This is a genomic window from Kitasatospora kazusensis, from assembly GCF_039529945.1.
Lineage (GTDB): Bacteria > Actinomycetota > Actinomycetes > Streptomycetales > Streptomycetaceae > Kitasatospora > Kitasatospora kazusensis.
The window spans coordinates 1-57,671 of record NZ_BAAANT010000038.1 but is presented as its reverse complement, the minus strand read 5'-3'; the positions used below and the strand labels follow the sequence as shown (position 1 = coordinate 57,671).

Sequence of the window (57,671 nt, the reverse complement as noted above, 5' to 3'; positions counted from 1 at the left end):
TACCCGCAGAGCGGCGGCGCGCTGGCCGGCGTCTGGGTGGACAACTCCACCGCCGCGCCCCAGCAGGCGACCGAACCGCAGATCGCCGCCGAGACCGCCGCCGCGGCCAAGCACTTCGGCAACACCACCGCCGCACAGAACCGCAACGTGCAGTACGTGGTGACCACGGCCAAGGGCATGGACCCGGACAGCTGGCACGAGCTGAACACCTGGTGCGCCTGGCACACCTTCGAACGCTCCAGCTACGGCACGCTGGCCTACACGATCATGCCGTACCTGACCGACAACAAGTACTGCGGCACCAACTGGATCAACCCGGGCCCGCGCGGCCGGCTCGACGGCTACTCGATCCTGGGCGGCCACGAGTACGCCGAGACCGTCACCGACCAGAACGCGATGGGCGGTTGGATCGACCCGGCGGGCCAGGAGAATGGCGACAAGTGCGCCTGGATCACCCAGGGCACCCCCGGCGGCCTGTTCAACCTCCAGCTCGCCACCGGCGCCTTCGCCGTCCAGACCACCTGGTCCAACGACCAGCACACCTGCTCCGGCTCCCATCCGGTGGTGGCGAACAAGCCGCTGGTGGTGAGCACCATGTGCGACCGCACCGCGCCGCCGGGCAAGCCGGTCGAACTGCCGGTGATCGCCTCCGACAGCGCGTCGGCCAAGCTCAGGTACAGCGCCGCCGGCCTGCCGCGCGGCCTGGCCGTCGACCCGCGCACCGGCGTGATCCGGGGGCGCACCAAGGACACCGGCTACCACGACGTCACCGTGACCGTCCGCGACGGCGCCGGCAACCAGGCTTCGACCCGCTTCTGGTACGGCTTCTTCGCGACCGGTGAGTACGGCTGCCTGGGCATCGAGCAGATCGTCGACCCCGGCTTCGAGGTCCCGGTCGACGCCAAGGGCAACTACCCCGGCTGGTGGTCGCCGTCCGGGCCCGGCATCATCACGCAGTCCACCGCCCACCAGCCGCGCACGGGTGCGGGCTACGCCTGGCTCGGCCACAGCGCCGCCCAGGACGACTCGCTCTCCCAGGGCGTCGAGACCACCCCCGGCTACACCCGGGCCTCGCTCTCGTTCTGGCTGCACGTCGCCTCGGGCAACACCGCGCCCGCGGCGCAGGACACCCTCGCGCTGGAGCTCGACGACCAGTACTCGGGCAAGCGGATCGCCGTGCTGCGGACCTGGTCCAACCTTGACGCCACCGGCGGCTACGTGCCGGTCTCGATCGACCTGACCCCTTACGTGGCCAGTGAGTTCGGCTCCACCGTGATCGTGAAGTTCACCTCGCACGAGACCGGGTCGGCGCAGACCGCCTTCCTGCTGGACGACGCCTCGTTCCACCTGAGCTGACACCGGAGCTCCGATATCAGAGCTCCGATATCCGAGCTCTGACACTTGAGCTCCGACATCTGAGCTCCGATGCCTGCTCGGCACCCTGCCGCTCAGTCCGCCGCCCGGGCCCCGGGCGGCGGATCGTCCTCGTCCGGCGGGGTGCCGAGCAGGTCGGCCAGCGCGGGTTCGTGCGCCAGGACCTGCCCGATGGCGATGGCGAGGGTGACGGCCGTGAAGATCACGATCAGCCAGGAGAACATCGTGAAGACCAGGCCGAACGGCCCGAACTGGGTGATGCTCCGGTTGAGGGCGTGCGGCACGTAGACCTTGGACACCCAGGCGAGGGTGACCAGGGAGACGGCGGTGAGCAGCGCGCCCGGCAGCAGCGGCAGCCAGGCGAGCCGGCCGCCGAGCAGCATGTGCTGGGTCCACCACCACATCAGGGTGCCGCTGAGCAGGGACAGGAAGGTCCCGAGGACCGCGCCGCCGCCGAACCCGGCGTGGATCCGGCCCTGGAAGAGCAGCGCTCCGAGCCAGACCAGCAGCCAGGCGAACCACCGCCAGGCCGCCAGCCGGACACCGGTGTGCGGCAGGTGCCAGGAGCGCTCGCACAGCCGTTGCAGCACCCGGCTGCAGGCTGTGGCGGAGACCAGTGTGACCAGGATGCCGACCGCCCCGCCGGTGCCCACCGCCTCCTGGTCGTCGGAGGCGAAGATGTGCCGGACCTCGTCCAGCGATGCCCCCTGCAGGCCCAGGACCGTCCGCAGCGAGTCGAGCAGGTTGCTGCGGACCGAGTCCGGCGCGAAGGCGGCGATCACGAACAGCACCGGGACGCCGGTCAGGAAGGTCTGGGCGGCCATCCGGGTGGCGGTGTCCAGCACGTTGACCCGGATCAGCTGGCGGGTGAGCCGGCCGATCAAGGGGTGGGCCCTCACAGCGTCGGCCGGCCCGCGCAGCCACCGCTCGACCAGTGCGGACCAGGCCTGCCGGTTCACCGGGCGGACTCGCGCCGGCCGGCCGGGGGGTCAGCCGGGTCCGGCCTCCCCGGGGCCTGCCGCATCCTCGTCATCGTCACGTACCTCCGTCCGCTGGGAGCCCGCGCCTGCTGCCCCCAGGCTGGGCGATGGGAGAGTGCCCGGCATCCCGGACCGCCCCGGCCCGGACACGTCGTCGGCACCGGCCTTCCGTGCCTGCTGGCGCAGGGCGGTCTGGACGGCTCCGACCACGATCCGCGCGGCCACCCCGAGCAGCAGCAGGTCGCCGACCATCTGGACGGTCACCACCGCCCGGGCGGCCTCCGAGTCGGCGGCGATGTCGCCGAAGCCGACCGTGCTGAACACCGTGACGGTGAAGTAGAGGGAGTCCGTCCGGGTCAGCGGCGCGTTGAAGCTGCCCGGTGTGGTCTGGTCCATCAGGTAGTACGCGGCGGCGAACAGCAGCAGGAACAGCGGGACGGTGACGGCGAGCGACTGGACGGCCCTCAGCCGGGGGTGCGGTGACACCACGATCCTCCGGATCTGCCAGCCGAGCAGCAGCACGACGCCTGCCAGGCCGGCCGCCAGGCCGAGGAACGCCCCGTCCGTGAACGACCGGCCCATCGGCACCAGGTAGTACACGGCGACCAGGCCCGCCGTGCTGAACACCGGGTTCAGCACCAGCCGGACGGTGGTCAGCCGGGACGCCGGGCGGCCGGCCGCCCGGCGTGGGCCGGCCGCGTCGGGGTCTCCCACCTGCTTCTCCTGTCGGGTTCTGCGGCCCGGCGGCCGGAACGGGCCGTGCCCGGCTCAGGCGAGGATCTTGGCCTTCGCGCGCTGGTACTCCTCCTCGCTGAGGTGGCCCTGCTCCTTCAGCTGGGCCAGCTTGGCGATCTGGTCGGCCTGGTCGCCCGGCCCGGCGGCGTCCTTGATGTACGAGCGGAAGTCGTCCTCGCGCTCCTGCGCCTGCTTGACCTCGCGCCGCGCCATCGAACCGCCGCGGACGATCAGGTACACGATCACGCCGACGAACGGCAGGAGGATGATGAGGATCATCCAGCCCGCCTTGCCCCATCCGCCCATGTCGTGGCTGCGGATGATGTCGGCGATGATCCGGAACAGCAGCATGATCCAGATGATCCACATGAAGAACCACAGCATCGTCCAGAAGATGTCCAGCAGTGGGTAGTTCATAGCCGGCCTCCGATCGGTCGGCGGTGTCGAACCGCGTGACCGTTCACAAATGCTCTTGGACCCGTCCTACCACCGATGCCCTGGTGCCGCCCGGCCGTGCCTGCCGCCGCTGCCGCCCGGCCCGCCGCGCGTTACGGTCGAAGGGCTGGAGGTGTGGCGATGACTGGGAACACGGCGGTCACGGAGCTGAATGCGCGCTGGCAGACGCCCGAGGAGCGGGCGGCCAGGGGCCGGGCGGGCCGGGCACGGGCGCCCCGGTCGGGCCACGCCGAGTACGAGCCGGCCCCGGACCGGGCGGACCCGGTGGACCTGCTGGAGCGGCAGTCCGCCGCCCGGGTGCAGGAGCTGGTGCCGATCCGCTACGGCCGGATGACGGAGTCGCCGTTCCGGTTCTACCGGGGTGCCGCGGCGATCATGGCAGCCGACCTGGCGGGCACGCCCGTCTCCGGCCTGCGGGCCCAACTCTGCGGCGACGCGCACATGTTGAACTTCAGGCTGCTCGGCTCGCCGGAACGCAACCTGCTCTTCGACATCAACGACTTCGACGAGACGCTGCCCGGCCCGTGGGAGTGGGACGTCAAGCGGCTGGCCGCCAGCCTGGTCATCGCGGGCCGCGAGAACGGCTACGACGACGGGGAGCGCGCCGACGTCGTCCGGGCCGCCGTCCGGTCCTACCGCGAGCGGATGCACGAGTTCGCCGGGATGCGGGACCTCGACGTCTGGTACGCCAAGGCCGACGCCGAACAGCTACAGGTGGTGGCCGACGGCGAGCTGCACAAGCGCGGCCGCAAGCAGCTGGCCGAGGCCCTGGAGAAGGCCCGCACCCGGGACAGTCTGCAGGCCTTCGAGAAGCTCACCCACCTGGAGGGCGGCGAGCGCCGGATCACTGCCACGCCGCCGCTGGTGGTGCCGGTCGCCGACCTGCTGCCGGACCGCGAACGCGGAGAGTTCCAGGAGCGGATCCAGGACCTGATCGAGCGGTACGGCGCCACCCTCCAGTCGGACCGGCAGCACCTGCTCCGGCGGTTCTCCGTGGTGGACATGGCCCGCAAGGTGGTGGGCGTCGGCAGTGTCGGCACCCGCTGCTGGATCGTGCTGCTGCTCGGCCGCGACGGCGAGGACCCGCTGTTCCTCCAGGCCAAGGAGGCCGACGAGTCGGTGCTCGCCCGCCACGTCGGCGCGAGCGAGTACGCCGAACAGGGTGAGCGGGTGGTCTCCGGGCAGCGCCTGATGCAGGCCGCCAGCGACATCTTCCTCGGCTGGGCCGGCGCGCACGGGATCGACGGCCGGGAGCGGGACTTCTACGTGCGCCAGCTGCGCGACTGGAAGGGCATCGCGGAACCCGCGCTGATGGTGCCGCGCGGGATGGCCACGTTCGGCGAGATGTGCGGCGCCACCCTCGCCCGCGCGCACGCCCGGTCCGGGGACCGGATCGCCGTCGCGGCCTACCTGGGGCGCGGCGAGGCGTTCGACCACGCGCTGGTCACGTTCGCCGAGAGCTACGCCGACCAGAACGAGCGCGACTTCCAGGCCCTGGTGGCGGCGGTGAAGTCGGGCCGGGTGCCCGCCGAGGAGGCCTGAGCACCCGCGGGGCGGAGGCCGGGCCGGCCGCGCCCGTCACGCCGACGAGGACCGGCCGGCGGCCGCCGTCACCGCAGCCCGCCGCCGGCCGGTGGGTGCCCCAGCCGGCCGCGCAGCAGCTCCCCGGTGACGAACGCGACGACGGCGGCGATGATCACCAGCGGCATCTGGTCGACCGCGTCCGGGCCGATCAGCAGGACCGTCAGCACGATCGCCGTCACGGGCAGCCGCAGCCCGGCCGCCCCGCCGGCGGCCATCCCGGCGGCCAGCGCGGGCGCCGCCGCGAAGCCCGGCAGTGCGGCGCAGGCCACCCCGGCCGCCGCGCCCAGGAACAGCGCGGGGAAGACCGGGCCGCCGCGCAGGCTCCCGAGCGAGACACCCCAGGCCAGCCCCTTGAACAGGAGCAGCAGCACCAGCACGTGGACGGGCCAGCCGGACGGATCCGCCGCGAGGTCCGCCATGGCCTTCTGCCCGGACAGCGCCGCCTCCTCCGGCGAGCGGCCGGTGATCAGCGCGTACCCGGCGATGCAGGCCCCCACGGCGAGCGCGCAGGCCACCGTCCGCCGGGCGGTGCGTTCGGCCGTCCACCCGCCGACCCGGGAGCCCAGCGTCATCAGGGCCACCACCCCGCACGCGATCAGCGCGGCGAGCGGCACCCCCCACAGGAAGTCGGCCGCGTTCGGCAGCTGGTCCGGCGGCACCGTGGGCAGTGCGAGGGCACCGATGCTCAGCCCCGTCCAGTGGCCGAAGCCGGTGAAGACCAGCGCCCCGACCCCGCTGGACAGCAGGCACGGCAGGATCAGCAGGAACAGCTGCGGCCCGCCGAGCCCGACCGCCTCGATCAGCATCACCGCGGCGACCAGCGGGCTGCCGAAGATGGTGGCGATGGCGGCGGCGGCACCGGCCGTGGAGAGGACGGCGGTCAGCTGCGGGGTCTCGGCCCGGTGGGCGGCGCGTACGGTCAGCAGGGCCAGCCCGCCGCCCAGCGCCATCAGGGGTGCCTCCGGGCCCAGGACGGCGCCCGCGGACAGGGTCGCCAGGGCGGCCAGCACCACCCCGGGCAGTGCGGACGGCAGGATCGGCTCGCCGCCGACGCCCTGGACGGGCAGGTGGCCGCCCCGCCCGGGCAGGCGGGTGACGGCCCAGGCCACCACCACGCCGCCGACCAGCAGCGCGGGCAGCGGCCACCACCACGGCACGGACGCGAACCCGGCCGCGTGCGGCAGGTGCTCCCAGACGCCGTTCTGCGCGGCGTGTTCGAGGGCGACGAAACCGAACGCGGCCAGCGAGACCGGGACGCCGAGCAGCCCCGAGAGCAGCAGCAGCTTCAGGTACCCGGGGGAGCGCAGCTGCCGGTACAGCGCGTCGGCCCCGGAGGGCTGCTCACCGGGCACGGCCGGTACCCGCCGTCCGCCGCAGGCACGGCACCCGGAAGGGCACCGCTCGTCCGGGCACCGCTCGCGCGGACTTGTCGATCACTGGGCGCATTCCACCACGGTGCGAGACGGGCGGGCCCGGCGCACCCGGGGGCGGCGGATGTTCGGCCGAAGGGCTGCCCGGCCAGGGGTTCGCCCGGACAGCCCTCTCCTGCTGCGGGTACCCGCCCCGCGGGGCGTAGATGGAGCGGGAACCGACTCGACCGGGCGCGCGCCGCCCGCTTGGAGATCTTCATGGCCGGTACGGACGAGCAGCCGCCGAAGGCGGGCGGCCGGGCCCGGGCGGCCCGGATCGCGCGCAGCACCGCGTCGGCGGTCCTGCTCTTCCTCACCTGCGTGCTGGTGCCGGTGTCCGTGCTCACGGTCTGGATCCACGACATCGCCCTCGACACCGACCGCTACGTCGCGACCATGGCGCCGCTGGCCCGGGACCGGGCGGTCCAGGACGCGGCCGTCGACCGGATCGCCCGGGCGGTGGACGTCCGGGTCGACGGCCGGCAGGTCGCCTCGGACGTCGCGTCCTGGCTCCAGCAGCACGGCCTGCCGGCCCGCGTCGGCAGCGCCGTCGAGGCGCTCGGGCCGCAGCTGGACGCCGCGGTCAACCAGACCGTCACCTCCGTCGCCGGACGGTTCGTCCGCAGCGACGCCTTCGCCCAGGTCTGGACGAACGGGAACCGGGCCGCGCACAGCGCCGTCGTGTACGCGCTGACCGGCCACGGCCGCGGTGCGCTCGCCGTCACCGACGGCACCGTCACCCTCGACGTGGGCGCGGCGGTCGACCAGGTCAAGGCGCAGCTGGTGGCGGCCGGGCTCTCCCCGGCGGCCAAGATCCCCTCCGTCGACCGGCAGATCGTGCTGTTCCAGTCCGACCAGCTGGCCAAGTTCCGTTCGGGCGCGCACCTGCTGGACCTGCTGGGCAACTGGCTGCCGGTGATCACCGCCTTGGTGGGCGCGGTGGGTGTCCTGCTCGCCCACCGGCGGCGGCGTGCCCTGGCCGCGGTCTCCTGGGGCGCCGCCGCCGGCTGCCTGGTGATCGTCATCGCGCTGGCCGCCGCCCGGCACTACTACCTGGACCACCTGCCCGCCCAGGTCCAGCCGCCCGCTGCCGCCGCCGTCTTCGACACGCTGCTGCGCTTTCTCAAGGTCAGCCTGCGGATGGTGCTGGTGCTGGCCGTGGTCGTCGCCCTCGGCGCGTACCTGACCGGACCGGGACGGCTGCCCCGCGCGGTACGCCGCACCGCCGACCGGGGCGCGGACGCCGCCGCGGGCTGGGGCGCCGCGCACGGGGTCCGCACCGGGCCGGTCGGCCGTTTCACCGCCGCCCGACGCCGGCTGCTCACCGGCGGGGTGCTGGCCGTGCTGGCCGTGGTCTTCGCCTGGTGGGACCACCCGACCGCCTGGGTGGTCCTGCTGCTGGTGCTGATCCTGCTCGCGGTCCTGCTGGTCCTGGCCCTGCTCGCGGCCTCGGGCCGGACGGACCCGCCCGACGAGCCGCTGCCCGACGAGCCGCTGCCCGACGAGCCCGCCGGGGAGTGAGACCCGCCCGGACCGAGGTGCTCAACCTGCGGCGAAGATGAACCAGTTGAGGTTCACGTAGTCGGCGGGTTGGCCGCTGGTGAAGGTGAGGTAGACGGTGTGGACGCCGGTGGTGCGGGCGATCGTGGCGGGCACGGTGGTCCAGCTCTGCCAGCCGCCCGTCGCCGCGAGGGCGAAGCTGCCGACGGGCGGGGCGGTCGGGCTGTCCAGCCGGACCTCGACCAGGCCGCTCACGCCCGCGGGCGCGCCCGAGGCCACCCGGGCCGTGAACCGGGTGGCGCCCGTCGCCCCGAAGTCGATGCCGGCGTAGCCGAGCCAGTCGCCGTCGGCGATCCAGCCGACGTCCTGGCCGCCGCCCACGTCCTGGCACGCCTCGGTCCGGGTACCCGACTGGGAGGTGTACGCCTCCGCCTGGAGCGTGCCGTAGGCGCTGCCGCCGCCCGGCGGCGGCGGGTTGCCGGAGCCTGCGGCCGCCCCGACGGTGATGGTGAACAGGGTCGGGGCGGAGGACTGGACCTTGCCCTCGAAGTCGACGCCCGCCGGGTGCACGTCGTCGTAGGGGAACGCGTAGCCGAGGTGGTCGGGCGTGGTCGCGTGCAGGATGCGTGCGTAGTGGTTGGTGCGGGCCTGGGTGTAGAAGGCGGCCGGGTTCTCGCCGTCGGGCTGGTCCGGATCGGCCAGCAGTGTCGTGCGGTTGAACGCTGCGGCCAGGCGCGCGCTGAGGTTGCCCATCTCGTCGTTGCCCGTGGTGAAGGGCGCGGCGCTGCAGTTGAAGACGGCGGCGGTGGACGGTCTGGCGAAGCTCCCCACCCCGGGGAACGTCAGCACGCCTCCGGACACCCGCCCGCTGACGGTGCCCCAGGTGTACTGGGTGTCGATCACCAGGTCGGTGCCCTGGTACTTCTGCCAGACCTGGTCGATGTAGGGGTCGAGGTACCCGGCGAAGAGCGAACTGTCCGACCCGATGGCGAGGTTGGGACTGAGAACGCGCAGGTTCTTCCCCGACGGGTCCTGGACGATCAGCTTCGCCCAGTCGCCGCCGTCCGCGGCCGCCTGCGCGCGCAGGGCGGCGCAGACCGAGTCGAGCCCGCCGGCCGGCAGGCCCTGGACCGTCTGGGTGCCTTGGGAGGTCTGCAGCTCGAAGGAGATGGGGACCGAGACGAAGTCCACGAAGCTGATGTTGGCGTAGAGCTGGCTCTGGTCGTAGGTGAACTCGCAGAAGCCGTAGGCCGTGGCGGTGTTGGGGTCGCTCGGGTTGCTCACCGACGGCATGGCGATGCCGGGGCCGGGGTTCACCAGGAACACCAGCTTGCCGCCGACCGAGAAGTAGATCCGGCCGCTGGCCAGGTGGGGCAGCGAGATCGTGCGGGGCGCCGCTCCGGCGGGCGGCAGGGCGATCGCGCAGTCGGCGCCGAGCGCGGCCCCGGGGGCCGGGGGCGACGGCGGGTGGTAGAGCGTGCGGCCGTCCGCCTGGAGGAAGGCCCAGGTGTTGCCCTGGGCGGGGTCCAGCCCCAGGACGTACGCGTAAACGGTGTCCGAGGAGGTGCTGTTGGCCAGGTTCACGCTGAGCGTGGCCGGTGTGGCGGCCATGGCACCGCGCTCGCGGGCGGTGAGCAGGATCGGGGCCGCGAGGGCGGCTATCGAAGCGCCGATCAGGGTCCTGCGTGCGATCACGGAGTGCTCCTGGGGGAGGCGGCGGTGCGTGCGGCAGGGGGCGCGGTGGCGGGTCGGCCGTGGTGCGGCGGCCGTCGCGGGGCGGCGCTTCAGGGTCCAGTTGGTCTGCCACTCTGGCCAGTTGGCGTGCTTAAGTCAAGAGGTGTGGCACGGCTCCCCGTTCGAGGTGCTGAGCCGTTGATTCCTTGAACGCCGGGAGCGGAGCTGGGGTGGGGGCCGCTCCCGGCGTTCACCGCTGCCGCCTCAGTCCTTCGGGACTCCTCAGGGTGGTAGAAGCAGCAGACCCTTGGTCACTTCCAGCTGGGGGATGGGCACTTGTACGAAAGGCCGACACATCGCGAGATCGTTCATGAGTTGGCGCCATCGGGAGGATCCGTCGGCTCAGGGCTGCCGGGGGGCGCCGTTCAGGGGTGTCCGGACCGGGGCGGCGAGGCCGACGAACACCACCACTTCGTGACCGCCCGGATTGGTCTGGAACGGCACGGTCTGCCAGTTGTTGGCGAGCCACACGTTGCCGGACGGGTCGATCTGGACACCCGTGTTGCGCTCCAGGCCGTTGCTGGAGTAGCCGGTTCCGGGCGGTGAGATGGGCTGCCCGGTCCGGTAGCCCGGCGGGCAGGACGACAGCCGGGCGCCGCAGAGCTGGGCCAGCCGGTGTCCGCCGAAGTTCGAGACCCAGACGGTGTCGTCGCCGTCCACCGCGACGCCCCAGGGCAGGACGAGCCCGTCGTTGGTGAAGGGAGCGTCGGGGGTCGTGCCGTCGGCCCGGACCATGGTGACCGACGCACCGGGCGCCCGACGCGGCTCGTCGGTGACCGCGGCCGCCAGGTCGGCCTGGGTGCCGTCCTCGCAGGGCACCGGCAGGATCCCGCTGTTGGCCACCCAGACGTTGCCCAGGCTGTCCGAGGCGACACCGAGCGGCCGGCTGATGCCGCCCCCGGTCACCGAGCGGACCGGTTCGCCGGCGGGGGAGAGCTCCAGGACGTTGTCGCTGCCGTTGCCCGTCACCCACACCTGGCCCGCCGGGTCGACGGCGGTGCCGAAGGGCTTCACCAGGTCACCGTCGGGCGGGCTGATCTCCCGTGCCTGCTCCGGCCGCCCCTGCGGGAACAGCGTCACGCTGCGTCCGCCGCAGTTGGCGGTCCAGATGTTCCCGGCCCGGTCCGCGGCCACGCCCTGGGGCTGCACCACACCGCCGGACGTCCAGCCGCTCGCGGGCGACAAGGCCGTACCGTCCGGACCGAACTGCGAGACGCTCCGGTAGAGCGGGCTCGGGTCGGTGGCGCACTCGGAGCCCTGGAAGCCGAAGTTGGCGACCCAGGCGTTGTTCCCCGGATCCACGGCGATCCCGAAGCCCGCGCCGTACAGGCCGCCGCCGGAGTAGGGCGCGCCGGGCGCGTCCTGCCCGGTCGGGGTCAGCTTCAGTACCTTCCCGCTCCCGCAGACCGAGGCGTGCGGGTCCGGGTCGAACTCGTAGTTGTTCGTCACCCAGGCGTTGCCGTCCGCGTCGAACGCCAGGTTGCCGGGGCCGTCGAGCTCGTGGCCGTTGCCGACGTAGCGCAGGGCCAGCGTCCAGGCGTCGGGCGCCGTCGGCAGGGCGGGCAGGTACAGCGGCTCGGCGGTCGACAGCGCGAAGAGCTCGGCCACCCGGTTGCCGGGCGCGCGAGCGATGCCGACCGCCGCCTCGAAGGTGTTCCGCGGCGTCGGGCCGCCGGGCCGCCGGGCCAGGTCGAACAGCGCGTTGCAGGTCTGCCCGTCGACGCAGTCGGCGAGTACGTCGGCCAGCGAGTTGAAGGCGGCCAGGGTCGAGGTCTGCGCGCCGTTCGGCGGCTGCGCGAGCAGCCGGGCGACGTCCCCGGTGGCGGGGTCGGCGAGGTTGTGCGAGATCGCCGCGGCGTTCTGCAGCCCCGGCGCGGTACCCGCGATCCCGGCGCCGTCGCTGAACCGGGCCATCGCGTACGCCGCCGCCACGGTGGTGCGCTCGTTGACGACCACCGGCGGCAGGTCGCGCGCGGGACCGAGCACGGTCGTCAGCCTGACCGGCGCCGACGCGGGTGCGGGTGCAGGCGCTGAGGATCGCGCCGCGCGCCCGTCCGGGCGGGGCCCGGAGTCGGCGGTCAGGTACAGCACCGCGCGTGGATCGGCGGGCCTGCGGTAGGTCAGCCGGAACGTGCCGTCCGTACCGCTGCGGGCCCGCGCCAGAGTCCGTGGCACGGCCCCCGGCCGGTCGCCCGCCTGTTGGAGTGTCACCTCGGCGCCGCCGATGGGGGACTCCCCGCTGCGGACGGTGCCGCACTGCTCGATCCGGTCACTCGCCTGCGGCCCGTCGGCCGCACCCGCGAAGGATCCGGCGGCGGACAGGTAGACGAGCGCGGCCGCAAGCAGCAGGGCACTCCGGCAGCGACGCATGTCGGGTCCGTTCATCGGCGGGGGAGGGACGGGCCGTCCTGGCCGGGACAGGCATCCGGAGGCAGGGCGGCACAGGAACCGTTCCACACCACCGGCGCACCGGGAGCGGGACACCACCCGGGCCGCTCCGGGATTCCCCGGATCAGGTGACGGCGTACACCCTTCCGGTGCCCGGCCCGGCCCGGCCCGGGCACCGGCCTCCGGCCCGTCGTCAGCAGCCGCAGTGCGACCGGTGCGGATCGCCCCCGCGCTGAGCGCGGCGGTGACGTAGCCGTCGTTCCCGAAGGTGGTGATCACCACGACCTTCGGCGGCTCGGCCGACGCGGCCAGCAGCTGCGTCAGAGGCGGGCGGTGACCTGCTCGACGCGCTCGGCCTGCTCGGCCCGGGGGCCGGCGGTCTCCTCGGCGGTTTCCTGGGTGGTGGCGGAGGTGTTCTCCCGGGGGACGGGGAGTACGGCCATGATCACGCCGGAGATCACGATGGTCGCCGCCCAGGCGAGCCCGTACCGGCCGATCGGAGTGCCGGAGAGCGGGCCGGCGAACCAGTCGCACTTGGTGAAGGCGAGCCCGGTCAGCAGCGCCAGCACCCAGGACACCATCGCCTGCCAGCAGAAGCCGCCCACGTACCAGTACCGGCTGGTCCGGCCGGTGTCCATCAGCGCGGTGGCGTCGTAGCGCACCGCGCGCGACCGGCGTCGGAACATGTCCACGGCGTAGACGCCGATCCAGGCCGAGAAGGAGACGGCGAGCAGGATCAGGAAGGTGATGAAGGAGCCCAGGAAGCTCGTGGCGACGAGCATCAGCAGCAGGCCGCCGACCAGCGAGATCACGGCGTTGATGCTCACGGCCATGGCGCGCGGCAGCTTCACGCCCATGGTCTGGGCGGTGAAGCCGGCCGAGTACATCGACAGGCTGTTGATCAGCAGCATGCCGACGATCGCGGTCAGCAGGTACGGCACGGCCAGCCAGGTCGGCAGCAGGTCGCCGAGGAAGGAGACCGGGTCCGAGGCGTGTGCCAGGCCCGGCGAGGCCACCGCCATCACGGCACCCATCAGCACCATGGGCACCATCACCAGGCCGGCGCCGGAGACCGTCACGCCGACGATCTTCCTGCCGGAGGCGGCGTGCGGCAGGTAGCGGGCGAAGTCCGGGCCGGTGGGGACCCAGCTGATGCCGCCGGCGGCGATGGTCCCGATGCCGGCGATCATCATCGCGGTGGTGCCCGCGGGCTTGGCGAAGACCTCGCTCCAGTTCATGGTCGCGACCAGGTAGCCCAGCACCAGGACGCTGAAGACGCCGAAGAGGTAGGTCGACCAGGTGTTGCAGACGTTCAGCGCTTTCCGGCCGAGGCCCGAGACCAGGAACGTACAGGCGACGAAGACGAAGAGCGTGACGACGATCAGCGCGGTGTTGCTCTTGACGCCGAAGAGCAGGTCCAGCACGGTCAGTACGGCGTACGCGCCGGTGACGGCGTTGATCGTCTCCCAGCCGAACCGGGCGACCCAGAGGATCGCGCCGGGGAGGAGGTTGCCGCGCACCCCGAAGGTGGCCCGCGAGAGCGTGGCACCCGGCGCCCCGCCCCACTTCCCGGAGACCGACAGCAGGCCGACCATGCCGAAGGAGGCGGTCGCGGCGCACGCCGCGACGATCAGGACCTGCCAGAAGTTCAACTGGTTGAACACCACCAGGGCCGCACCCATGGTGAGGAGCAGGACGCTGATGTTCGCAGCGACCCAGGTCGGGAAGAGCTCGCGGACTCTGCCGTGGCGCTCGTGGTCCGGGACAGGTTCGATACCGCGGGTCTCTATCGCGCCGTCGGTGTCGGCGGTGGACAGGTTGTCCATGAAGGTTGGCTCCGGGCGTGTGAAGCGGGAGATGAATTCGGGCATATAGCACATTTATGTAAGTCTTCGCGCGTAGCGCACGAGTTGATCCATCCTACTTTGCTCCGGATACTCCCTGATTGACGCCATTGCTCACCGGAGTGCCGGAAGGGCGGATACGGGTGCGCGCCGGGTGGAAGCCCCTCGAAGACGCGGAGAGGACGCGGAGAGGACGCGGAGAGGACGCGGGGAAGACGCGGAAAAGCCCACGCGCGAGGTCGTCACGCGGCGGTGGATCTCGGCTAGGCTCGCGCGGCGTTCAGCCCTGGACGCGCGTTGCCGACTGCGATCTCCGATGGGAGGCCATGGCTTGGCACCCGGTCCCACCGAACCCGATACCGTCCCGGCGCGCACCGAGCTCGACCGTCTGCTGGCGTCCGGACCGTTTCCCGCCGCACTGCGGGCCGCGATCCGGGCCAGCGGCCTGGGCCTGGACCGGATCCGCCACCGGCTGCGTTCGCGCGGCGCGTCGGTCAGCCTGGCCAGCCTGAGCGGCTGGCAGTCGGGACGGCACCAGCCCGAGAGCGCCGCCTCCCTGGAGGCCGTCACCGCCCTGGAGGAGATCCTCGGCGTCGAGAGCGGAGCCCTGCGCGCACTGCTGGGTCCACGGCGTCGACGCGGGCGGCGGGCCGCGCCGAGCCCGTTGCTGGAACGCGCCGACTTCTTCGAAGACGACGAGTCGGTGGTCGACGCCCTGCGCCAGTTCGACGTGGACGGTGACGGCTCGCTGCTGCGGCTGTCGATGCACAACCGGGTCCGGGTCGGGCGGAACAGGCGTGTCCGCAGCCTCTGGAACCGCACGGTGCTCCGCGCCGCCGCCGACGGTCCGCGCGGGTTCGTCGTGGTCTACGACGCCGAGCCGGCCGGTGCCATCGCGATCCGCCCGCTGCGCGGTTGCGTGCTCGGCCGCACGGTCGTCGACCGCCGTGCCAGGGTCGTCGTCGCGGAGCTGCTGTTCGGACACGCGCTGCGGTGCGGTGACATCGTGGTGATGGAGCACGCGGTCGACTTCCCGTCCCCGTTCCCGCCGGACCAGTTCTGGGAGACGCGGATGACCGGTCCGGTCCGTGAGTGCGTGCTCGAAATCGAGTTCACCCGCCCTGTACTGCCCGCCCGCTGCGTGCAGTTCGAGTCCTCGGCGCCAGCAGCGGCGGCGGGCCGGGAGCGGGTGATCGCGCTGGACGGGTTCGGCCGCGCCTGCACCGTCGGACTCGACCTCGACCCCTGCCGCTTCGGCGTCCGTTGGGAGTGGCCGGGCAGCCCGGCGCGGGTCAGGGGGTGACCGGTCGGCGGTGACCGGTCGGCGGGTGGGCGTGGGCGCACGTCCGCCCCGGACTCGCAGAGCGAGCCGGGGCGGACGCCGACGACAACGGTGCGCCGGCCGGGTGGGCCGGGTGGGTCAGCTGACGGTCGAGTGGGTCAGCGCGCAGGCGTTGGTGTCGTTGGACCAGCTGCCCTGCTCGGTGTAGGTGCCGTTGCCCATCTGCACGTTGCCGGCGCCGCCGGTCACGCCCTTGAGCCAGGCGCACTCGTCCGCGTTCTCCGCGCCGCTGGTGTGGTTGGTCCAGCCGCCCGCCGGGTTCTGGTCGGTGATGGTCTCGGAGTACTCGTGTCCGAGGGTCATCGTCCAGCCGTCGAGGGTGCCCGCGCTGCCGGAGTTGAGGAAGCCCACGCCGCAGCCGGCGCCGGAGTCCATGTTGTACGGCTGGTTGCTGAAGGCGATGTCGCCGTACGGGGAGGTGACGGCGCCGCCGGTCAGGGTGGAGTCGCCGTTGTAGTCGTGCCAGGCGCAGTACTGGCCCTGGTAGCTGTCCGGGTTGGTGCCGTGGGGGGAGACGATCACGTAGTACGCGTACCGGTTCGCCGCCGCGGAGGTGTTGCCGAAGTGTGCGGCGGCCTTGACCGCCTCCAGGCCGAGCTGGTGGCCGCTGGCGGCGGCCGGCGAGGCCGCGGAGTTGTCGTACCAGGCGCCGGCCAGCACCCCGCCGGTCGGGTACGGCACGTGGGCGGCCCCCGCCGGGCACGTGATGGCGTTGGTGGCCACCAGCGAGCCGTCGCAGTACTGGGTCATGGTGCCGGACCACTTCTCGCTGCCGGTCCCGATGCCCTTGAACATGTTCTGGGCGACCGGCGCGCCGCCGTCGGGGTCGTTGCTGAAGGTCAGGTTGCCGTTGGCGTCGGTGCCGCTGGTACCCCACTGCGAGCCGTAGAACACCACGTACACCTTCGGGTGGCCGCTCATCACGCCGATCCCGTCGATGCCGCCGCCGTAGGACAGCGTGTTGGCCGAGCGGCGCGACGGGCTCTGGGCGGCCGCCGCACGGGCGTTGGCGACCGTCGGCAGGGCGCCGTGCCGGTGCGCGTTCACACCCGGCGCCGCGGTGGCGGCCGAGGAGATCGTCGGGCTGACGGCGAGCAAGGCGACGCCGAGGGCGGCGGCGACCGAAGCCCGGACGGTGCGACGGCGGACGGTGGGGGTCGTCCCGTGGTTCATGCGATGTCCTCTCGGGTTCGAGAAACCCGGCGGAGCCCGGGGGATGTCGGGCCGCCGGTCGGTTCGCGGAACTGCTCGCCGGGACCGGCCGGTTGGTCCTTCCGGCCGACCTGTCGCGAACATGGTGGGAAGCTAGCAGCGGGCTCCGCTCGCGGACAATGAACCTCGGGCGCGGCCCCGTCCACGGCCGCTGCCGCCCTTGCCGCTCCTGATGTCACGGCCCGTGCTCGCGCGCGTCCCTCCTTGCCGGAACGCCGCTCCTGCGCTATGCCGCCCTCGGTCCGACGGGTCGGCCGAGGCCGTACCGGCCCGGGACGGGCCCGCGACGGGCCCGCGAGGTGTCCACGCACGGTGATCGGGGGGTGGAGGTTTTCAGGGGAAGAGCAAGAAATCCCCGATTAACGGAGTCTGACGGAACACCGGACGCGGCTGCCCAGGACGGCCGGCCGCCCGCTCAGCCGCCCAGCGCGCCCGGCCGCCCGCTCAGGGGAGCAGGACACCGGCCCTGGTGGCCGGAGTGCCGTCCGCCTCCAGGCCGTACGTCCAGTGGCCCGGGTCCCCGTGCCGTGTTCCGTCGGCCCGCAGGACCCGGAGCAGGCCCTCCCACGCCTCGGTGTCACCCGCGTCCACCGCGTGGCCGTACGCCCGCTGCGCACCGACCCGGTCCCCGTCCTTCTCGTGGAGCCTGCCCAGCAACGCCCAGGCCGCCGTGTCCCCGAGCTCCGAGCCGCAGCGGTACGCCCGTTCGGCGGCCGCGGGATCCTCGTGTTCGCGGACCCGGCCGAGGGCCGTCCAAGCGCCGGTGCCGCCCGCGGCGACGGCCCTCAGCACGGCCCGCTCCGCACCGGCGGCGTCACCGGCCCGCTCGCGTATCCGCGAGAGCGCGGCCCAGGCCTCCGGGTCGCTGTGCTCGGCCGCCCGGGTCGCGGCCCGGTCCGCGCCGTCGTGATCCCCCGCGTGCTCCCGGAGCCGGGCCAGGACGGTCCATGCCTCCGTGTCACCGGTACGTGCCGCACCGGCCGCCGCACGGTCGGCCGCCGCGTGGTCCCCGGCCCGCTCCCGGAGCCGGGCCAGTTCCGCCCACGCGTCGGCGTCGCCCACCCGCGCGGCCCGCTCCGCCGAGGCGTCCGCCCCCGTGCGGTCGCCGGCCGCCTCCCGCAGCCTGGCGACCTGGCCCCACGCGGTCGCGGCACCGAGCCCGGCGGCTCTGCGGTACGCGGTCTCCGCCCCGGCCGGGTCCGCTCCCGATTCGCGCAGCCGGGCCAGCACGCTCCAGCCCTCGGCGGCCCCGGCCTCCGCGGCCCGCTCGGCGGCCGCCTCGGCCCCGGCGCCGTCGTCCGCCTCCCAGCGGAAGCGGACCAGGTCCGCCCACAGGGTGGCGGCACCGACGGCGGCGGCCTCCACGCAGGCGAGTTCCGCGGCGGCCGGGTCGCCGCTGCTCCGGTACACCCGCGAGAGCCCGGTCCACGCCCAGGCCTCGTCGGCCCAGGCCGCCTCCTGGTAGGCGCGCACCGCGCCCGCGTGATCGGCGGCGTGCTCCCGGAGCCGGGCCAGCGTCATCCACGCCTGGGGGTGGCCGTCGGAGAGCGCCCGGGACGCCAACTCCTCGGCCCCCGCCCGGTCCTGGCGCTGCTCGCGGATCCTGGCCAGGGCGGCCCAGGCGAGCGGATCCCCGGCGGCGGCCGCCACCGCGTAGGCCTGTTCGGCGCGGGCGCCGTCGCCCGCCGCCTCGCCGGCCATGGCCAGCAGTGTCCAGGCACGGGAGTCCGCGGCCGCCGCCCGCTCCGCCCCCTCCCGGTCGCCGAGTTCCGCCAGCAGGACGGCCAGGGCCGCCCGGGCCGGCCCGCCGCCCGACTCGGCGGACCGCCGGTAGAGGCGGAGGGCATGGCCGTAGCGACGGCGGTCCCGGGCCGAACCGCCCACGGCAGCCAGGTCGTCGGCGTTGCGGGCGTGGCGGGCCACGGCCTCCCAGAGGGTCGCGGGCGGACAGAGATGGCCGCGCCGCTGCTGGAGATGCAGGTCGAGGTAGTCGGCGACGCGGTAGCCGTCCGCCTCCCCGAGGCCGGGTGCTTCGCGGACGGCCACCAGGGCGGCGAGTCCGCTGTGGCCGTTCTCGTCGGCCGGGCGGCAGAGCGAGTCGACGGCCGTCGCGAGCCAGCCGTCGCCGGTCACCCGCGCGGAGCCGGGCAGGTAGCCGCCGACGGCCTCGGTGAGCAACTCCGCCGACAGCGGCCCGGCGTGGCCCATCCGCCGCGCGTCGGCGGCGGCGCTGATCAGCGCGTGCTCGATCTCCGTGAAGAAGTGACCGGGGCCCTGCTCGTAGCGGCGCACCAGGGCCGGTCCACCGGTGAGGTGTTGCAGGACCCGGCCGTCCGCGGCCGAGGCGCGCAGGGCGGTTGCCAGGCGGGGGTCGCGGGCGGCTTTCTCGGTGAGCTCGGTGAGGTGCCCGGCCATGTTGTCCGCGACGTCGACTTCCGCGCGCCAGGAGTCCAGCAGAGCCCGTACCTGGAAGCGTTCGTCGCCGACCGGGCCGGCCGGGGCGGCCAGCCGTCTCAGGTGGTCGGTGCGCATGGTGCCGATCACCACGAGCGGTACGACCTCCTCCAGCAGGGTGGCCAGGGCGGTGGCGACCTCCTCCCCGCTCCCGCCGTCCAGACAGCGGGACATGTCGTCGAGCCAGATCACCGAACGGGCCTGGACGGCATCGTCGGCGATCAGGGCCAGCAGTTCGTCCGGCCCCCGGCCGGGGACCAGCAGGGGCCAGTCCGGTACGGCGTCCAGAACCGCTTGGTGGGCCGCCCTGGTCCGGCCCGAGCACGGAGCCCCGACGAGCACGGCGAGGACGGACCGCTGCTTCGCGGCGGCGGGCCGCAGGCGCTCCCGCAGCACCAGGTCGTGCGTACGGACGACGTACTCGGTGAGCGTTCCGGGGTCCGTGCCGTCGGCGGTGACCGCCCTGCGCACGCCCAGTCTCATCGGGTCCCACTGCCGGACGGTGCGCAGCGGGGACTGCCGGGCTTCGCTCGCCCCGACCCACAGGGTACGGACGGCCGCCATCGTCTCGGCGGGCGGCCGGCCGGCCTGTTCGGCGAGCACGGCGGCGACGGACACCGCGTCCTCCTGCCCCGACAGGGCGCCGCCACCGAGGAGCCGTCCGACGGTGTCCTTGCGCGGGGCGCCCGGCAGGTCCCGTTCGCCGACGAGTTGGGCGATCCGCTCCAACGAGGGGGCGCCCGCCTCCAGATACAGCCGGTGGAGGTACTGCTTGAACTCGCGCAGCGGGCCCGGCGGCACGCGCGGCGGCGGCACCTGCCGGGCCTTGCCCGCGGTACCGCGCCCTTCGTCGCTTCCCATCGCACTCTCCCCCCGCGCCGCCCCGGTCTTCTCGCGGCCCGGTCGCACCATGTCGCACGCGCGCGGCCGCCCGGGTCACCTGCTCCATTGTGGAGCCGGCCGGGAGAGAACCCGACGCCGACCCGCGACCGCGCCCCTGGAGGCCGAAGTGCCCATGCTGCCCATCCCGTTGACCGGCAAGCTGTTCGACGCGGTCCGCGTCGTCGCCGTGGTCGCGCTGCTGATGCCGCCGCTGCTGCTCGCCGCCGTCGCCAGCCTTCCGGCGCTGGCCCTGCTGCCCTTCCTCCCGGGCGGGGATCTCCGCGCCGAGCGGATGATGCGGCAACTCATGCTCTGGACGAGCAGGTTGCTGGCTGTAGGGCGCGTCGGCGGCTCGGCGTAGGATCCTCCCAGCCACCGTGGACGGAGAGAAAGCCGTGGAGACGATCACCACCGCCTGCAAGTGCCTCACGATCTCGTACGAGCACATCTCCGCCAAGACCACCGTACTGACGGTCGTCGGCGGGTTCGACGTCTACACCAGCCCGACCTTCCGTGCGGTGATCCTCGATGTGATCAGCCAGGGACACGTCCAGCTCATCGTCGACCTCAAGGGCTGCGACTTCATGGACAGTACGGGCACGGGGGTGCTGGTGGGCGCCCTGAAACGGACGCGTGCGCTGGGCGGCGGGGTGGCCTGCACGGGGCCCGACCGGGCAGTGATGAAGATGTTCCGCATCACCGGACTGGCGAAGGTCTTCCCGTTCTACGACTCGGTCGCCCAGGCGGAGGAGCGCCTGCTCCTGTGGGCGGTCGGCGCCGGCGTCGCGGTTGAGGCCGGCCCGGTCCTGCTCGGCCACCCCGCGAGCGGCGACCGCCCCCCGGGCGGCCCGGCCTCGCCCGGCCACCCCGCGAGCTGCCCCGGCCTGGACCTGGTCTGCGTGGAGGAGGCGGGGGAGTCCGCGAAGAGCGCCCTCCTCACACTCTCCGGCTGCCTCGACCGGGAGTCGGCGAAGCGCCTGCGCGCCGAGATCCGTGCGCTCAGCGAGCGGGGCCGTACCCATCTCGCCGTGGACCTGAACGGCGTCACGTTCCTGGAGGGCCCCGGGGCGGGCGCACTGGTCGGCGGGCTGAGGCTGCTGCGGGGCGAGGGCGGCACACTCACGCTCGCGCTGGCCGAATCACCCCTCCTGAAGGTCTTCCGCACCCTCGGGCTGGTCAAGGTCTTCGAGATACACGACGCCGCACCCGAGGCGCTGCGGTCGTTGGCCTGCGCCGCCTAGCCGGGGTGCGCCTCCGGGTGTGACCGGGGGCGCTCCCGGCGCGGCCCCCGCCCGCCGCCCTTCGACGCGTTTCGGTGACCGGGGAACGCCGGATACCCTCGTCAGCGTGTCTGTCCAGCCCCTGCATCGCGTCGCCGTCCTCGTGCTCGAAGGAGCCAAGCCGCTCGATGTCGGAATTCCCGCCCAGGTGTTCACGACCCGCGCGAGCATGCCGTACGAGGTGCGGGTGTGCGGTGCGGTCCCCGGGCTGGTGGCCGGCGGCGACGGCCTGTCGTACCACGTCGCACACGGCCTCGAAGCGATCGCCTGGGCGGACATCGTCTTCGTCCCCGGCTACCGCTTCCCCGACCGCGAGGACCCGCCGCCGGCCGTCGTCGAGGCCCTGATCGCCGCCCACGCTCGGGGCGCCAGGCTCGCCGCCATCTCGACCGGTGCCTTCGCGCTCGCCGCGACGGGCCTGCTCGACGGCCGGCGCGCCACGACGCACTGGCACTACGCGCGGGCCCTGGCGGCCAAGCGTCCGCTGATCCGGGTCGACGAGAACGTCCTGTTCGTCGACGAGGGCAGCGTGCTGACGTCGGCCGGCGCGGCCTCCGGCCTCGACCTGTGCCTGCACATCCTGCGCCGCGATCTGGGGGTGGCCGCCTCCAACCACGCGGCCCGGCGTCTGGTCGCGGCCCCCTACCGCAGCGGCGGGCAGGCGCAGTACGTGCCGCGCAGCGTGCCGGAGGCGCTCGGCGAGCGCTTCGCCGCCACCCGTGAGTGGGCGCTGCACCGGCTCGGCGACCAGCTCACCCTGGAGGTGCTCGCCCGGCACGCGGCGGTGTCGCCGCGCACACTCTCGCGGCGCTTCGTCGAGGACACGGGCTACACGCCGATGCAGTGGGTCATGCGGGCGCGCATCGACGTCGCGCGGGAGCTGCTCGAACGGTCGCAGCTGAGCGTCGAACAGATCGCCGCCGACGTCGGCCTCGGCACGGGTACGAATCTGCGGCTGCACTTCCAGCGCATCCTGGGGACCACACCGAGCGAGTACCGGCGCACCTTCGCCCAGGGCGAGTAGCCCGCTGATCCAACCTGGCACGATCCTTTCGGACCCTGGCGATCATGCCGCTGTCACCGGCGGACGCCGTACGCGAGCCTGGTGGTGAACCCGAAAGGACACCACTCATGACTCGTATCGCCATCAACGGATTCGGCCGCATCGGCCGCAATGTGCTGCGCGCGCTGCTCGAACGCGACAGCAAGCTCGAGGTCGTCGCCGTCAACGACCTCACGGAGCCCGCTGCCCTCGCACACCTGCTGGCGTACGACACCACGGCCGGCCGGCTGGGCCGCCCGGTGACCGTCGAGGGGAACGTCCTGGTGGTCGACGGCCGCCGCATCACCGTGCTCGCCGAGCGCGAGCCGGCGCAGCTGCCGTGGGCCGAGCTCGGCGTCGACATCGTGCTGGAGTCCACCGGCCGCTTCACCTCCGCCACGGCGGCCCGGGCCCACATCGCGGCCGGCGCGAAGCAGGTGCTCGTCAGCGCGCCGGCCGACGGCGCCGACGTCACGCTCGCGTTCGGGGTCAACACCGACGCGTACGACCCGGCCGCGCACACGGTCGTCTCCAACGCCTCGTGCACGACCAACGCGCTCGCCCCGCTGGCCGCGGTGCTCGACGAACTGGCCGGCATCGAGCACGGCTTCATGACGACGGTGCACGCCTACACGCAGGAGCAGAACCTGCAGGACGGCCCGCACCGCGACCCCCGCCGCGCCCGCGCCGCCGGCGTCAACATCGTGCCGACCACGACGGGTGCTGCCAAGGCGATCGGCCTGGTGCTGCCGAACCTGGAGGGCAAGCTCTCCGGCGACTCGATCCGGGTGCCGGTCCCGGTGGGGTCGATCGTCGAGCTCAACACGACCGTCGCCCGTGACGTGACCCTCGAGGACGTGCTGGCGGCGTACCGCGCCGCCGCCGAGGGCCCGCTCGCCGGTGTCCTCGAATACTCGGAGGCCCCGCTGGTCTCCGCCGACATCACGGGCAACCCGGCCTCGGCGATCTTCGACTCGGCCCTCACCCGCGTCGACGGCCGGCACATCAAGGTCGTCGCCTGGTACGACAACGAGTGGGGCTTCTCGAACCGTGTGATCGACACGCTCGAACTCATCGCCGCCGGCTGACCAGGAACACCACGCGGAGCCGGCGCCCAGCGCCGGCTCCCGGGCGTCCCGCCCCGGCCCGGGGAGCCGGCCGACCGCCCGTGCGCGGGCGACGACGCGGCCTTGTGCGTACCGCGTTCTGTCTCCAGCATGAGCTCTCAGAAGTCAGGGAGCGGGCGGGCAGGGGGCAGGGATGCACGGAACGGGCTCCGCGGCGCGCGCCGGTCTCACCCGGACACCGGGGCTGCTCCACGGCGCCGACTACAACGCCGACCAGTGGCCCGAGCACGTCTGGGCCGTGGACGCCGAGCTGATGCGGCAGGCCGGGGTCACCACGGCCACCGTCGGCGTGTTCGCCTGGGCCCGGCTGCAACCCGCCCCGGACGTCTGGGACTTCGGCTGGCTGGACCGGCTCCTGGACCTGCTGCACACCCGGGGGATCGCGGTCGGCCTGGCCACCGCCACCGCCTCGCCGCCGGCCTGGCTGGTGCGGGCCCACCCCGGGCTGCTGCCGGTCACCGCCGACGGAGTGCGGCTGGAGTTCGGCTCCCGCCAGCACTACTGCCCCTCCTCGGCCGTCTACCGGGCCGCCGCCGTACGCCTGACCCGGGCGCTCGCCGAGCGCTACCGCGACCACCCGGCGCTCGCGTTCTGGCACATCCACAACGAGTACGGCGACCACGTCGCCGAGTGCTTCTGCACCGAGTCCGCCGCCGACTTCCGCCGCTGGCTGGCCGAGCGCCACGGCGACGTCGAGACCCTCAACCACGCCTGGGGCACCGCCTTCTGGTCGCAGGCCTACGGACGCTTCGAGGAGATCGAACCGCCGCGCACCGCACCCGGGCCGGGCAACCCGACCCAGCTGCTCGACTGGCGCCGGTTCTGCTCCGACGCCCTGCTCGCCTGCCACCGCGCCGAAAAGGCCGTGCTGGACGAGATCTGCCCGCGGATACCGGCCACCACCAACTTCATGTCGATGTCCAAGGCACTGGACTACTGGGAGTGGGCCCGGCACGAGGACTTCGTCTCCGACGACGCCTACCCCGATCCGGCGGACCCGCGGGCCCACGTCACGGCCGCGATGAACTACGACCTGATGCGCTCGCTGGGCGGCGGCCGGCCGTGGCTGCTGATGGAGCAGGCGCCCTCCGCCGTGAGCTGGCGCGCCGTCAACCTCCCCAAACCGCCGGAACTGCGGCGCCTCTGGTCGCTCCAGGCACTGGCCCGGGGAGCGGACGGCGTCATGTCCTTCCAGTGGCGCGCCTCGGCGGCCGGGGCGGAGAAGTTCCACAGCGCCCTGCTGCCGCACCGCGGCACCGCCTCGCGCGGGTGGCGGGAGACCGTGCGCTTCGGCGCCGAGCTGCGGCGCCTCGCGGAACTGGCCGGCAGCCGGCTGCGCGGGCAGGTCGCCGTCGTCCTGGACTGGGACAACTGGTGGGCACTGGAGCTGGACGAGCACCCCAGCGCCCGGATGCGCTGGCCGGAGCTGCTGCGCCCCTGGTACGCGGCCCTGTACGAGCGGGGAGTGACGATCGACTTCGTCCGCCCCGGTGCCCCGCTCGACGGCTACCGGGCGGTGCTGGCCCCCAACCTCTACCTCCTCACCGAGGAGACCGCGCACTGGCTCACCCGCTACGTCCACGAGGGCGGGCAACTGGTCTGCGGGCCCTTCAGCGGGATCAGCGACCGCGACGACCACATCCACCCCGGCGGGCACCCGGGCCCGCTGCGCCCGCTGCTGGGCGTGGTGGTCGACGAGCACTGGCCGATCCCGGACGGCGCCTCGACCACGGTGCGGCTCGGCCCGGACGACCTGCGGGCCACCCTGTGGAGCGAGTGGCTGGAGACCGAGGGAGCCCGGACACTCGCCCACTACGCCTCCGGCGACCTGGCCGGACGTCCCGCGGTCACCCGCAACGTCCACGGCGCCGGCACGGCCTGGTACGTCGGCTGCCACCTCGGCGCCGGCATCGCCACGGTGCTCGACCTGGCCCTGGCCCCGGCCGCGCTCACACCCCCGCTCCCGCACCCGCTGCCGCCCGGCGTCGAGGCCACCCGCCGCCACGGCGCGGACGGCACCGGCTACCTCTTCCTGCTCAACCACGGCCCGGACACCGTCCGGCTGACCCTGGACGCCACCGGGACCGACCTGCTGACCGGGGCGGCCGTCCCCGGCCGGCTCACGCTCGGACCGCTCGACGCCGCCGTCGTCCGCACCGAGCCCACCGAGGAGCGCACATGAGCCCGCTGGACCGCCGCCACTTCCTGGCCGCCGCCTCCACCACGGCCGCCCTCGCCGCGACCTCCGCGTCGAGGGGAACCGCGCAGGCGGCCCCGGCCCCGACGGCGGACGCGACGGCGGACGACGCCCAGGACCGGTACGCCGAGGAGCAGTACGCCGACGTCCTGGACCTGCACGGCGTCCCCGGCGCGGCCTACCCCGGGGACGCCGACGACAACAACCCGATCACCGTCTTCGCCGACCTCGGCGCCTGGCACGCCTACGCCCTGCCCACCACCGAGGACACCGCCGCGTACGGCGGATTCACCGGCCCCCTCTACCTCGCCCAGGAGTACCCCTGGTGGCTGAGCAGCGGGTTCAGCCGGGTCGAGGTCGCCGAACACGGCCGGCCGCTCGGCCTCGCCGACGGCGCGCCCGCGCGGCTGACCGCCCTACCCGGCCGGCTGCGCCAGTCCTACGACCTCGGCGCCGGGCTGACGCTCCGACTCGACCTGTGCTTCGCCGGCCACCGCAGCGCCCTCGTCCGCGCCCAGCTGGCCAACACCGGCAGCACCCCGCGCACCCTCGCCGTCTCCTGGAACGGTACGCTGCTGCGCCCCACCGCGCAGCCCCAGCACGCCGCCCTCGCGCTCGGCGCCACCCGGACCGGTGTCGCCGTGGACTTCGCACGGGTCAGGGAGGTCTGGGACTTCCTCACCGACGGTACCGAACGCTTCGAGATCACCCATGCGAGCGCGGTCCGGACGGCCGTGGACGGCGACTCCTACCGCACCGAGCTCCGCGCGCCGCTCACCCTCGCACCGGGCGGCTCGCGGAGCCTGGACTGGGTCGAGACCTACACGTTCACCGCCGCCGAGCGCAGCCGGGAGGCCGCCACCGTCGACCACGCGCTGACCGCCCCCGGAGCCGTCCAGGCGGCGGGCGTCGCCCGCTGGCGCGGCTACCTCGACCGCGCGACCGAGGACGTGCCCGCCGACCGGCGCCGGACCGCCGTCAAATGCGTGCAGACGCTGGTCACCAACTGGCGCAGCCCGGCCGGCCGGATCCTGCACGACGCGATCACGCCCTCGCTCTCCAACAAGTGGTTCAACGGGGTCTGGGCCTGGGACACCTGGAAGCAGGCCGTCGGCACGGCCCTCTTCGCGCCGGAGCTCGCCGCCGCACAGATCCGCTCGATGTTCGACCACCAGATCCAGCCCGGCTCGCCGACCCGCCCGCAGGACGCCGGGATGATCCCCGACTGCGTCTTCTACAACGACCCGAGCACCGGCGGCGGCAACTGGAACGAGCGCAACTCCAAGCCCCCGCTGGCCGCCTGGGCGGTCCGGGAGGTCCACCGGCACGGCGGGGACGACGCCTTCCTGCGCGAGCTCTACCCGAAGCTGACCGCCTACCAGGACTGGTGGTACCGCAACCGGGACCACGGCCGTGACGGCCTGGCCGAGTACGGCGCCACCGTGGACCCGGGCAACGCCGCCGCCGAGGACTGCCGCCAGGCCGCCGCCTGGGAGAGCGGGATGGACAACGCCCCGCGCTTCGACGCCGCGCTCGGCGCGGCCGTCGTCCCCGACCACGCCGCCGACGGCACCCTGCTCGGCTACTCGCTCACCCAGCACTCCGTGGACCTCAACGCCTACCTCGCCGCGGACCGGCGCCACCTCGCCGCCATCGCGCAGACCCTCGGCGACCGGACGGCCGCGACCCGGCTGCGCGCGGCGGCGGACGCCGTGGACCAGGCCGTCCGCGCGAGCATGTACGACCAGGCCACCGGCTGGTTCCACGACACCGACCTGGCCACCGGCGCCCGGCTGACCGCCCGGGGCCGCGGAATCGAGGGCGTCGTCCCGCTCTGGTCGGGCACCGCGACGCCCGCGCAGGCCGCCACCGTGCGCGCCCGGCTGCTCGACCCCGCCGAGTTCGGCACCCGGCTGCCCTTCCCCACGGTCGCGAGGAGCTCACCGTACTTCGACCCCGAGGGCTACTGGCGCGGGCCGGTCTGGCTGGACCAGGCGTACTTCGCGCTGGAAGGCCTGCGGCGGTACGGCTTCACCGCCGACGCCCGCGATCTCACCGCCCGTCTGCTCGCCGTCGCCTCCGGGCTCACCGGCGGGGCCCCACTGTCGGAGAACTACAATCCGCTGACCGGAGCCGCCCGCAACTCCCCGAACTTCAGCTGGTCGGCCGCGCTGCTGCTGCCGCTGCTCCGCGGGTGACCGCGCGACCGCACCGACCGACACCGGAGTGATGATGGAACAGCTGGAGCTTCGTCATCTGAGGCTGGTCTGCGCGATCGCCGACACCGGCGGCCTGCGCCGGGCGGCGGCGCTGCTCGGCTACTCGCAACCGGCGGTGAGTACCCAACTCCAGCGGATCGAGGGCTACTTCGGCGGGGAGCTGTTCCTGCGCAGCCGGGTGGGGGTGGTCCCGACGCCGTTCGGCGTGCAGGTTGTCGCCCAGGCCCGCGAGGTGCTCGCCCAGGTGGACGCCATCGGGCGGTTCCCGGCCGCGGGCACCGCCGGGACCGGCCGGGCCCTGCGGCTGGCCGCGACCAACACCCCGATCCTGTCCGGCCTGGTCGTCCGGATCCGCGAGGCTCTGCCGGATCTCGCGCTGACCGTCAGTTCCGTCTACTCCTCGGCGGAGATCGTCGAGCTCCTGGAGAGCGGCGCCCTGGACGCCGCGATCGGTACGGACTATCCCGGACGGGAGTTGCAGCACTCGGACGCCGTCGCGCATCGCGGGATCGTCACCGAGCCGTCGTCCGTGGCGCTGCCGGCGGACCACCGGCTGGCCCACCGCAGCGAGGTCTCGCTGTCCGAACTGGCCGAGGACGCCTGGTTCGTGACACCCGACGACGGCGCGGGCTGGCCCGAGGTCTTCTACGAGGCCTGCCAGGAGGCCGGGTTCCGCCCGGCGACCGTGCACCGGTTCCTCGGCGATCTGCGCCAGTTGCAGGGCCTGATCGCCGCCGGACTGGGTGTCGCGGTCGTGCAGGCGACCTTCCGCCCGTCCGCCGGCGTGCTGGTCAAGCCGCTGACCGGCAGGCCGGTCTGGTGCCGCTACGTGCTGGCCTGGCAGCCGAGCGGCGTCGCCGACGAGACGGTCGAGACCGTCCACCGGTGCGCGACCGCGGCCTACCGCGAACTCTCCCTCCACGTGCCGCACTTCCAGCCGTGGTCCACGCCGGGACCAGGAACGCCCCGGCGCTGACCGGCCGTTGTGCCACCGGTGTTATCACCGCGCACGCGATGTCCTATCACGTTGTGCGTTGTCAGCGGCCCCGGGCCAGTGGGATGTTACATGTCACGCCTCACCCCCACGTCGAGGCGCACCCCCACGTTCGTTCAGGAGCACTGATGCGCCATCGATTCGCCCTGCCCAGATTCCTGGCCGCCGGCGTGGCGGCCGGCATCGCGACGGCCGGTCTGCTGGCTCCGCCGTCGTTCGCCGCAGCCGGCCCGACGTCCCCGATCACCGCTCCCGCCAGAACCGCGAGCGCGCCCCAGGCGCCCCAGGCGGGGGCGCCGCTCGGCGCCGACACCGGCCGCTCCACCCAGGCCGACGTCCGTGGCCGGCGGGTCAAGGCCGCCGAGCAGCCCCCGGCCAGCCCGGTGACGCCGCCGAAACCCGCCGCGCACGCGAAGGCCGCGACCCTGGCCGCAGCCCAGTCCTGCACGGCCGCCGACTTCGGCGGCCGGTCCGGGGCCGCGCTGGTCTCCTACATCCAGTCCTCGACCACGGACTGCGTCAACACGCTGTTCACCCTCACCGGCACCGACGCGAAGAGCGCGTTCAACGAAGCGCAGATGGTCACCGTGGCCAATGCCTTCAAGGCCGGCTCGGCCGCCTACCCCGGTGACGACTCCACCAACGTGTGGCAGCTCGTGCTGTTCCTGCGCGCCGGCTACTACGCCCAGTACTACCACCCCGCGGACGTCGGGACGTACGGCCCGACCCTGGCCGCCGCCATCGAAGGCGCACTGGACACCTTCGTGGCCTCCTCGCACTTCATGGACGTCAGCGCGGCCAACGGCGACATCGTGGGCGAGGCGATCGTCCTGACCGACAGCGCCAACGAACAGCCCCGCTACCTGGGCACCTACAAGCGGGTGCTGAACGCCTACACCAGCTCCTACGACGCCTACGCCAGCATGGACGCGGCCGTCAACGACGTCTTCACCCCGATCTTCCGAGGCCACCAGAACCCGGCCTTCCTCACCGCGGTCACCGCGGACCCGAGCATCATCGACACCCTCAGCGCCTTCGCGCTGAACAACCGGTCCGCGCTGAGCGGCGACGCCTACTACCTGGACTCCAACGCCGGCACCGAGGTCGCCCGCTTCCTCGACACCGCGGCGCTCCAGGCCAAGGTCCGCCCGCTGGCGAAGGGGCTGCTCGGCGCCTCGGCGATCACCGGCGCGTCGGCGCCGCTGTGGGTCGGGGTCGCCGGGATGACCGACGCCGACGACCAGGCCCAGTGCTCGTACTACGGCACCTGCAACCTCGCCGCCCAGCTCAGCACGGCCTCGCTGCCGACCACGACCGCCTGCGGTTCGACGATCACCCTCCTGACGCAGGCGCTGACCGCCGCGGACCTGTCGGCCGTCTGCACCAGCCTGCAGGCCGAGATCCCGTACTTCCAGAACCTGGACAAGGTCACCAGCCCGATCCCCGGCCAGTACGAGACGAACGTCCGGCTCGCCATCTTCGCGAGCTCCAAGGACTACCAGGTCTACTCCAGCTGGATCTTCGGCAACAGCACCAACAACGGCGGCGAGACGCTGTCCGGGAACATCACCGACCCCGCCAACCAGCCCGTCTCCGTCCAGTACCAGTGGGACACCGACAACGGCTTCCCGGCGCGGGTCTGGAACCTCAACCACGAGTTCGCGCACCTCATGCAGGGCGCCTACGACATGAAGGGTGACTTCCCCACGGAGATCACCGTCCCGGACATCTGGTGGATCGAGGGCCAGGCCGAGTACGTCTCCTACAGCTACCGCGGCGTGGCCGACACCGGCGCGATCGCCGACGCCAGCCAGCACACCTACAACCTCAGCACGCTGTTCCAGAGCACGTACGACAACTCCGACCAGACCCGCACCTACCCGTGGGGCTACCTCGCCGTGCGGTACATGTTCGAGAAGCACCCCGCGGACATCACCAGCATGCTCACGCACTTCCGCACCGGTGACTACGCGGGCGGCTACGCCGTCTACAACAGCATCGGCACCGGCTACGACGCCGACTTCAACGCCTGGCTCGACGCGCTCGCCAACGCCGGTTCGAACGGCCCCGCGACCCCCTGCACCGACCCCGACGCCCGCGCCATGGGCCAGAACTGCTACCGCACCAACGAGTCGGCCGCAGCCGGCAACGACGCCGGCTTCTTCGTCTACCTGCCGGCCGGGACCTCGACGCTGACCGTCACCACCAGCGGCGGCACGGGCAACGCGGACCTCTACTACAACCCCGCCACCTGGGCCTCGCCGACCGCGTACACGGCCAAGTCGACCGGCTCCGGCACCAGCGAGAGCATCACCGTCACCAGCACCAACGCCACGGCCGACTACCGCTACATCGACCTGCACGCCACCACGGCGTTCAGCGGCGTCACCCTGACCACCCACTACGTCTTCGGTACCGGTGGCGGCACCGGCGGCGGGACCCTGCCCGCCTGCACGGCCACCGACACCCGCACGATGGGCCAGAACTGCTCCCGCGGCAACCAGTCGGCCACCGCGGGCAACAGCGACTACCTGTTCGTCTACCTGCCGGCCGGCACCTCGACGCTGACCGTCACGACCAGCGGCGGCACGGGCAACGCGGACCTCTACTACAACCCCGCCACCTGGGCCACGCCGACCGCGTACACGGCCAAGTCGACCGGCTCCGGCACCAGCGAGAGCATCACCGTCACCAACACCACCGCCGGCTACCGGTACATCTCCCTGTACGCCGTCACCGACTTCAGCGGAGTCACGGTGTCCACGCAGTACTGACCCCGCGACCGTCGGCCTCACCGGCCCCGACGCCCACGGGACGCCGGGGCCGGTGATCCCGACGGGATCCGGCCCGTGCCCGGGGAGGGCTTGAACTCCCTCCTCGGGCACAGGCGTTCCGTGTCCATGACCGAGTGGCATCGCCCTCTCCGGCGAGCTCCCGGCCGTTGCGATCGCGGGTGGTCAGTCCCGGTAGCCGGCGGCGCGCAGCCGTACCTGATCGTTCGTCAGGCGCGGCTCGACCGCGCCGGCGAGGGTGACCACGACGGTGCCCAGGGTGAGCAGGAGCGCTGCTGCTATCGCCCAGTGATCGGCCGTGGTGAGGGTGAAGAAGTGGTCCGGGTCGTCCAGGAGGTCGTCGTCGATCAGGCGGCTGCCGCCCCACCAGCGGATCGTGCCCACCGTGTTGAGGGTGGCCAGAACCGAAAGCGCGCAGACCGGGAGGGTGAGGATTCCGGCCGTGCGGCGCAGCCAGGTGCGGCGTGCGGCCGCCGCGAACGCGAGTACGGACAGGAGCCCGAGGGACACGTACACCCAGATGCCGGTGGTGAGTTCGTTCAGGTCGTAGGGGGAGGTGTCGCCGGCCATCCACTGCCTGAGGGCGCGGTCGCCGTAGTAGCCGTGGACCCCGAGCCAGGGCACGAACACCGCGTAGACTCCGCCGGCCATCCCCGCGAAGGCCGTCACCCCGCCAACCCCGCGCCATCTCCGCGCTCTTCGCTCCGACCCCGCCGACCTGCCCGCTGACTTCCCCGTTGTCTGGTTCATGGTGGAGATGATCCCATCAACAGCCGGAGAAGCCAGGGGGCGGAGCAACTTCATGCTGAAGCCGGTTCGGGGCTGGTGCTTGCGCCACGCCGAAGCGCTCGGCACAGCCGTGCGCCCACTCGAAGTTGTCGCGTAGCAACCGGAGGAAGTGGCCGCGGATGTCGACCGATCCGTCAAGATCCGGCATGTTTACGGCGGTTGGCACACCGTCAGAAGGTGGTCGCCCGAAGGCGGCGATTGGGCAGTGCTACCGCCGGCTCGAACCGGGCGTCCGGGTCGGTCGGGGCGGGGCCGAACAGACGGTGGACCTGGTGCAGGCGCTGCCGTGCGGTCTGCGGGTGGGCGCCGAGGCGGGCGGCGACTTCGGGAGCGGTGCCCCGGTCGGACTGCGGTCGGGCGAACAACGAGAAATCCCCGAGCCTCTGACCTACTGAGACTCGGGGATGATCTGGTGTCCGAGGGGGGACTTGAACCCCCACGCCCGATAAAGGGCACTAGCACCTCAAGCTAGCGCGTCTGCCATTCCGCCACCCGGACTAGGTGTCTGTCTTTGCGGCTCCGTGCCGCGCTGACATGCACAACTGTAGCAAAGATCGGGTCGGAGTCCCAAAACCGTCCGTCGAGGGGGCTGTGCGGCTTCGAACCAGGGAATGGCCTTGGGGTCGGGCGGTGCCTGGGGGAGGATGGCGGGACCGTGCCCGCAAGGTCTCCGGTGGGTGTTCGTCCGGGGGTGGCGTGGAGGTGCGCCGGGTGGGCCACAAGGCGAGGAGTGACCGTGAGTGAGTCGAAGGTGACGGCCGAGTCGGAGGTCGTCGACATCTGCCGGGATCTGATCCGGATCGACACCAGTAACTACGGTGACGGCTCGGGGCCGGGGGAGCGGGCCGCGGCGGAGTACGTGGCCGAGCAGCTGGCCGAGTTCGGTGTCGAACCGCAGATCTTCGAGTCGGCCAAGGGCCGGGCGTCGACCGTGGTCCGGATCGAGGGGGAGGACAGGTCCCGTCCGGGACTGCTGATCCACGGGCACACCGACGTGGTGCCGGCCAACGCGGCCGACTGGACGTACGACCCGTTCTCCGGTGAGGTCGCCGACGGCTGCGTCTGGGGCCGGGGCGCGGTGGACATGAAGGACATGGACGCGATGACCCTCGCGGTGATCCGCGACCGGCTCCGCACCGGCCGAAAGCCCCCGCGTGACATCGTGCTGGCGTTCCTCGCGGACGAGGAGGCCGGCGGCACGTACGGCGCCCGCTACCTGGTGGACAAGCACCCGGACCTGTTCGAGGGCGTGACGGAGGGGATCGGCGAGGTCGGCGGGTTCTCCTTCACGGTCAACAAGGATGTCCGGCTCTACCTGATCGAGACGGCCGAGAAGGGCATGCACTGGATGCGGCTCACGGTCGAGGGCCGGGCCGGGCACGGTTCGATGGAGAACAACGACAACGCGATCACCGAGCTGTGCGAGGCGGTCGCCCGGCTCGGGCGGCACACCTTCCCGCTGCGGATCACCAAGACGGTGCGGGCCTTCCTGGACGAGCTCTCGGACGCGCTCGGCGTGGAACTCGACCCCGAGAACATGGACGAGACGCTGCGGGTGCTCGGCGGCATCGCCAAGATGATCGGCACCACACTGCGCAACACCGCCCAGCCGACCATGCTCGGCGCCGGTTACAAGGTGAACGTGATCCCCGGGCAGGCCACCGCCCACGTGGACGGCCGCTTCCTGCCCGGGTACGAGGACGAGTTCCTCGCCGACCTGGACCGCATCCTCGGCCCGCGCGTGAAGCGCGAGAGCCTGCACTCGGACAAGGCGATCGAGACCGGCTTCGACGGCGCGCTGGTGGAGGCGATGCAGTCCGCACTGCGCGCGGAGGACCCGATCGCCCGCGCGGTGCCGTACTGCCTGTCGGGCGGGACGGACGCCAAGTCCTTCCAGGACCTGGGCATCCGCTGCTTCGGCTTCGCGCCGCTCCAGCTGCCGCCCGAGCTGGACTTCGCCGGGATGTTCCACGGCGTGGACGAGCGGGTGCCGGTGGAGGGCCTGAAGTTCGGCGTGCGCGTGCTGGACCGGTTCATCGACGCGAGCTGAGGGCAGCGGCGAGGCGCCCGCCGGCGGTGGCCGGGGGCTGCGGGGAGGGTGGCCCGCAGCCCCCGCCGGACCGGCGGGCGCATTGTCGGAGCGAATGACTTGAGTAGCGGTCGGAAGGGCAGTGCAGAAACGATACGCCTTCGGAAATCATGGTCGATTGCGCGTGCGAGGCATCACCGCTGCGGGTGAATGGCGGGGCGGGTCCGTCACCCGTTTGCCACATCCTCGTTCACTCCTATGCGGCCCGGAACACGGGTCGCGGAATCGACCAGGAGGAACCCATGAAGGTCAAGAAGATTGCTGCTGTCGCCGCCGCCACCGGTGGTCTGGTCCTCGCCGGTGCGGGCATGGCCGCCGCCCACGGCGCACAGGCCGAGGGTGTCGCGACCAACTCCCCCGGCGTGCTGTCCGGTAACCTGATCCAGGTGCCCGTGCACGTGCCGGTGAACGTCTGCGGCAACACTGTCAGCGTCATCGGCCTGCTGAACCCGGCGTTCGGCGACAACTGCGCCAACGTCTGAGCCGTACCCGGCCCCTGATGCCGGTCTACTGATCGTTGTGCCCCCGGGCGGCGGGTCTCCCGCACCGGGGGCACACCCTTGTCCGGGGCACGGCCACGGTCACGCCCACGGCCCCGGCTCTGGTGTTGGTTCGCATGCCTTCGCGGTGCCTTCGCGGTGCCTTCGCAATTGTCGGCGCAGTGCCCGGGCGCGTGCGGCGTCTCACCTGATCGGATGAACGCCTGCCGTCGGGTTCAACCTTTCCCGGCGCGCCTCGTTGTCCGGTGGACGGGCACATGCCTCGTCAGCAATTCCGACAATCAGAGTTAGGGGAGTAATGCGCCAGGTCGCAAAGAGGGGCATCCTCACCTTCGTCGCCACCGGTAGTGTGCTGGCCTCCACCGCCGGCTACGCGTACGCGAGTGCGGAGGCACAGGGTGGTGCGGTGAACTCGCCCGGAGTCGGCTCCGGCAACGCCGTGCAGGCCCCCGTGGACATCCCCGTGAACGCCTGCGGCAACACCGTCGACGTGGTCGGCCTGCTCAACCCGGCGATGGGGAACAGCTGCGGGAGCTCCAGCCGGAGCCTCCCCGCGCACGGCACTCCCGGCCACGCCCACCCGGGGCACATGGCCGCCGGTCACATGGGCCCCGGTCACATGGGTTCCGGCCCGACCGGGTCCGGGAACTCGGACTACTGGCACCCGGGCGAGGGCCACCTCCACCCCGGCGCCACGTACGGCTCCTCGGCCTCCGGTGTCGCGCACGGCTCCCCGGGTGTCGGCTCGGGCAACAACGTGCAGGCGCCGATCACCATCCCCGTGAACGCCTGCGGGAACTCCGTCGACGTGGTCGGCCTCGCGAACCCGGCGTTCGGGAACGACTGCTCGAACCAGGCGGCCCCGGCCCCCAGCCACGCCACCCCGCCGCCGACCCACACGTCGCCGCCGCCGACGCACACCACTCCGCCGCCGCCCGCCCCCGGCGACGACTGCCAGCCCGGCGGCACCGGCTCCGGCTCCGGTGGCGGCACCCCCAAGCCGCCGCCGCCCGTCGTCACCCCGCCGGTCGGCACGCCCCCGGTGAGCACCCCGCCGGTCGGGTCCCCGCCCGCCTCACAGCCGCCCGCCGGCGCCGTCCCGCCCGGTACCGGCCGTAACGGCGGCCCGACCCAGGTCACGCCGGTCAGTGCCCCCGGCACCACCACGGCGTCCACCCCGGGATCCGGCAGCGTGCGCCTCCCGGCGCAGGCCGTGCAGTCGCTCACCGCGCCGTCGGCCCGGGGGCAGCTGGCCTCCACGGGTGCGGACGGGGTCGAGCTGATCGGGGCGGCCGGCGCCGCGCTGATGCTGGCCGGCGGCGTCCTCTACCGCCGTTCCCGTGCGGGGGTCCGCTGACCGCACCCGTCGGGCCGCCCCTCCGGCCCGCACGGTGATCCGAGCACGCGCCCGTGGCTGTGGGTGGGAGTCCGGCTACGGGCGCTGTCGCGCGCCTGCGCACGGCCCCTGCGGGCTACCAGCTCCGGACCTGCCGGATGATCCGGCGCCGCAGCAGCACCGTACGGCTGCCGTCCGGGAAGAGCCGTAGCCGGTCCAGTTCCCAGTGGCCGTACTCGGCGTGCTCGGTGAGCAGCTGCCGGGCGGCGTTGCGGGTCGTGCCGCGCGGCATGCGCAGCGACTGGTACTCGTACTCCGGTTGCCGGACCAGCTTCGGTGGGGTCAAGACGTTCCTCCTGCGGGATGCCTGCAGGCAAGGGTACGGCCTGGCCTGCGGCTGACAACGGGGTCGGATTTGCTCGGTGTGATCCGTCCGGCAGCGAGCCTGTCGTCATGGGTCCTGACAGTCAATCAGTTTTGCTCCTCCGGTAGGACACCCCGCTGAACGGGATACCCCGGCAGGGCCGTCGGCAGTCCCGGACCCCTTCCGGAGTCGTCGTCCTTGAGCCGTCCTGGACCGGACCCCGATCGGTCGCGAACCCGCCGCGATCTCGTCTCCAACCCGCCGGGAAACGGTCGCGGACCCGCCGTGGACCGATCCAGGACCGGTCCCGAGCCGTCCGGGACCGGAGTCGAAGCGGCGCGGAAGCGGAGCCGAACCGGCGCGGAAGCCGTTCCGGACTCCCGCAGGGGCGGGCACAGAACCACCCGGACCGGACATCCGGGCGTAAGTTGCGGTGAAATCAGGGGCGTAGGAGACAACCCCTGTGCGTGTCGCCACCTGGGGGAGATAGCGTCAGCACCATGTCTGATGCCGCGCAGCTCACCATCGCCGAGGTACGCGCCGCCGCCGAGGCGGTCAAGGCCGCCATCGACCGTCACCTGGAAGCGGTCTCCGCCCCGGCGGAAGCGGATGATCCCGCTGTCGCCACCGCTTACGAGGAGCTCGCGGCGGCAGCAATCGCCTACGACCAGATCCTGTACGAGGTCTTCGACGAGGTGACCCCCTTCGAAGTCCCCGGGGACGACAGTGCGGGCTCCTACGCGGGCCCGGACCAGCCCGAGGCGATCAGCGTGCTGATCCGCCGCGACTACCTGGTCGCCGACCCCAAGCGGCTGCGTTCGCAGGCCGAGCGGGTCGACAGCTCGCTCACCCCGGGCGGCGGGCCGGAGGGCGCGGTCAACGCGGCCATCGGCGTGCTGTTCGGCGAGTACGAGCCGGACGAGATCGCCGCCCGCTGCGAGGAGTTCGGGCTGGAGGAGGGCGACTCGACGATCTGGGTCGCCGCGACCGACCCCAGCGAGCCGGGGGAGTGGCTGCCCGAGCCGTTCGAGGGCGCCGATCCGCAGCTGCTGATCTGCCGGTTCGACGTCAGCGAGGTCTACGACGACGAGTTGGACGGCCTCGACCCGGAGGCCTGACGGCTCCCCGACGGACCCGAGGGGGCACTCCCGGCTGAAGGCCGGGAGTGCCCCCTCGGGCTGTGGCGGCCGTACGGGCCGTTGCGCGTGCCCGGCCGGCTACGCGTGCTCGGCCAGGATGGCGCGCAGCCGGGTGGTACGCGGCTGTGCGGCGCGCTCGGTGACGGCCTGGTGCAGGGCGGGACCCGCCGCGTGCACGACGGACAGGTGCCGCTCGGCCCGGCCGAACGCCGTGTAGACCCATTGGCGGGTCAGCCCGGCGGCCGCGTCGTCGGGGAGTACGACGACCACGCCGGGCCAGCGACGGCCGACCGCCTGGTGCACGGTGAGTGCCCAGCCGTGCCGCAGCTTGGCGGCCTGTGCGGGGGCGAGGGTCAGCCGGGTGCCGTCGGTGAGTTCGAGGTGCAGCCCGGACGCGTCGCCGTCCAGGACCCGCCCGGGACTGGCCAGGCCGGCGACCGGCGAGTACACCACCCGGTCACCCGGGTCGAAGCCGCCGAACCGCCCGGGGCCGGGGTTGAGCCGCGCCTTCGCGGCGGCGTTCAGCGCCCGGGTGCCCGCACCGCCGCCGTGGCCGGGCGTCAGCAGCACCACCTGCTCGACCGGGATGCCCAGGGCGCGCGGGATGGAGTCGGTGAGCAACTGGACGGCGCGGTGGACGGCCTCGCCGCCGTCCTTCGCGGTGAGGATCACCACCTCCTTGTCCGGGGCGTCGACGGGCTGGAGCTCGCCGATGCCGATGCCCGAGACCAACTCGCCGATCGGGCCGAAGTCCGGAGTCCGGGAGGCGACGACGGGGCAGGCCTTGGCCGCCACCAGATCGGCGAAGAACCGGCCGGGCCCGGCCGACCAGAGTTGGCCCGGGTCGCCGCTGAGGAGCAGCCGGGTGCCGTCGGCGAGCGCCTCCAGCAGGGTGGCGGCCAGCTCGACGTCGAGCAGCGGCGCGTCCAGCACCACGAGCAGGTCGAGCGCCAGCGAGCCGTCCGTGGCCCGGCCGGGACCGGCCGTACCGGTCAGCAGCTCGGCCAGCACCGCCACCGGCGGCGTCCCGGCCGCGGCATCTGCGGCATCTGCGACATCCGTGCCGGGCAGCAGGGCGGCCAGACTGTCGCGGCCCTGGTCGCTCCAGGTGGTTGCCCAGGTGCGCAGACCGAGGCCCCGGGCGGCGTCCAGCAGCGCGGCGAGCTCCGCCCGGGCCGCCTCGCCGCCGGTGTGGGCCACCAGGGCGCTGTCGGCGACGGCCCGGATCAGCGCGGCGGAGGAGGAGGACGGCGCGGCGGCCGCCGCGGCCTCCCAGGCCGCCGGGCCGGGAACGACCGGGCCGGCCTCGGCCGTCTCCTCGCTCTCGGATTCGTTCCGGACCTCGCCCTCCGAGTCTTCGGAGGTTTTGCTGTCCTCGCTGTCTTCGGCGGCCTCGGCACCGTCCTCGCCCGGTACGAAGGTCGAGATCACCCGAACGAGGCCGTCGGCGAGGCTCTCCTCGGCGAGGGCGAGCCGCTCCAGAGCGAGCAGGGTCCGCATCGGCGGCTCGTCGTCCTCGTCCTCCGAGGTGGCGGAGGCGGCGGGCTGGTGGCCGGACAGTTCCTCCTGAAAGGCCATCACCCGGCCGTCCGTCACGACCGCCTGGAGCGCCCCGGCCGCGTCCGGCAGGCCGAGCTTCTCCAGGCCGGCCGCCAGCTCGCCGATCTCCTGGGCGGAGTGCCCGCGCAGCGCGGCCTGCTCCAGCAGCCAGGGCACGAGCGCCTGCGCCCGGCGCGGGTCGCCGGGGCCGGCGGTGGCGCCGAGCAGGCCCCGGGCGAAGCCGTCGGCCTGCTCGGGCCGCACACCGGGCAGCGCCAGCACGGCCCACGGGTCGGCCCGCAGCGCGTCGGCGGCGCCCTCGCCGAGCTCGGCCAGCGCGGCGGCCGCGAACTCGGCCGGGGCGCCGCCCTCCGTCAGGACCTCGGCGGCGGCCCGCAGTGCGGCGGCCCGCTGCGCGTCCAGGTCGGTGGCACGCAGATCGGCGGCACCCGGCGCGCCCTCGGCGGCGGTGTCGGCGGACGGCAGGTCGCCCTCACGCCGCTCCACCATCCGGATCGCGTCCGCCAACGCCGCGACGGCCTCCGTGCGTTGCTCCGGAGCGTCCTTCTCCACGTCACTCACCACTCGCTCCTCACAGCGTCACAGCTCTGTCCAGCCCTGGTCGGGATAGCGGTGCACCGGCGCCGAAACGTCGTCCAGCGCACCGCGGATCTCCTCCGGAAGCGTAAGCGCCTCCACCGACAGCGCCGACTGCAGCTGGGCGGCCGTCCGCGCGCCGACCAGCGCACTCGCCACCCCGGGCCGGTCGCGGAGCCAGGCCAGCGCGACCGCGAGCGGGCTGCTGGCCAGTCCGTCGGCGGCGGTGGCGAGGGCGTCGACGATGTGCCGGGAGCGTTCGCCGAAGTACGGCTGGACGAAGCCGGCCAGGTACGGCGACGCGCCGCGCGACTCGGGCGGGACGCCGTGCCGGTACTTGCCGGTCAGCACGCCCCGGCCGAGCGGGGAGCAGGCGAGCACGCCGATCCCGGCGTCCAGGGCGGCCGGCAGCACCTCCCGCTCGATCCCGCGCTGGAGCAGCGAGTACTCCATCTGGGTGCTGGCCAGCGGCACCCGGGAGGCGTCCGCGCGCTGCCAGGTGGCGGCCTTGGCGAGCTGCCAGCCGCTGTGGTTGGAGACCCCGACGTACCGGGCGCGGCCGGAGGCCACCGCCAGGTCGAGGGCGTGCATGGTCTCCTCGGTCGGGGTGTCGGGGTCGAAGGCGTGCACCTGCCACAGGTCGACGTAGTCGGTGCCGAGCCGCCGCAGCGAGGCGTCCAGTGCGGCCAGCAGCCGGCCGCGCGAGGCGTCGAAGCGCCGGTCCTCGTCGGCGACGCTGCCGGCCTTGGTGGCGATCACCAGCTCGGAGCGCGGGACCAGGCCGTCCGTCAGGCGGGAGAGCAGGTACTCGGCGCCGCCGTCCGCGTAGACGTCGGCGGTGTCGACCAGGGTGCCGCCCGCGTCCACGAAGGACTTGAGCTGCTCGGCCGCCTCCTGCTCGTCGGTGGCACTGCCCCAGGTCATGGTGCCCAGGCCGATCCGGGAGACCCGCAGTCCGGTCCGGCCGAGTTGACGCTTTTCCACCGGGGCAGCCCCTCCGTCAGCTGATTGACCCGCAGGTGCTGCCATACCCCTGACGAACCCGCAGGTGGGGCGAGCCGCCCCCCACGTCGGCAGAGCGTAGCGGGCCTCGCCCGGGGCCCGCGGCAGACCCGCAGGGCGCGGGGGCGCGAGGCGTGACACGGGACACACTTACCGGCCAGTAGCATGACCGGCGACGGCCCGGTTACGCTCGGCGGACCCACGGTCGGCACCTCACAGCGGCGCACCTTCCCGGAAGGCTTGGCATCCACATGCGACTCGGCATCAACCTCGGTTACTGGGGACTCGGCATGGACGCCGACAACATCGCGGTCGCCCAGGAGGCGGACCGGCTCGGCTACTCGGTCTGCTGGGCCGCCGAGGCGTACGGCTCGGACGCCGCCACCGTGCTCTCCTACGTCGCCGCCAAGACCGAGCGGATCGACGTCGGCTCGGCGATCTTCCAGATCCCGGCCCGCACCCCCGCGATGACGGCGATGACCGCCGCCACTCTGGACACCCTCTCCGGCGGCCGCTTCCGGCTCGGCCTCGGCGTCTCGGGCCCGCAGGTCTCCGAGGGGTGGTACGGCGTCAAGTTCGACAAGCCGCTGGCCCGCACCCGCGAGTACGTCGAGATCATCCGCAAGGCGATGTCCCGCGAGCGCCTGGTCCACGAGGGCGACAACTGGACGCTCCCGCTGCCCGGCGGCCCGGGCAAGCCGCTCAAGCTGACCGTCCACCCGGTCCGCGAGCACATCCCGCTCTACATCGCCGCGATCGGCCCGAAGAACCTGGAGCAGACCGGCGAGATCGCCGACGGCTGGCTCGGCATCTTCTTCGCCCCCGAGCACGCCGCCCTCTCCGTCGACCCGCTGATCGCCGGCCGGGCCAAGGCCGGTCTGACGCTGGACGGCTTCGACCTCTGCCCGACCGTCACCATCTCGGTCGGCGAGGACGTCAAGGCCGCCGCCGACAGCCAGCGCTCGTACGCGGCGCTCTACATCGGCGGCATGGGCAGCAAGGACAAGAACTTCTACAACCAGCTCACCCGCCGGATGGGCTTCGAGCAGGCCGCCGACGAGATCCAGGAGCGCTACCTCGCCAAGGACTACGAGGGAGCCGCCGCCGCCGTCCCGCACGAGCTGATCGACTCGACCTCGCTGCTCGGCACCAAGGAGCGGATCGCCGACCGCATGCACGCGTACGCCGACGCGGGCGTCACCACCCTGACGCTGGCCCCCGCCGGCTTCACCCTGGACGAGCGGATCAACGCGCTGCGCACGGGCGTCGAGGCGCTGGAGCACGCGGGCCTGGCCTGACCTCCGGGCTCCCCGGGGCCGGGTGCACCCGCAAGGCGGCGCGAGCCGCCCCCGGCCCCGGGGAGCGGACTTCTCGGTACGACCGGTACCGATGACGCGCCCGTGTCCCCGTACGGCGGCTGCGGGCGCCGTCTGCTCACCGCTCCGAGTAGTCGTCCGAAGCCGGCCGCCGAGTTTCCGGCAGCCTGGCGGGAGGCCATGGACCTGCCCCTGGAGAGCTGTCACGCCGTCCGGCCGGCCGGGGGAGCATGACGCTTCACCCCGCCGACGTCGCCACTGACGGCCCAACTGATCATGTGTTGGTCGTATGACCAGTGTGGGTGGTGGGTTGTTCGGGCGTCGACCGGACCCCAGTTTCCAGTAGAGGAAACCCGGGACTCTTGCGCGCTGCCTGGCCCCATCGGGAGGATCGGACCAGACACTGCAACCGGCTAGAGGGGGCACCAGTGCGGCTGACACGGCTTGTGGGTTCTTGTGACGAGGGCGAATGCCCGACCCTGTACCTGACCGACCGGGGGACGCTCGCGGTGCAGGGTGAGCAAGTGACGGGGCACGGTCTCCAGATTCCGGCTCACGAATCCCTGGTCGAGATCCCGATCGAACTCATTCGAAAGGCCGTTCGTGACAACCTCGTCTAGGACCCTCGGGGACTGGTTCTCGGAGTTCAATCGGGAGGCGTTTCGCCTTGAAACGCTGGACGACTACAGTCGATCCGGTGGGGTCGAGGCGTACCACGCATTTCTTGCCGGCGAGGAGCAGCCGGAGGGTTACAAGAATGCCGGGTGGGTCAAGACCGTCGCTGGCGCCACTCGGGCCGGTAAGCGCATGTACCGGGTCCACGTCGTCTCTCGGCCTCTGACTGATTATCTTCGCTTTGAACTCGGATGGGGATATCAGCGGAACGCGGAGGCTGGTGAGGAGTTTTTTATCCTCGATGCGACCAGTCGTGAGAATCCGATTCCTGAGGCGCCGGATTTCTGGCTCTTCGACGACGCGACCGTAGCTGCCATGAAGTATGACGAAGGTGGCAAGTATCTCGGCACGGAATTTCTGGAAGGCGACCGGCTGGCCCAGTTTCAGGCTTACCGTGATACCGCCATGGCGCATGCTGTGCCGTTCGCGGAATGGTGGGCTCAGTACGGCGCGTGAACAGGACAAGCCTCGGTACGGCGCTGCGGGAACTCCGGCAGGCTTCCGGTCGGGAAGCCAAGGCCGTGGCCCGCAGCGCCGTCATGTCTGCAAGCAAGCTCAGCAAGATCGAGACCGGCAAGGTGTCACCCACGGTTGTGGATGTAGAGCGCATCCTGACAGCCATAGGCGTATCCGCTGAGGTCAAGGCCGAGTACATGGCCGTTGCACGGGCGGAGGCCACCGAGGCCACGGCATGGCGCCTGATCCGGCGCCTGGGCCACCATCGGAAGCAACAGCAGATCAGAGCCTTGGACGAGACCACGAGACGAATTCGTCTTTTCCAGCCGTCACTTGTCCCTGGCCTTTTGCAGACGCCCGAATATGCACGAGCTGTGTTCGGGCGGAAAGGTCTCACGGAAGAGCAGCTGTCCCGGGCGGTGGCGGCGCGAATCGACAGGCAGCAGGCCCTCTACGACACCACGAAGGCGCTGCAATTCGTCATCACCGAACCTGTTCTCCGATGGCGCCTCGTGCCGGCCGCGATGATGGCTGGGCAGTTGGACCGGATCATCTCTGCCTCTCGTCTTTCGCATGTCGATATTCGGGTGGTCCCCTTGAGTGTGCCTCAGTGCGATGTGCCGGCACATTCGTTTGTCATCCGAGATGAGCGCATGGTGGCGATCGAGACAGTTCACGCCGAAGTGACAATCACCGACCCGCGAGATGTCGAACTGTACATCGGAAAGATCGATGGATTCGCGGAGATGGCGCTGATTGGCAATGCCATGAGGCGGATGCTGGAAGGAATTCGGGATGACTTCTTGACGGAACTGGAAATCGGCTAGCTCCGAGCTCGGCAGGCCCCTACGTTGGCTTCTCACCACAATGCCGAGCAAAGGGGAGCCAGGTATGTCCGTAGCAGTGGAAAGCCAATCCGGTCCGGCTGAGCCGCGCGCCGTGATGCGTTACGAGGTGGTGGCTGCGGCGGGGTCCCATGCCCTGCGGGATGTGGTCCTCGGCGAGTTCTGCACGCTGCCGGACGACTCCGGCCAACCGGTGCTGTTGGCGTTCCCGGATGCCTACCACGCGCGTCTGTGGCTCATGACGGCCGACACCCGCAAGCAGTACGCGGTGAGTGCCACGAGGGTCCGGGCGAAAGGGCGCAAGGGGCCGACCGAGGAGCACTCGGATTGGCTGCTGTTCGATCTCTATGCCCCGGTGCCCCGTGGGTCGGCGGACGGCCCCGAAGCGCCGGATCTCGTGGCCGCTGAGCGGGCCCGTCAGGCGACGCTGAACGCGGAGCGCGGCCGTAACCGACACCACCACTGAGGATACTGAGAGTGATCAGGTGATCACGGATTTGGTGCTGCTGGCCGGTGGTGCGGGATCGTGGGCCGATCGCGCGAGCGGCGCGCGGGAGTGGCCCGACCAATGAAGGGGCGAACCCATGAAGAAGATCGTTGCCAAGCTCTGGCGGATCATCAGGGGTCCGATGCAGTGGCGCGTTCTGTGGCTGTGGCACTCGAAGTTCATGGTCGGCGTGACGGGCGTCGTCCGCGACCAGGACGGCCGGGTGCTGCTGCTCAAGCACCGCCTGTGGCCGGAGGGGCGGCAGTGGGGTCTGCCGACCGGCTACGCGAATGCGAAGGAGACCTTCGAGGACACCATCGTCCGCGAGGTCCAGGAGGAGACCGGGCTCACCGTGAAGGTGTGCGAGCTGGCGCACCTGAAGAGCGGTTACAAGCTGCGCGTCGAAGTCGCCTACGAGGCGCTGTACGTCAGTGGACGGATCAAGGTCGCTTCGTTCGAGATCTTGGAGGCTCGATGGTTCTCACCGGACAATCTCCCCGAGGGAGTTCAGGGCTCGCATCGGCAGTTGATCAGCCGTCAGTGCTTCTGAACCTCGGTCGCTCGCTCACCCCCTCGTGCCTGGGGCCGAACGAGCACCTGGCCGACGGCGTGGCCGAGCGCGCTGAGTTGGCCCAGCGACTGGCGGCACAGCGGGCAACGGCTGCGCTGAACCAGGCTCACCCGCACATCACGTTCTCGCTGCTGCACTGGGTGCTCGACACGTGGGCCGATGACGCCGCGCGGGAGGTCTTCCGGCAGGGCGCTGCCCTGCTGGCGGACCGGTACCGTCAGCTCGGCCTGGGACAACTGCTGCCCATCGACCGGGTGTGGGTGGGTGTCCGCTCGACCCAACGCGATGCTTTCGGAGGCTTCCACCACCCAGACCAGGGATACCGGCACCTTCAGCTCGCCTCCGTCATCACCCGGTACGGCAGGCTGAGTGACGCCCGGCTGTCCTCTCCGGAGTTGGTGGCGCTCGACCTGCTGCGGTCCTACGCCCATGACTGCCTGCACTTCGGCTCGTTCCGCGAGTACCGGCTCCAGGGCGGGCAGGTGGTCCGCAGCCGCTACGGGATCAACCGGCGCGACGGCAACGGTCGGACCTACTCGGCCCCGGACCAGGCGGATGCGGGGACGACTCGGAACCTCGGCATCGTGATGGAGGGAGCGACGGACCGGGAGGCCCGGACGCTCGCTCACACGGTGGCTGCGCGGCTCGGTCTTGCAGACCGCGTCGAACCGGCTGACCGGCTTGCCTTCCGCGACACCACGGGGCAACTGGAAGCTGCTGACTTCGACCACGTTGCACCCGGTGTCGCCTCCCGCTTCAACCTGGCCATGGCCAGCTATGAACGTGGCGTCGGCGCTCGGTACCGGATGTTCCTCACCGAGACCGGGGGAACCGCAGCGGACACACTCCACGGGCTGATCATCGCGGCCATGGTCGGCGGAGACCTGAGCGCACTGACGGCGTGGCTCGACCAGCGCCACGGCCCACGAACGTTCCCGCGCATCTTCCGCTCACCCGCTTACACCGGACCAGACCCCGGCGAGTAGCGCCTCTTGACCGCCCCGTCCGCGCACGTCCCGCCGAGGCGCACGGGCGGGGCATCGCCGCATGGCTGCATCGTTGAGCCGCTGTGGGTGATGGTTCGCTGACGCTCCGTTATGGGAGGATGTGGGCGCGCTGGCAGCGAGCCGGCGAGCGAGGAGACAGCGATGCCCGAGACCACACCCAACTCAAAGGGCCCCGCCAAGGTGCAGATGTCACCCGAGCAGATGGCAAGCCTCGGGCTGACTCCTACCTCCGGGGTAGCGGCGCCCAAGGAACCCGCGCTGATTCCGGCCGACCAGGTCAAGCCCGAGGACGCCGCGACCTTGTCGATCGAGTACCGGGACGGTCGGCCCGTGGTCGTCGTGAGCGATGGGAAGTACGTCCCGTCCGAGCTTCCCGTGGTGAACAGTTCTGGCGCGGTATACGCGGCTCGATTCGCCTGGGTGAACGGCCATGCGGTCCTCCACACGCCCGACCCGAGTCCCGCCCCGTCCGACCCGGCGCCCACCCCGCCCCAAGAATGGGTCGCGCTAGGCGACAGTTACACGGCGGGTGCGTTCCTCGCCGTCGATAGGTACGAAGCAGACGACTTCACTCAGCGCTGACAGCGCCACCATCGGCCCAGGTACGGACCTCTCAGAGGGCGTGCCGGGGCGAAGTGCTACTGGGCCCCGGCCGGCTTCACCCTGGACGAGCGGATCAACGCGCTGCGCACGGGCGTCGAGGAGCTGGAGCACGCGGGCCTGGCCTGACCTCCGGGCTGCCCGGGGCCGGGTGCACCAGCAAGGTGGCACGAGCCGCCCCGGCCCTGGGGAGCGGACTTCTCGGTACGACCGGTACCGATAATGCGCCCGTGACCCCGTACGGCGGTTGCGGGCGCTGTCTGTTCGGCGTTTGTACTGGGCCGGGCGGCCCCTCGTTCATGATTCTTAGTCCAGTACGGGAATACTGCTGTCCTGTCATGGACAGACACTGATCGGCTCTCTAGCGTCATGGTCAAACGGTCTGACGGGGCCGTACTTCCAGGGGGGGTCGAGATGGACGACAGGTCGGGTCTCACGCGGCTGACCAACACGGGCAATGGTAGTGACTCGGGGGAGTGCAATCAGAACGACTGCCCCAACGTCTACCGCACCGAGCGGGGGACGTTCGTGGTTCAGGGGAACATGTCCGACGCCTTCACGCCGCCCAGTGGTGAAGGGCTCGTGGAGATCCCCGAGAGTGTGCTTCGGGAGGCAGTTCGTGTCCTTGGATGGTGAGGCTTGGCAGGCCAAGTTCCGCGAGTTCCAGACGGAAGCGTGGCGGCTTGAGACCCTTCCGGCCTACAACGTCCCGCAGGAAGCCGAGGAGCTGCGCGCGTTCCGGGCAGGGGAGCGCATCGACCCGCGCGCGCATTCCAATGAATACACGAATGACCTCAAGCGGGTGCGGGGCGAAGGAAAGGTCAAGGGGCGAGTGCACATCGTCACGCGACCGCTCTCCGAGTATCTGCGCTATGAGTTCATGTACTACCTGCCGCACGTGTGGGCCGGTGAAGACGTGCGAATCATGGATGTCACGGGCCGTCCGAATCCGCTGGCCGGCGTCACCGACTATTGGATGTTCGACAAGAAGGAGGTAGTGCTCATGAACTACCTCCCCGACGGAACGCAGACTGACCGCACTGTGTTCGAAGGTGGCATCGGCTTGTTCATCGAGTATCAGCGGGTTGCAATCGCCGAATCTGTGCCTTTCGAGGAGTACGTGAAGGGCGTTGGCATTTGATCCGCAAGAGCTCTGGCGGATCATCAGGGGGCCGATGCAGTGGCGCGTTCTGTGGCTGTGGCACTCGAAGTTCATGGTCGGCGTGACGGGCGTCGTCCGCGACCAGGACGGCCGGGTGCTGCTGCTCAAGCACCGCCTGAGCGAAGCGCAGAGCGAGGCGCGCTCGGTATGGCCGCCACCCCAAGTCGTCAAGGAAGATGGTGTGCTGACAGTACGTGATGGGGAGATCGTGGCGCGTCGGCAGTCGGCCGGCCGGCGAGGAGACGACATGCCTGGGTCGGCGTGGTAGCGCCGGATATCGTCCCGGCGGTCACCTCGGGCGGGAACTGTCCGGTGAGGACGGGCGGTTCGAGCGGGTGGGCCCGCTCCGACAGGTCGGCGCCGGGTCAGTGCCCGTTCGATGCCCGTTCAGCGTCGGGACAGCACCGCGACCTCCGTGCCGAAGCCCACCACCAGCCGGCCACCCGACGCCACACTCAGTGCGCGGACCGGCAACGGGAACACCAGGGGCGGACCGACCTGCTCGTGCTTCGCCAGGTCCCACAGCCGCACCGTCCGGTCGTGACTGCCGGTGGCGGCGAGCGTGCGGCCGTCCACCACCAGCGTCGCCCCCGCGCACACCCGGGCCTGGTGGCCGGTGAGGGGTTGGCCGACCGGCTCCCGGGTGGCCAGGTCCCACACGCGTACGGCGCCGTCGTAGCCGCCGCTCACCGCGAGGGCGCGGCCGTCCACCAGCGCCGTCGCCACCCCGAACTCGCCCAGCTCGGCCCCGTCGAGGGGATCGCCGAGCTGTCGGCCGGTGGCCACGTCCCAGACCCGTACCGTCCCGTCGCCACTGCCGGTGACGGCGACGGGACGACCGTCGAGCACGGTCGTCGTGACCGCGCGTGTCCCGGGGCCGGGTCCGAGGACGGGGTGGTCGAGCGGCTTGCCGGTGGCCACGTCCCAGACCCGTGCCGTCCCGTCGTCGCCGGTGGTGACGGCGACGGTCCGGCCGTCCAGCTCGGCCGTCGTCACCGACCGGACCCAGTCGGTGTGGCCGGCTATTGGCGCGCCGAGCGGCTGGTCGGCGGTCAGATCCCATACCCGGGTGATCCCGTCGAGATCGCTCGTCAGGGCGAGGGTGCGGCCGTCCGTGACGACGGTGGTCACCGCCAACACCGCGTCGGTGTGGAGGACGAGGGGCTCGCCGACCGGGGTGCGGGTGGCCAGGTCCCACACTCGGACCGTCCCGTCGGGATCGCCGATGACGGCGAGGGTACGGCCGTCCACCACCGCGGTCGCCAGGCAGGACACCCCGCCGACGTGGCCGTGGACGAGGTCGCCGGCCTCCTCGCGGGTGGCCAGGTCCCAGAATCGGAGCCGGTCGTCCTCGCCGCCGGTGACGGCGAGGGTGCGGCCGTCCATGACGACGGTCGCCACCGCGCACACCCGGTCGAAGTGGCGGTCGAGGGGTTCGCCGAACTGCTCGCCGCTCGCCAGGTCCCACACCCGCACCAGCTCGTCGTCGCCGCCGGTGAGGGCGAGGGTACGGCCGTCGAGCACGACGGTGGCCACTGCCCAGACCCCGGCGACGTGGCCGGTGAGGGGTGCGCCGACCGGCCGGCGGGTGGTCAGGTCCCAGCGCCGGACGGTGCCGTCCTCGCCGGTGGTGACGGCGAGCGTGCGGCCGTCCACCACTGCGACTGCGATCGCGCACACCCAGCCGTCGTGCCCGGCGAGGGGTTCGCAGACCTGTTCACGGGTGGTCAGATCCCAGATGCGGACCATTCCGTCGACGTCGCCGGTGACCGCCAGGGGCCGGCCGTCCAGCTCCAGGGTGGCCACGGCCATCACCTCGGCCACCCAGTCGACGAGGGTGAGGGGTTCGCCGTCCTGCCGCCCGGTGGTCAGGTCCCACAGGCGGAGCGAACCGTCCTCGCTGCCGGTGACGGCGAGGGTGCGGCCGTCCACCACCGCCGTCGCCACCGTGCACACCCGGCCGGTGTGTCCGGTGAGGACGTGCCTGAACCTGCCGTCGACCAGCGAGCCGGTGGCCCAGTCCACTCTCCACTGCGCCTCCTCCTCCCCGGCTGCCGGTATCGAGCTGATCCGTGCCGAGAGAACCCGGTCGCCGAAACGCGCGGCATCCATGGCCAGCAACTGCCGACGCACACCCTCGGTCGCATCGCGGTGCAGGTGCGCCGAGGCCCGGTACACCGCCGCCGCCAACCGCGCGGAGGCCCCGGACGCACGCTCCAACAGTGGCTCCACCACTGTGGGAGCCGCGCGCACCAGGAACCCGAGGTCGGCCAACCACCGGTCCACCGTGGCTGGTTCGGGGTGGTGGTCCTCGTACGGCGTGGGGTCGGACATGATCGGCACTCTAGCCTCGGCCTGCTGCCGTCGAGCAGCTCGCCCGGTGGACCGGGGTGCACCCCGGTCCACCGGGAAGGCAGGGTTCGGGGTCATGGCCGACTCGCTCTCCCCTGCCGTCCGGGACGACGGTGGCCGGGCAGGGGGTCCGCGTCCGCAGAGGGCACCACACATGTGTGGAGCCGCTCCGTCCGCTGCACCGCGCCGGTGACGGCCGTGGCGGGCTCCTGCACGGCGGCGCCGCCACGCCGTAGGCTGGGCACCATGCCGACCCTGCTCCTCGTCCGTCATGGCCGTTCCACCGCGAACACGGCCGGAATCCTCGCCGGTTGGACCCCTGGGGTCGATCTGGACGACACCGGGCGCACCCAGGCGGCCGGACTCGCCGCGCGGTTGGCGGACATCCCGCTGGTGCAGGCGGTCAGCAGCCCGTTGGAGCGCTGCCGGCAGACCCTGCAGCCGCTGCTCGACGCCCGTCCGGAGCTCGACCCGCCGGCGGTCGACGAGCGGCTCGGCGAGTGCCACTACGGGGAGTGGACCGGTCGTCCGCTCTCCGAGCTGGCGGGCGAGCCGCTCTGGCGGACCGTTCAGGACCATGCGGCGGCCGCCGCCTTCCCCGGCGGGGAGTCGCTGCGCGAGCTGAGCCACCGCACGGTCACCGCTGTCCGGGAGTGGAACGACAAGATCGCCGCCGAGCACGGGCCGGACTCGGTGTGGATCGCCTGCTCGCACGGGGACGTCATCAAGGCCGTGATCGCGGACGCCCTGGGCCTGCACCTGGACCACTTCCAGCGGATCTCGGTCGAGCCCTGCTCCGTCACCGCGATCCGCTACACCCCGCTGCGGCCCTTCGTCCTGCGGGTCGGCGACACCGGCAGCCTCGCCTCGCTCGCGCCCCGTCCCGACGCGCCCGCCGCCGGCGGCGACGCGGTGGTCGGCGGCGACACCGGTGCGAGCTGAGCCGGAGCGTGCCGTCCGGGCCGACCGGCGCCCGGTCACGCTGAGTTGAGGACGACGACGCCGAGTTGACACCCGACGGGCGAGTCGGCACCTGACGTCCCCGGCCCGCCGCGCAGGCCGTAGGGTGGCAATGAGCCCACGATCGATCAGAACCCGGAGCAAGAGCGTGCCCCGTCAGGTCCATTTCTACGACCAGCCCGAGCGGTTCGTGGTCGGCACGGTCGGCCAGCCCGGCGCGCGGGCGTTCTTCCTCCAGGCCAGTGCCCGGGGGCGGATCACCAGTGTGCTGCTGGAGAAGGCCCAGGTCGCCGCGCTGGCCGAGCGGGTCGACCAGGTGCTCGACGAGGCGCTGCGGCGCAGCGGCGGCTCGGCGGCGATCCCGGCCGTCGCACCGGCCGAACTGGCCGACAGCGCGCCGCTCGACCTGCCGCTGGAGGAGGAGTTCCGGGTCGGCACGATGGCCCTCGCCTGGGACGGCGTGGACGAGTGCCTGGTGGTCGAGGCGCAGGCCGTGACCGAGGACGGCGGCGCGGAGGAGTACGAGGAGAACGCCGAGGACGCGGCGGACGCCTTCGAGGACGACGAGAACGGCCCCGACATGCTGCGGGTGCGGCTGTCCGGGGCGATGGCCCGGGTGTTCGCCAAGCGCGCCCTGGATCTGGTCGCGGCGGGCCGCAAGCCCTGCCCGTTCTGCAACCTCCCGCTGGACCCCGAGGGCCACCTGTGCCCGCGCGCGAACGGTTACCGGCGCTGAACGCGGAGGCCGTCCCGGCGGCCGATCCGGTGGCAGGCGCCGCGCTCGCCGCCGACCCCGCGGCGGCGCTGGAGCTGCTGGGCCGGGGCGAGCTGGCCGTGCACGGCCGGGTCACCGACGCCTCCAACGCCGTCCTGTACTGCACCGCGAGCCTCGACGGCGTGACCGCGCCGTGCGTCTACAAGCCCGTCGCGGGGGAGCGCCCGCTGTGGGACTTCCCCGACGGCACCCTCGCCGGGCGCGAGGTCGCCGCGTACGAGGTGGCGGCGGCCACCGGCTGGGCACTCGTCCCGCCCACCCTGCTCCGGGATGGGCCGCACGGCCCCGGCATGGTCCAGCTCTGGGTCGAGCCCGACGCCGGGGCCCCCGAGCTGCTCGACCTCCAGGACCCGGCCGGTCCCGCGCCCGGCTGGCTGCCGATCGTCCGGGCCGACCTCGGCGAGGGCCGGACGGCCCTGCTGGTGCACCGGGACGACGACCGGCTGCGCCGGCTCGCGGTGCTCGACGCCGTACTGAACAACGCCGACCGCAAGGGCGGGCACTGGATCCCGGCCGCCGACGGCCGCCTCTACGGCATCGACCACGGCGTCACCTTCAACGTCCAGGGCAAACTCCGGACGCTGCTGTGGGGCTGGGCCGGGCAGCCCGTCCCGGCGGAGGCCCTGGAGGTGCTGGAGCGCCTCGCGGCGGAGCTGGACGGCGCCCTCGCCGAGCGGCTGGCCCCGCACCTCACGGCGGCCGAGCTGACGGCGGCCCGGGAGCGGGTCGCCGTGCTGCGCCGGACCGGGCAGCACCCGGCGCCCTCGGCCGAGTGGCCGTCGATCCCCTGGCCGCCGGTCTGAGGCATCCGGTCCGAGGCGCCCGGGCCTGAGGTACCTGGTCTGAGGTCCCCGGTACCGGGGACCCCGCGCCGAGGCCGGGCCGGGCCGCCCGTTTCGGCCCGAAAGCGACCGAAATCCGGGCGCAGTGTGCCGCTGATCGGACATGACGCGATCGAAAACTGATTCCAGCCGATCTTGCGTACTGGTTAGGCTTTCAAATGATCGCAAGGTTAGAGTCTTTTTCATGCATGCCTGGCCCGCCTCCGAGGTTCCCGCCCTGCCTGGTCAGGGGCTCCCCCTTCGTATCCATGACACCGCCACCGGCGCTGTCCGGGAGGTCGTGCCGCAGGACGGCCCCGCCCGGCTCTACGTCTGCGGCATCACCCCCTACGACGCCACCCACCTGGGCCACGCCGCCACCTACACCACGTTCGACCTGGTGCAGCGGGTGTGGAAGGACGCCGGTCACGACGTCCTGTACGTCCAGAACGTGACCGATGTCGACGACCCGCTGCTGGAGCGGGCGATCGCCACCGGACAGGACTGGACGGCCCTCGCCGAGCGCGAGACCGCGCTCTTCCGCGAGGACATGACGGCCCTGCGGATGCTCCCGCCGGCCCACTACATCGGCGCGGTCGAGTCGATCCCGTGGATCGTCCCGCTGGTCAAGAAGCTGCTGGCGAGCGGCGCCGCGTACGAGCTGGACGGCGACATCTACTTCTCCGTCGACTCGGACCCGCGCTTCGGCCAGGTCTCCGGGCTGACCCGGGAGGCGATGGCGCCGGTCTTCGCCGAACGCGGCGGTGACCCGGAGCGGGCCGGCAAGAAGCACCCGCTGGACGCGCTGCTCTGGCTCGCGGCCCGGCCCGGCGAGCCCGCCTGGGACACCGAGCTCGGCCACGGCCGCCCCGGCTGGCACATCGAGTGCGTGGCGATCGCGCTGCAGTTCCTCGGGATGTCCTTCGACATCCAGGGCGGCGGCAGCGACCTCTCCTTCCCGCACCACGAGATGGGCGCCTCGCACGCCCAGGTCGCCAGCGGCGCGCACCCGTTCGCCCACGCGTACGTGCACGCCGGCATGGTCGGCCTGGACGGGCACAAGATGTCCAAGTCCCGGGGCAACCTGGTCTTCGTCTCCGCGCTGCGCCGTGACGGCGTGGACCCGGCGGCGATCCGGCTCGCGCTGCTCGCGCACCACTACCGCAGCGACTGGGAGTGGACCAAGGACGACCTGGACGGCGCGGTGGAGCGCCTGGCGCGCTGGCGTGCGGCGGTCTCCCGCCCCGACGGCCCGTCGGCCGAGGCGCTGCTCGCCGAGGTCCGGGCCGCCGTCGCCGACGACCTGGACGCCCCCGCCGCGCTCGCCGCGGTGGACCGCTGGGCGGCCCTCCAGGAGGGGACGGGCGGCAGCGACATCACCGCACCCGGCCTGGTCTCCCGTACGGTCGACGCGCTGCTCGGCGTGGCGCTGTAGCACCCCGTCGTACTCCGTGCGACAGCCCGAAGGGGCGTCAGGTCCTCCTGACGCCCCTTCGGGTCTCTCCGGGTCCGGGTGCCCCTACTCGGAGTCCTCGTCCTGTTCCTTCTCCTCGCCCGGGTCCTCGTCCGGGTCCTCCCTGGTGTCCTTGGGCTCGGACGTGCGCTCCGCCGTGGCGTGCCCGGCGACCGGCTTCTCGCCGGTCGGGCCGAGGTTGTCGCGGCGGCGGAGGTACCGTTCGAACTCCCGGGCGATCGCGTCGCCGGAGGCCTCCGGCAGCTCGGCCGTGTCCTGGGCCTCCTCCAACTGCTGGACGTACTCGGCGACCTCGCTGTCCTCGGCCGCGAGCTGGTCCACCCCGAGCTGCCAGGCGCGCGAGTCCTCGGTCAGGTCGCCCGGCGGGATCCGCAGGTCGAGCAGGTCCTCCAGCTTGTTGAGCAGCGCCAGGGTCGCCTTCGGGTTCGGCGGCTGCGCCACGTAGTGCGGCACGGCGGCCCAGAGCGTCACGGCCGGGACCCCGGCGTGCGCGCAGGCCTCCTGGAGCACGCCGACGATGCCGGTCGGCCCCTCGTACCGGCTCTCCTCCAGGTCCAGTGTCCGGGCCAGCGCGGCGTCCGAGGTGACGCCGCTGACCGGGACGGGACGGCTGTGCGGGGTGTCCCCGAGCAGCGCGCCGAGGATCACCACCAGCTCGGCGCCCAACTCGTGGGCGAAGCCGAGCAGCTCGTTGCAGTACGAGCGCCAGCGCATGCTGGGCTCGATCCCGCGGACGAGGATCAGGTCCCGGGTCTTGGGCTCCGTCACCCGGACCACCGACAGCCTGGTCGTCGGCCAGGTGATCCGGCGCACCCCGCCGTCCAGCCAGACGGTGGGGCGGTTGACCTGGAAGTCGTAGTAGTCCTCGGCGTCCAGCGCGGCGAACACCTTGCCGCCCCAGGTCTCGTCCAGGTGGCCGACCGCCGCCGAGGCGGCGTCGCCCGCGTCGTTCCACCCCTCGAACGCGCAGACCATCACCGGGTCGATCAACTCGGGAACATCCTCCAGCTCGATCACCCAGCGTCTCCCTCCGGTCGGCCGGCGGCCACCCCCGCATTGCGAGTACGGGGGCCTGCGGCCCCTCGCCGACTGCTGAACCTCTGAACGTTGTCCGCATGGAACTGGCTGTTCCATGGTCCCTACCTGCCCAGCCTACGGGCTTTGATACCCCTCCCGGAAAGGGGTTGGGCGAGCGGCCGGGCCTACTGCTCGGCAGCGGCGGCGACCACCGGCAGGTAGCCGAGGCTCTGGCCGTCGGCCGTCGGGTGGAAGGACTCCCAGAGGCTGGTCAGCACGATCCGGTTGATCCACTCCCGGCCGTCGCGGGCGCACACTCCGTGACCGCCGAACGGGCCGCGCGGATCGGCGAACCGGAAGCCCTGCTTGTCGGCCTGAGCCGCGATCAGCTCGTCCAGGCGGTCGGTCAGCGCGTCGAAACGGACGCGTCGCGGCTCGGTGCCGACCGCGCAGAGGCCCCCGGTCTCCAACAGGTGCGGATAGCCCGTCACCACCACCCGGGCGTTCGGGGCGGCGGTCCTGACGGCCCGGTAGGTCGTGTCCAGGCGGCCGGGCAGCTCCTCGCGCAGCAGGCGGTCGGACTCGTCCAGCGCGGCGTCGCACCGGGCGTCGGTGGTGAACGGCTGGAGGCAGGCACCCACCGCGTCGGCGAAGGCGAGGTCGTTTCCGCCGGCGGTGAGGGTGACCAGGGTGGTGTCGGCGCCGACCCGGGGGAGCTGGTCGGCGACCACGTCCTGCAGGGCGGCCCCGCTGCACGCGGCGGCGAGGAAGGCGGCGGGGTGGTGCTCGGCGGCCCAGAGCGCGGCGTACGAGCGGGAGCTCCGGTGGCAGTCCCCGCTCGCCTGGTCGTACGAGCCCGCGCCGACCCCGGCGGCGTAGGAGTCGCCGAGCGCGGCGTACTGCGTCGGGGGCGGGGTCGCGGCGGCCGGTGCGGCGCTCAGGGTGACGGTCAGGGCGGCGGCTGCGGCGAGGAGCTGGTGGCGCACGGGTGGGTTCTCCGATGGCTGGCCGGTGGGCCGCGCGCGATCCGCCACGGCCGTTGAGCACGCATGGTAGTCGGACGGTGACGGAAAGCAGTGGTCGGCGGCGCTCCGTACGTCCGGCCGGCTGTCGCGTCAACCCGGCGAGCCCGGCCTCCCCCTGGGACCCGCCGGCCCGGGCGTGGCCGGGCCGGACGCCGTCCCGGCGCGGGGTACGGGCCCCGGCCGACGTGGCCGACCCCACCGGTACGGGCGCCACCGGTACGAGTGCCGCGCACCGCCTCGGCTTGATCGTTCGCAGGCCGGACCGTCTCGCCCCCGTGGAGCGAAACGCCCAGGATGCGGAATGGGATCGGACGGCGGCCTTTCGTACGGATACCCTGACGACGTGCGCCCCGCATGGAGGGGCCGTATAGCCGACAGCCGTCGCACCCAGGGAGTAGCCCCATGGCCACCGCCGTCCCCTCGTCCACCCAGGCAGCAGCCGTCCAGCAGAGCCGGGCGAACGCCCTGCGTGAAGCCCTCGCGACCCGCGTCGTGGTCGCCGACGGTGCGATGGGCACCATGCTCCAGGCGCAGGATCCGTCGATGGAGGACTTCCAGCAGCTCGAAGGCTGCAACGAGATCCTGAACGTGACCCGCCCGGACATCGTGCGCTCGGTGCACGACGCGTACTTCGCGGTCGGCGTGGACTGCGTGGAGACCAACACCTTCGGGGCCAACTTCGCGGCGCTCACCGAGTACGACATCCCGGAGCGGATCTTCGAGCTCTCCGAGGCCGGTGCCCGGATCGCCCGCGAGTCCGCCGACAGCCACGCGACGCCGGACCGGCCGCGCTGGGTGCTCGGCTCGATCGGCCCGGGGACCAAGCTGCCCACGCTCGGCCACGCTGAGTACCAGGTGCTGCGGGACGGCTTCCAGGAGAACGCGGCCGGCCTGATCGCCGGTGGCGCGGACGCGCTGCTGGTGGAGACCTCGCAGGACCTGCTCCAGACCAAGGCCGCGATCCTCGGTTCCAAGCGGGCCATCGCCGCGGCCGGCCTGGACCTGCCGGTGTTCGTCCAGGTCACGGTGGAGACGACGGGCACGATGCTGCTCGGCTCGGAGATCGGTGCGGCGCTCACCGCGTTGGAGCCGCTGGGGGTGGACTTCATCGGGCTGAACTGTGCGACCGGTCCGGCGGAGATGAGCGAGCACCTGCGCTACCTGGCGAAGAACGCCCGGATCGGGCTGTCCTGCATGCCGAACGCGGGTCTGCCGGTGCTGGGCAAGG

48 protein-coding genes, 1 tRNA gene and 1 pseudogene (1 of these 50 running past the window's edge) are annotated in these 57,671 nt (G+C 72.5%); 32 read left to right on the top strand and 18 right to left on the bottom strand.

Annotated features, from left to right (window positions below):
• A protein-coding gene (locus ABD330_RS25580; protein ID WP_344468344.1) for an Ig domain-containing protein crosses the window boundary here: on the top strand, nt 1–1,356 show its 3' portion. The gene continues 621 nt to the left of window position 1, outside the view; the window shows 1,356 of its 1,977 coding nt (coding positions 622–1,977); its start codon lies beyond the left edge, outside the window; its stop codon occupies nt 1,354–1,356.
• A 92-nt stretch (nt 1,357–1,448) separates the two neighbouring features.
• Here the strand turns inward: ABD330_RS25580 and ABD330_RS25575 are convergent, their stop codons facing one another.
• From ABD330_RS25575 to ABD330_RS25565, 3 genes are read right to left on the bottom strand one after another with little or no spacing between them, the layout of a single operon-like run.
• Nucleotides 1,449–2,333: a YhjD/YihY/BrkB family envelope integrity protein gene (locus ABD330_RS25575; protein WP_344468343.1), complete on the bottom strand. Its 885-nt coding sequence runs from the start codon at nt 2,331–2,333 to the stop codon at nt 1,449–1,451.
• A 30-nt stretch (nt 2,334–2,363) separates the two neighbouring features.
• Nucleotides 2,364–3,068 (bottom strand): potassium channel family protein, encoded by a 705-nt coding sequence (locus tag ABD330_RS25570; protein ID WP_344468342.1) that lies wholly within the window; start codon nt 3,066–3,068, stop codon nt 2,364–2,366.
• Nucleotides 3,069–3,122: 54 nt separating this feature from the next.
• A complete protein-coding gene (locus tag ABD330_RS25565) occupies nt 3,123–3,506 on the bottom strand; it encodes an SHOCT domain-containing protein (RefSeq protein WP_344468341.1) in 384 nt (127 codons plus the stop codon).
• Nucleotides 3,507–3,665: 159 nt separating this feature from the next.
• Between ABD330_RS25565 and ABD330_RS25560 the strand changes: the two genes are divergently transcribed.
• The gene (locus ABD330_RS25560) at nt 3,666–5,087 is read left to right on the top strand and encodes a DUF2252 domain-containing protein (protein WP_344468340.1); all 1,422 of its coding nucleotides are present in this window, start codon (nt 3,666–3,668) and stop codon (nt 5,085–5,087) included.
• A gap of 68 nt (nt 5,088–5,155) precedes the next feature.
• Here ABD330_RS25560 and ABD330_RS25555 read toward each other — a convergent pair whose 3' ends face one another.
• Entirely contained in the window at nt 5,156–6,481 is a 1,326-nt protein-coding gene (locus ABD330_RS25555; RefSeq protein ID WP_344468339.1) for a chloride channel protein, read from the bottom strand.
• A gap of 276 nt (nt 6,482–6,757) precedes the next feature.
• Between ABD330_RS25555 and ABD330_RS25550 the strand changes: the two genes are divergently transcribed.
• Entirely contained in the window at nt 6,758–8,059 is a 1,302-nt protein-coding gene (locus ABD330_RS25550) for a hypothetical protein (protein ID WP_344468338.1), read from the top strand.
• A 21-nt stretch (nt 8,060–8,080) separates the two neighbouring features.
• On the opposite strand, the gene ABD330_RS25545 is transcribed toward ABD330_RS25550, so the two are convergent.
• The 3 genes from ABD330_RS25545 to ABD330_RS25535 all read right to left on the bottom strand — a co-directional run bounded on the left by ABD330_RS25545 (nt 8,081) and on the right by ABD330_RS25535 (nt 13,986).
• Complete coding sequence (locus ABD330_RS25545; RefSeq protein WP_344468337.1) at nt 8,081–9,733, bottom strand: beta-1,3-glucanase family protein; 1,653 nt, start codon at nt 9,731–9,733, stop codon at nt 8,081–8,083.
• A 381-nt stretch (nt 9,734–10,114) separates the two neighbouring features.
• The gene (locus ABD330_RS25540) at nt 10,115–12,142 is read right to left on the bottom strand and encodes an NHL repeat-containing protein (RefSeq protein WP_344468336.1); all 2,028 of its coding nucleotides are present in this window, start codon (nt 12,140–12,142) and stop codon (nt 10,115–10,117) included.
• 338 nt (nt 12,143–12,480) lie between these two features.
• On the bottom strand, nt 12,481–13,986 hold the full coding sequence (locus ABD330_RS25535; protein WP_344468335.1) for a purine-cytosine permease family protein: 1,506 nt from the start codon (nt 13,984–13,986) through the stop codon (nt 12,481–12,483).
• Between the two features lie 349 nt (nt 13,987–14,335).
• Here ABD330_RS25535 and ABD330_RS25530 point away from each other — a divergent pair, with 349 nt between their 5' ends.
• Nucleotides 14,336–15,307, top strand: a complete 972-nt coding sequence (locus ABD330_RS25530; RefSeq protein ID WP_344468334.1) for a hypothetical protein — start codon at nt 14,336–14,338, stop codon at nt 15,305–15,307.
• Nucleotides 15,308–15,424: 117 nt separating this feature from the next.
• Here ABD330_RS25530 and ABD330_RS25525 read toward each other — a convergent pair whose 3' ends face one another.
• Nucleotides 15,425–16,519: a hypothetical protein gene (locus ABD330_RS25525; RefSeq protein ID WP_344468333.1), complete on the bottom strand. Its 1,095-nt coding sequence runs from the start codon at nt 16,517–16,519 to the stop codon at nt 15,425–15,427.
• A 483-nt stretch (nt 16,520–17,002) separates the two neighbouring features.
• Nucleotides 17,003–19,873: a hypothetical protein gene (locus tag ABD330_RS25520; RefSeq protein WP_344468332.1), complete on the bottom strand. Its 2,871-nt coding sequence runs from the start codon at nt 19,871–19,873 to the stop codon at nt 17,003–17,005.
• A gap of 148 nt (nt 19,874–20,021) precedes the next feature.
• On the opposite strand from ABD330_RS25520, the gene ABD330_RS25515 reads away from it, so the two are divergent.
• From ABD330_RS25515 to ABD330_RS25480, 8 genes are all read left to right on the top strand, one after another.
• Nucleotides 20,022–20,255, top strand: a complete 234-nt coding sequence (locus ABD330_RS25515) for a dTMP kinase (RefSeq protein ID WP_344468331.1) — start codon at nt 20,022–20,024, stop codon at nt 20,253–20,255.
• Nucleotides 20,256–20,289: 34 nt separating this feature from the next.
• A complete protein-coding gene (locus ABD330_RS25510) occupies nt 20,290–21,135 on the top strand; it encodes an STAS domain-containing protein (RefSeq protein WP_344468330.1) in 846 nt (281 codons plus the stop codon).
• Between the two features lie 106 nt (nt 21,136–21,241).
• A complete protein-coding gene (locus ABD330_RS25505; RefSeq protein WP_344468329.1) occupies nt 21,242–22,198 on the top strand; it encodes a GlxA family transcriptional regulator in 957 nt (318 codons plus the stop codon).
• A 107-nt stretch (nt 22,199–22,305) separates the two neighbouring features.
• Nucleotides 22,306–23,304 (top strand): type I glyceraldehyde-3-phosphate dehydrogenase, encoded by a 999-nt coding sequence (gene gap, locus ABD330_RS25500; protein ID WP_344468328.1) that lies wholly within the window; start codon nt 22,306–22,308, stop codon nt 23,302–23,304.
• Between the two features lie 172 nt (nt 23,305–23,476).
• The gene (locus ABD330_RS25495) at nt 23,477–25,525 is read left to right on the top strand and encodes a beta-galactosidase (protein ID WP_344468327.1); all 2,049 of its coding nucleotides are present in this window, start codon (nt 23,477–23,479) and stop codon (nt 25,523–25,525) included.
• Complete coding sequence (locus tag ABD330_RS25490) at nt 25,522–27,738, top strand: MGH1-like glycoside hydrolase domain-containing protein (RefSeq protein ID WP_344468326.1); 2,217 nt, start codon at nt 25,522–25,524, stop codon at nt 27,736–27,738. The genes ABD330_RS25495 and ABD330_RS25490 overlap by 4 nt, the downstream gene beginning before the upstream one ends.
• Nucleotides 27,739–27,769: 31 nt before the next feature.
• Nucleotides 27,770–28,735 carry a LysR family transcriptional regulator gene (locus tag ABD330_RS25485; RefSeq protein ID WP_344468325.1) on the top strand — a complete coding sequence of 322 codons (966 nt, stop codon included), beginning with the start codon at nt 27,770–27,772 and terminating at the stop codon, nt 28,733–28,735.
• A gap of 146 nt (nt 28,736–28,881) precedes the next feature.
• A complete protein-coding gene (locus tag ABD330_RS25480; protein ID WP_344468324.1) occupies nt 28,882–31,527 on the top strand; it encodes a M9 family metallopeptidase in 2,646 nt (881 codons plus the stop codon).
• A gap of 183 nt (nt 31,528–31,710) precedes the next feature.
• Here the strand turns inward: ABD330_RS25480 and ABD330_RS25475 are convergent, their stop codons facing one another.
• The 3 genes from ABD330_RS25475 to ABD330_RS25465 form a co-directional block, all read right to left on the bottom strand.
• On the bottom strand, nt 31,711–32,214 hold the full coding sequence (locus tag ABD330_RS25475; RefSeq protein WP_344468323.1) for a hypothetical protein: 504 nt from the start codon (nt 32,212–32,214) through the stop codon (nt 31,711–31,713).
• 290 nt (nt 32,215–32,504) lie between these two features.
• Entirely contained in the window at nt 32,505–32,699 is a 195-nt protein-coding gene (locus ABD330_RS25470) for a helix-turn-helix domain-containing protein (RefSeq protein WP_344468322.1), read from the bottom strand.
• Nucleotides 32,700–32,744: 45 nt separating this feature from the next.
• Nucleotides 32,745–32,832: transfer RNA gene (locus tag ABD330_RS25465), tRNA-Leu, on the bottom strand.
• Between the two features lie 238 nt (nt 32,833–33,070).
• Here ABD330_RS25465 and ABD330_RS25460 point away from each other — a divergent pair.
• The 3 genes from ABD330_RS25460 to ABD330_RS25450 all read left to right on the top strand — a co-directional run bounded on the left by ABD330_RS25460 (nt 33,071) and on the right by ABD330_RS25450 (nt 36,280).
• Complete coding sequence (locus ABD330_RS25460; RefSeq protein ID WP_344468321.1) at nt 33,071–34,384, top strand: M20/M25/M40 family metallo-hydrolase; 1,314 nt, start codon at nt 33,071–33,073, stop codon at nt 34,382–34,384.
• Nucleotides 34,385–34,665: 281 nt separating this feature from the next.
• Nucleotides 34,666–34,905, top strand: a complete 240-nt coding sequence (locus ABD330_RS25455) for a chaplin (RefSeq protein WP_344468320.1) — start codon at nt 34,666–34,668, stop codon at nt 34,903–34,905.
• Nucleotides 34,906–35,221: 316 nt separating this feature from the next.
• Nucleotides 35,222–36,280, top strand: a complete 1,059-nt coding sequence (locus ABD330_RS25450; protein ID WP_344468319.1) for a chaplin — start codon at nt 35,222–35,224, stop codon at nt 36,278–36,280.
• Nucleotides 36,281–36,395: 115 nt separating this feature from the next.
• Here the strand turns inward: ABD330_RS25450 and ABD330_RS25445 are convergent, their stop codons facing one another.
• Nucleotides 36,396–36,590 (bottom strand): DUF5703 family protein, encoded by a 195-nt coding sequence (locus ABD330_RS25445; RefSeq protein ID WP_266301036.1) that lies wholly within the window; start codon nt 36,588–36,590, stop codon nt 36,396–36,398.
• A gap of 533 nt (nt 36,591–37,123) precedes the next feature.
• Between ABD330_RS25445 and ABD330_RS25440 the strand changes: the two genes are divergently transcribed.
• Complete coding sequence (locus ABD330_RS25440) at nt 37,124–37,741, top strand: hypothetical protein (protein ID WP_344468318.1); 618 nt, start codon at nt 37,124–37,126, stop codon at nt 37,739–37,741.
• Nucleotides 37,742–37,840: 99 nt separating this feature from the next.
• Here ABD330_RS25440 and ABD330_RS25435 read toward each other — a convergent pair whose 3' ends face one another.
• Nucleotides 37,841–39,883 (bottom strand): ATP-binding domain-containing protein, encoded by a 2,043-nt coding sequence (locus ABD330_RS25435; RefSeq protein WP_344468317.1) that lies wholly within the window; start codon nt 39,881–39,883, stop codon nt 37,841–37,843.
• Nucleotides 39,884–39,901: 18 nt separating this feature from the next.
• On the bottom strand, nt 39,902–40,882 hold the full coding sequence (locus ABD330_RS25430) for an aldo/keto reductase (protein WP_344468316.1): 981 nt from the start codon (nt 40,880–40,882) through the stop codon (nt 39,902–39,904).
• Between the two features lie 269 nt (nt 40,883–41,151).
• Between ABD330_RS25430 and ABD330_RS25425 the strand changes: the two genes are divergently transcribed.
• The 11 genes and pseudogenes from ABD330_RS25425 to ABD330_RS25375 form a co-directional block, all read left to right on the top strand.
• Entirely contained in the window at nt 41,152–42,198 is a 1,047-nt protein-coding gene (locus tag ABD330_RS25425; protein WP_344468315.1) for an LLM class F420-dependent oxidoreductase, read from the top strand.
• 446 nt (nt 42,199–42,644) lie between these two features.
• Nucleotides 42,645–42,836: a hypothetical protein gene (locus ABD330_RS25420; protein ID WP_344468314.1), complete on the top strand. Its 192-nt coding sequence runs from the start codon at nt 42,645–42,647 to the stop codon at nt 42,834–42,836.
• The gene (locus ABD330_RS25415) at nt 42,820–43,347 is read left to right on the top strand and encodes a DUF6879 family protein (RefSeq protein WP_344468313.1); all 528 of its coding nucleotides are present in this window, start codon (nt 42,820–42,822) and stop codon (nt 43,345–43,347) included. Before ABD330_RS25420 ends, ABD330_RS25415 begins: the two co-directional genes overlap by 17 nt.
• Nucleotides 43,344–44,174, top strand: coding sequence for a helix-turn-helix domain-containing protein (locus ABD330_RS25410; protein WP_344468312.1), 831 nt, complete (start codon nt 43,344–43,346; stop codon nt 44,172–44,174). Before ABD330_RS25415 ends, ABD330_RS25410 begins: the two co-directional genes overlap by 4 nt.
• Before the next feature lie 64 nt (nt 44,175–44,238).
• Nucleotides 44,239–44,658, top strand: coding sequence for a hypothetical protein (locus ABD330_RS25405; protein ID WP_344468311.1), 420 nt, complete (start codon nt 44,239–44,241; stop codon nt 44,656–44,658).
• Between the two features lie 118 nt (nt 44,659–44,776).
• Nucleotides 44,777–45,229, top strand: coding sequence for an NUDIX domain-containing protein (locus ABD330_RS25400; RefSeq protein ID WP_344468310.1), 453 nt, complete (start codon nt 44,777–44,779; stop codon nt 45,227–45,229).
• A complete protein-coding gene (locus tag ABD330_RS25395) occupies nt 45,220–46,236 on the top strand; it encodes a hypothetical protein (protein ID WP_344468309.1) in 1,017 nt (338 codons plus the stop codon). The genes ABD330_RS25400 and ABD330_RS25395 overlap by 10 nt, the downstream gene beginning before the upstream one ends.
• 162 nt (nt 46,237–46,398) lie before the next feature.
• Nucleotides 46,399–46,839, top strand: coding sequence for a hypothetical protein (locus ABD330_RS25390; RefSeq protein ID WP_344468308.1), 441 nt, complete (start codon nt 46,399–46,401; stop codon nt 46,837–46,839).
• A 432-nt stretch (nt 46,840–47,271) separates the two neighbouring features.
• Complete coding sequence (locus ABD330_RS25385; protein WP_344468307.1) at nt 47,272–47,493, top strand: hypothetical protein; 222 nt, start codon at nt 47,272–47,274, stop codon at nt 47,491–47,493.
• Nucleotides 47,477–47,998 (top strand): DUF6879 family protein, encoded by a 522-nt coding sequence (locus ABD330_RS25380; RefSeq protein ID WP_344468306.1) that lies wholly within the window; start codon nt 47,477–47,479, stop codon nt 47,996–47,998. The genes ABD330_RS25385 and ABD330_RS25380 overlap by 17 nt, the downstream gene beginning before the upstream one ends.
• Before the next feature lie 34 nt (nt 47,999–48,032).
• Nucleotides 48,033–48,137, top strand: a pseudogene (locus ABD330_RS25375) (NUDIX hydrolase); the annotation flags it as partial.
• A gap of 269 nt (nt 48,138–48,406) precedes the next feature.
• Here ABD330_RS25375 and ABD330_RS25370 read toward each other — a convergent pair.
• The gene (locus ABD330_RS25370) at nt 48,407–50,353 is read right to left on the bottom strand and encodes a WD40 repeat domain-containing protein (protein WP_344468305.1); all 1,947 of its coding nucleotides are present in this window, start codon (nt 50,351–50,353) and stop codon (nt 48,407–48,409) included.
• A 264-nt stretch (nt 50,354–50,617) separates the two neighbouring features.
• Between ABD330_RS25370 and ABD330_RS25365 the strand changes: the two genes are divergently transcribed.
• The 4 genes from ABD330_RS25365 to mshC all read left to right on the top strand — a co-directional run bounded on the left by ABD330_RS25365 (nt 50,618) and on the right by mshC (nt 54,362).
• On the top strand, nt 50,618–51,313 hold the full coding sequence (locus ABD330_RS25365; RefSeq protein WP_344468304.1) for a histidine phosphatase family protein: 696 nt from the start codon (nt 50,618–50,620) through the stop codon (nt 51,311–51,313).
• A gap of 166 nt (nt 51,314–51,479) precedes the next feature.
• Nucleotides 51,480–52,067 (top strand): DUF3090 domain-containing protein, encoded by a 588-nt coding sequence (locus tag ABD330_RS25360; RefSeq protein WP_344468303.1) that lies wholly within the window; start codon nt 51,480–51,482, stop codon nt 52,065–52,067.
• The gene (locus ABD330_RS25355; RefSeq protein ID WP_425555634.1) at nt 52,037–52,909 is read left to right on the top strand and encodes an SCO1664 family protein; all 873 of its coding nucleotides are present in this window, start codon (nt 52,037–52,039) and stop codon (nt 52,907–52,909) included. Before ABD330_RS25360 ends, ABD330_RS25355 begins: the two co-directional genes overlap by 31 nt.
• 223 nt (nt 52,910–53,132) lie before the next feature.
• A complete protein-coding gene (mshC, locus tag ABD330_RS25350) occupies nt 53,133–54,362 on the top strand; it encodes a cysteine--1-D-myo-inosityl 2-amino-2-deoxy-alpha-D-glucopyranoside ligase (RefSeq protein ID WP_344468302.1) in 1,230 nt (409 codons plus the stop codon).
• 84 nt (nt 54,363–54,446) lie between these two features.
• Here the strand turns inward: mshC and ABD330_RS25345 are convergent, their stop codons facing one another.
• Together ABD330_RS25345 and ABD330_RS25340 are read right to left on the bottom strand one after the other, a co-directional pair.
• The gene (locus tag ABD330_RS25345; RefSeq protein WP_344468301.1) at nt 54,447–55,418 is read right to left on the bottom strand and encodes a PAC2 family protein; all 972 of its coding nucleotides are present in this window, start codon (nt 55,416–55,418) and stop codon (nt 54,447–54,449) included.
• A 185-nt stretch (nt 55,419–55,603) separates the two neighbouring features.
• Nucleotides 55,604–56,404: an SGNH/GDSL hydrolase family protein gene (locus ABD330_RS25340; protein ID WP_344468300.1), complete on the bottom strand. Its 801-nt coding sequence runs from the start codon at nt 56,402–56,404 to the stop codon at nt 55,604–55,606.
• 441 nt (nt 56,405–56,845) lie between these two features.
• Here ABD330_RS25340 and ABD330_RS25335 point away from each other — a divergent pair.
• Nucleotides 56,846–57,671, top strand: an 826-nt coding sequence (locus ABD330_RS25335; RefSeq protein ID WP_344468299.1) for a homocysteine S-methyltransferase family protein, incomplete at its 3' end; no start/stop codon positions are given.

Coding starts and splice junctions, on each gene's coding strand:
- ABD330_RS25565 (WP_344468341.1), bottom strand. CDS start 3,506: ATGAACTACCCACTGCTGGACATCTTCTGGACGATGCTGTGGTTCTTC.
- ABD330_RS25560 (WP_344468340.1), top strand. CDS start 3,666: ATGACTGGGAACACGGCGGTCACGGAGCTGAATGCGCGCTGGCAGACG.
- ABD330_RS25550 (WP_344468338.1), top strand. CDS start 6,758: ATGGCCGGTACGGACGAGCAGCCGCCGAAGGCGGGCGGCCGGGCCCGG.
- ABD330_RS25540 (WP_344468336.1), bottom strand. CDS start 12,142: ATGCGTCGCTGCCGGAGTGCCCTGCTGCTTGCGGCCGCGCTCGTCTAC.
- ABD330_RS25535 (WP_344468335.1), bottom strand. CDS start 13,986: ATGGACAACCTGTCCACCGCCGACACCGACGGCGCGATAGAGACCCGC.
- ABD330_RS25525 (WP_344468333.1), bottom strand. CDS start 16,519: ATGAACCACGGGACGACCCCCACCGTCCGCCGTCGCACCGTCCGGGCT.
- ABD330_RS25520 (WP_344468332.1), bottom strand. CDS start 19,873: ATGGGAAGCGACGAAGGGCGCGGTACCGCGGGCAAGGCCCGGCAGGTG.
- gap (WP_344468328.1), top strand. CDS start 22,306: ATGACTCGTATCGCCATCAACGGATTCGGCCGCATCGGCCGCAATGTG.
- ABD330_RS25495 (WP_344468327.1), top strand. CDS start 23,477: ATGCACGGAACGGGCTCCGCGGCGCGCGCCGGTCTCACCCGGACACCG.
- ABD330_RS25490 (WP_344468326.1), top strand. CDS start 25,522: ATGAGCCCGCTGGACCGCCGCCACTTCCTGGCCGCCGCCTCCACCACG.
- ABD330_RS25485 (WP_344468325.1), top strand. CDS start 27,770: ATGATGGAACAGCTGGAGCTTCGTCATCTGAGGCTGGTCTGCGCGATC.
- ABD330_RS25480 (WP_344468324.1), top strand. CDS start 28,882: ATGCGCCATCGATTCGCCCTGCCCAGATTCCTGGCCGCCGGCGTGGCG.
- ABD330_RS25455 (WP_344468320.1), top strand. CDS start 34,666: ATGAAGGTCAAGAAGATTGCTGCTGTCGCCGCCGCCACCGGTGGTCTG.
- ABD330_RS25450 (WP_344468319.1), top strand. CDS start 35,222: ATGCGCCAGGTCGCAAAGAGGGGCATCCTCACCTTCGTCGCCACCGGT.
- ABD330_RS25440 (WP_344468318.1), top strand. CDS start 37,124: ATGTCTGATGCCGCGCAGCTCACCATCGCCGAGGTACGCGCCGCCGCC.
- ABD330_RS25425 (WP_344468315.1), top strand. CDS start 41,152: ATGCGACTCGGCATCAACCTCGGTTACTGGGGACTCGGCATGGACGCC.
- ABD330_RS25405 (WP_344468311.1), top strand. CDS start 44,239: ATGTCCGTAGCAGTGGAAAGCCAATCCGGTCCGGCTGAGCCGCGCGCC.
- ABD330_RS25400 (WP_344468310.1), top strand. CDS start 44,777: ATGAAGAAGATCGTTGCCAAGCTCTGGCGGATCATCAGGGGTCCGATG.
- ABD330_RS25390 (WP_344468308.1), top strand. CDS start 46,399: ATGCCCGAGACCACACCCAACTCAAAGGGCCCCGCCAAGGTGCAGATG.
- ABD330_RS25385 (WP_344468307.1), top strand. CDS start 47,272: ATGGACGACAGGTCGGGTCTCACGCGGCTGACCAACACGGGCAATGGT.
- ABD330_RS25370 (WP_344468305.1), bottom strand. CDS start 50,353: ATGTCCGACCCCACGCCGTACGAGGACCACCACCCCGAACCAGCCACG.
- ABD330_RS25365 (WP_344468304.1), top strand. CDS start 50,618: ATGCCGACCCTGCTCCTCGTCCGTCATGGCCGTTCCACCGCGAACACG.
- mshC (WP_344468302.1), top strand. CDS start 53,133: ATGCATGCCTGGCCCGCCTCCGAGGTTCCCGCCCTGCCTGGTCAGGGG.